The sequence below is a fragment of the Eubacterium sp. SB2 genome (assembly GCF_001244405.1).
GTDB classification, from domain to species: Bacteria; Bacillota; Clostridia; order Lachnospirales; family Lachnospiraceae; genus Faecalicatena; species Faecalicatena contortus_B.
Window position 1 is genome coordinate 1,706,395 of record NZ_LN865153.1, and the last position, 57,671, is coordinate 1,764,065.

Sequence of the window (57,671 nt, forward strand, 5' to 3'; positions counted from 1 at the left end):
ATTTATAGAACAGGTGCCATTCCAGGAACAGTATTACCTGAAAAAAACGGTAGTGAAGCACCATGACCGGAGCGTTACCCATCAGGTGTACGTGGAAATCATGCAGAAGCTGGGCAGCTTCCCAGAGGATTTAAGGCTGATGTTCCTGCACCAATGGGCAGTCGGCCTGCGGGCCAGTGAAGTATGCACCCTGAAAGGAAACGCTTACTATGTGCAGGGCAGGGATGCATGGATCCAGGTCTACCAGATTAAGATGAAAAACTATAAACGGATACCCATCCCGACAGTATTGTACCGGCTCATGAAAATTTATATCGGCAAATATCAGATTACTCCTGAAGAGTATGTATTTAAAAGCACTACCGGCGGCGCTTACCGCTATGGTACCTACAAGTACCGGATGCATAAATACTGCGAGAAAAATGATATCGACAACGGTGAATACCTGTTTCAATCCCATGATTACCGGCACACACTGGCAACCTTTTTTTATAATCAGGGAGTTTCCATACAGGGAGTCCGGGATTACCTTGGGCATACTTATGAAGAAATGACAGAACAGTACATTGATTTTATGCCGCGTAAAATAAGGAAAGCCAATGAAGAATATTTCAAGGACGGGAAGAACAGCCTGGCAGCCGGCATAAAGAAAAGGAGCAGGCATGGAAAATAAAATTTACATGAAAGACTTCCCCTGCTACGGCAGCGCAACCGAAAAAGCAAGAGAGATGGTCGGAAAAAATCCATATTTTGATCTGGAACAGCTGCCAGAACCGCGCATGAGGGAAGAGGCAAGGGCATTTATCCTATACAGGGGAAATTCATTATCATTGATCACCATGTATGGGGATAGAAGGTATTATAACAATATCTGCAAATTTATTAAGAAAAAGGGTGGGGGAGTCCACAGCTTTGCAAAGATGGAACCGGCAGCGTGGGAGAGGAAGCTGAGAGGCTGGATGCTGGAAAACAATCTAAAACTGACAGAAGAAATCCATAATCTGAGCGGCAATACCTCTTATGGAAAGTCAAAACTTATCCTGTACTTCGAAAGGCTGTTGAGATTCAGCCAAGATACAGGCGAACTGGAAGAAACAGAAAAGGATATATGGGAACTGGAAAAACTGGATATTGATATCCGATGGAATCCAATCACAAATTTTAAAAACCTGAATTTTACCAAGATATATCAATTGGATATCCGGGAAGAAGTGAAAAAAGCAATTTACATGCATCTGCGTTCAGAAGCAGTCGCAACCGTGGCAATGGAGCTGACAGCAGTGCGGCGCCTGTCCAAGTTCCTGAAAGAAAGGTACCCCAAGATACAATCCTGCGCGGAACTGGACCGGATCGTATTAGAAGAGTACCTCACATATCTGAAAACAGAGGCACCGCCCAATTCCCATTTGCATACAGACCTTGGGCGGCTCCGGGCAGTATTGGAAACGGTAGGGAAGATTTACCAATATCCCCAACTGGACGGGATGGTGCTGAACAGAGACATCCCGCCTACGCCGCCAGCAGAATTTAAGACCTACTCAGACGCGGAGATGAAGCGGATCAATGCCTGCCTCGCAAAGCAGCAGATACAGATTGCGAGGCTCATGGTCATCCACCAGATGCTGGGAACCCGGATATCCGACACGTTGACACTGCACCCGGACTGCCTGTATGAGAAGCAGGGAGAAACAGTCATCCGGATCAAACAGATGAAAACACATCCTTATGAAAAAATCGTCAGTGAAGAATTGGCGATGCTGATCCGGGCGGCGATAGAGGATACAAGGGAGCGGCATGGGGACACCAAATACATTTTTGTGAATGAGAAGGATCCAAAACGCCCCATGCAGTACACCACCATACAGTATCTCATATCCAAAATGATACAGGATGAAGATTTAAGGGATGATAATGGAAACTTATTCGGATTCAACAGCCATATGTACCGCCATTACTATGGTGTGAAACTTACGGAAATGCATCTGAATGATTGGACCATAGCCAGACTTCTCGGCCACAGCAGCATTAAAAATGTACGTTATTACCGGAAAATGAGCAACCAGCTGCTGGCAGATGAGACAAGGGCTGCGCGCCATATGCTGTCAGAAATGATACTGGAAAATTTAGACGGATGGGGTGAAGAATATGAGCAAATACGACAAGATGATAGCCTTGAATAAAAAGGTGAGCAATGAGAAAATCAATCAGGCGAAAAATGCCATACATAAAATGCTGGATGAAGGTGAGAAGGTAACCGTTCCCAAACTGATGAAGAAGACAGGGCTGTCCAGAGGCTTCTTTTACAAAAATGAGATTGTGCGCAGGGAAGTAGACAGGGCGCTGAACCAGCAGGCAGGCATGGTGGATCCGAAGCGGTATATCGGGGATATGGCGCTGCGAAGCAGGATAGAACTGCTGGAACAGCAGAACCGGGAACTGCAGCGGACGGTGGAGAGGCTGGAAAAAGAGAAGAGGCAGATGGAGAAGGCGTTGAACAAAAAGGCGTTAAGTGAACTAAAGAATTTCTGAGGTGAAAACAATACGGGAATGACAGGGCATACCAAAAAGTATGCCTGTTAGTTTCGATTTAATTATAGAAGGTAATGTTTTTAACATTTAATTTCTGCATCAAAATTCGAATAAAGCTATTTACATATTTTTTGAATTTGCTAGTTGACGAATTCATCCAGTAGTGATAACCTTAAATTGTTAGCAGACTATTCGATTGAGTGCTAACATAACGAATGAATGGTGATATTTTATAAGTCAGGAGGAGAAAATGTTAAATTTAAACAAGTTATTTATAGACTTTAATGATAAAATTTCATTGACTAAAACATATAAAAACAAGATTAAGACAGGCAGAGATGCATTACGTGGAAAGATTGATAACAAATTTGAGGAAAAGAATAGGAAAAAACCTCAATACTGCACTCAGGGCTCATATGCAATGAAGACAGCTATTATGCCTGTTGGAGAAGATGAGTTTGACCTTGATAATGGAGTGTATCTGCAAGGGTATTCTTATAATCAGGATGAATGGCCTGCTACGCAAACAGTACATACGTGGGTAAAGGACGCTGTAACAGGTCATACATCCAATGCACCTATTGATAAAAACACATGTGTAAGAGTAGTTTATGAAGATAAATATCATATTGATTTACCAATTTATATAATGGGAGAGAATGATGATGGAGATAATATTGCATATTTGGCACATAAATCTAAAGGTTGGATAGAAAGTGATCCTAAAGCGTTTACAAATTGGTTTCAAGGATACGTTAATGACAATGGACAGCAAATTCGTCGCTTAGTAAAATATTTAAAGGCTTGGAAAGATAATAAAAAGATTGATGTCAAAGGGATGGCAATTACAATACTGGTGTGTAATAATTTTACTTTAACAGAGAATCGAGATGATATATCTTTGTTAGATACCGTGACTAATATAATTGATGTCCTAGAAGATGATTTTCATTGCTATAAGCCAGTTAATCCAAAAGATGAGGATTTGTTTGGTGATATAAGTGAATCATCTCAGGAAGCCATATTAAAAGGCTTTAAAAACCTAAAAGACAAGTTAGATACAGCAATATATGAAAAGAGCAATGAAAAAGATGCAACAGATATTTTAATAAAATTGTTTGGGGACAGGTTTCCTGAAGGTGACGATGAAGACAAAGACATTTCAGAAAAAACAAATGCTCCAATTAAATTAGGTGAAGAGGATAGCCATTTTGCATAAAGAGATATATGAGTTTTTAGTAAGTAATGGAATTGATTGCGATTATGATAATACCAATGATGTGATTGATATTCGTCTAAAGATTGATGAAATTACTTATGAATTATACATGAAATTCCCGTTATATTATCCATATGAGTTTCCAAGTGTTTATATTAAAGATTGCCAGCAACTTACTATACCACACATCTATACTGATGATAAATTATGTTTATATGATTATAATGAAGTTGTTCCGAATCCAGAGAACTATCTACATGATGCTTTGGCGTGTATTTTACGTGCTGAAAAATTATTAATAGAGAGTAAAAATAGATGTAACGTATTAGACTATCAAATTGAAACGGTTACTTTTTGGGAGACGAAATCTGAGGGGAGAGTAGACTTTTTAGGGTATTCGGATGAGTCTACTCGGTTAATGTGGCAATATGAATGGTTGGATAATTACTATGTGGTTGCTGATGAACAAAACGTTATATCTAATTTTGTGAGTAATTCATATGGTTTGAAGACAAAAGATATTGTCTTTCAAAGAGCATTATTAATAAATATAGGTAAATCGGTTTTGGTGGCCCTTACTAGTATAAAAGATATATATGAATTAATTCCAAAGAATGATTTGGTACATTTATATAATTTTCTGGTTAAAAATCAAGGCAAAGGGCTTATTATTTTATATGCAGATAATGGGATGGGGAAATGCCTTTTTTCTTTGAAGTTGAATTTGCTATCTAATGGCATTAAAATAAGACAACGAAATATAAGAGGGGTTGTTGCGGCTAATAAAAATAGAAATGTTTTACGTTTAAGGACAAGAAATTTTCAAATGAAAAGGCTTTTTACCCGTGGTGGTGATGGTACGGCTTCTTTTGATAAAAAATGTTTATTGGTTGGATGTGGTTCTGTAGGAAGTTACATCAGTAAAGCTATTATAGATGTTGGTATTACGGATGAAATTTGTTTACTAGATAATGATGTACTTAAAGATGAGAACATAGCAAGACATTTCTGTGGAAGTAATCATTTGCTTTTTAGCACATCAAAAGTGGAAGCATTGAGGAGTGAGTTACTGAAGCATTATCCAACGCTTAAATGCAATGCAGTGAATGAAAATGTTTGGAAATATATTTTAAAAGAAGTGTCCTTTTTCAATCAATATGATATTTTAATAATATGTGTAGGAAATACAATGCTAGAAAAGAAAATAATACAGATGCTTAAAGATAATAAGATTCAAAAAGAATGTATTATACTGTGGGTTGAGCCATATCTGGTTGCTGGACATGCTTTAGTATTTCAAAAGAGTATAGATACCAATACAGAAAAAAGTTTTTTTGATGATTATGGGATGTTTAACAATAATGTGTTGTTGAATAGTAGAAAGTATTTAAAAAGTGAGGCAGGTTGCCAAAGCGCATATGCTCCATATGCAGGATTTGAGGCGCAGAAATTTGTCCAGGATTTTGTGGATATATATTATAGAAAAATTTATAATAGTAAAGCAAAATATAATTATGAATTTACTTGGATAGGGAAAATGAAATGGGCCAGACAACAAAATTTTGAAATTAAGCCCATGTGGAGATCAAAAGACGATAGGTTTATGGAGCTGAAAAGGATAGATAACTGATGAATTACAATATAAATGGTTTGAAAATAATCTTGAATTCGGAGATTATAGATGAAATAAAAAAGTACTATAACTCTAGTTTAAGATATGAAACAGGTGGTGTTTTACTCGGCAAGTTTAATAAAGACAATAAGGTAATTGAAGTCATTGAAGTTTATGAATTGAAGACGAATTTCTTTTCAAAGATATTGTATAAAAGAAATGTTAAAAAAGCTCAGAAAATTATTAATAAAAGATGGCATGAATCTGGTGGTGTGCTGAATTATGTAGGAGAATGGCATACACATCCGAATATGAGAGCTCTCCCATCGCATACGGATATTAATTCATTAAAAGAAATAGCATCAAAGGTTCATGAAATATTGCCGGGGATAGTAATGATAATTGCGGGAAAAGATAACGAAATGAATCTAGTGGTACAATTCAAAAGAGCAATTAAAATATCTCCAGTGTTTAGAGAGTGATGATATAGGGGGAGCATGAATTGCATACATATACGATTGATAAAAGTTTAAGAAGTAAAATGATTTTGAATATATTTATTGCTAGCATTATTTTATCAGCACTATTTACGTTCTTATTGGGAGATGTCATATCAGAAGTAAGAGCTTGGATGCAGAATTATAAGTGGCTGGCTGAAATTCTAAATTTATGTGATAGGTTGGGAGTTACTACAAACTTTATTGGGGTAACTTTCTTATATGGTGCTTTATATTGGGGGTTCGATAATTTTGTCTGGAGATGGAAAATTGTAAAGAAATTTCTTAATGTACCAGATTTGAGGGGGCATTGGGAAGGAGAATTAACATCTACTACATATAAAACAAAATTGGACATGAAATTGGATGTCAAACAAACATGGAGCAAAATTAGTTTTGTGTCAACATTCCCAAAATCTAAGTCTGAAAGCAACGTTGCCGCCATATTTATTGAACGAGATGGAATAGTAAAGATTGGATTTGGGTTTATTAACCATAGCAGGGAGTTTCCCCACCAATATGATGGGTATAATATATTGGATATGGACGATGATAATCATCTTTTTGGTCGTTACTTCAATAATCGCGACAATAGTAATGTAGGTAATAGCGGTGGAAATATGGGAACGTTTGAATTAAGAAAATATAATTAAATATAAAAATTGTAGTAAGAGCAGGTAGAAGTTCCTGCTCTTTTTAATCTCCGTATAAGAGCAAGATATAACACAATACACTCATTTGTATACCGTTAGTGCCAGTGTTTACAAGGCTTTCCAGAGGGCTACCCCATTTTATTGATGAACCTGCGAACGGCTTAGACCCTTTTGGTATTGAAGAATTGAGGAAAATGATCCGGTCCTTTGCAGAATCCGGGATATCGGTAATTATATCCAGTCATATTTTAAGCGAAGTTGAACAAGTAGCCGACGACATAGGGATTCTGCACAATGGGGCGCTGCTGTATCAGGATAGAATTGATGCAAATGAAAATTTGGAGCAGTTATTTATGGATATCGTCAGAAGGGAGCGTGCAATTTAATGCTGGAAATATATTTGAAAGCGGAAAGCCTGAAATTCAAACGTTCCCTGTTTAGAAAACTCGTGTTAGTTATCCCCGCAGCTTTAGTTTTGATATCCATGATCTTTCTGTTTATTGGGATTGGTTTAGGCGGTTTTTCAAGCTCCATGGTCTGCAATTGGTGTATGCCGGTTGCTTCTCTCTCCATAGTGGTTTTATGCCACCTGGTTAATCATAAGGATCAAAAGCACAATTACCGTACTCTTTACAGCCTGCCCATTAACTTGAAGAAGACATTTATCTCAAAAACAATTATGACGGCGCTTAATCTTTTGGCTATCTCCTTGATTTTAGCTCTTATTACGATAATCACGGAGTGCATATTGTCAGGTGTTTCTGCTGCTATTGGACGTGCCGGATATTATATTTTGGGATACAGTTTATTGTGGATCACTTTATTATGGCAGATCCCTTTCTGTCTGTTTTTGGATCAAAAAGCGGGATTTGCCGGTTCTGTGATTCTGAACTTATTTGCCAGTGCGCTGGGGGGACTGTTCTTTTCCCTGACCCCTTTATTTTGGTGCTTCCCATACAGCTGGCCTGCCAGGTTTATGGTCACATTATTCGGAGTTCTGCCAAACGGATTATTAGCCGAATCCGATTCCAGACTGATGCTGAATCTGGGAGAAAGCTCGCTGCTGGTATTGATATCCCTGCTTGCCGTGTTCGTTCTTACAATCCTGTTTTCCCGCTGGTATAGAAAGCAGGTGCATCGCAGATGATGATAATTAGGGAGTTTCTTTCAAACTTTATAAAGATCAGGCGGACTCCGGTTCTTTTGCTGTATACCGTACTGCCCGTAGTGGTTACCGCATTATTTTTAGCCTATTATGCATTTGCCGGGTACCATATCATTCCTGATGAGAGGTTATTTTTCGTTATTTTACAAATATGCTATCCGATATTTGTAAGTATTGCCGTGCCAATGCTCATTCAACTGGACAAGAATGTGAAAGGGATTCAGAATGCGCTTGGTTTAGTGGAATCCCGAAGAAGTGTATTTCTCGGAAAATTGTTCTTTCTTCTGTTTCTTTCAGCCATAAGTATGATACTATATGAACTGTGTTTCTTTGTTGGAGCTAACTGTTTCATGGAAAGCAGACGAACACACTTTAATTCATATCTTGTCATATTTTTTGTTTTTTTAATCAGTAACCTATTTCTATATATACTGCATATACTCCTTACTTTCCGGTTTGGATCCAGTATTTCTGTCCTGGCAGGGATATGTGGCACAATTTCAGCCGGTTTCTTTGAAAATGCGATTGGTGATAAAATCTGGTCCTTCATTCCATGCGGAACGGTGTATTTGCAGGGCGGCATGGGAGACGCAGGCTGGCAGATCATTGTGCGTGATAAAGGCCCCGGGTTCAGCAAGGCGGCATTACAACATGCGGCAGAGCGTCTGTGGCGCGGCGATGCTGCGCGCAGCACAGATGGACACAACGGACTTGGACTTTGGTTTGCAGCGGAAGTCGTAAAAACTCATGCAGGGCAGATGGAATTGTGTAATTGCAAAACCGGCGGCGTTGTTATCATCAAGTTTTGTTAAGCCTCCGGGCAGCATTCGAAATACAAAATTCTTTCCATTTAAGGAATTTTTAATAAACAGTACGCTATACTCTCCTTATCAACAATGAAAGGGAAGGGAAATTACATGATACAGAGGATATTGAAAAAGGATCTGAAGAGGAGAAAGAGCGTTAATATCATTCTTTTTCTGTTCATCATGATTGCGTCCATCTTTCTGTCAAGCAGCATCAACAATATTATGGTAGTGTCTTCTGCAGTGAACTACTATATGGATTATGCCAATGTACCCGATGTGAATTATATTATCTCGGGCACCCAGGAAAAGGAACAGATTGACAGCTGGATTGAGAAGGATGCCCCGGGCGTGAAAGAGTGGGGCTATAATACGGTTATCATGCTGAACGAAAAGGATATCCGGATTCAGACAGAGGGGAAGGATAAATCTTTTAACACGCATGGGGCCAGCATGTATCTGGGCACAAAGGATGCCGATTACTGCAAGGTATATGATACGTCCGGGAAGGATTTCAGCCTGGAAAAGGGAGAGATTGCGCTGGGGAATGCAATGGCCGGTAAAAATAAGCTGGAGGAAGGCAGCAAGGTGAAACTCAGCGTGGGAGGTTGTGAGAAGCTGTTTACCGTTAAGCTGTTGATCAAGGATGCTGCTTTCGGGAGCGATATGGCCGGTATGAGCCGAATGATCGTCTGCCCTGCGGATTATGAATTCTTTTCGGGGAAAGAGGATGCTAATATCATTGGGCTGTATTACTTTAATGTGGAGGATGTGAACGGGTTCGTCAGCGGATTTGACGCGGAAGGTTTTGTGACTTCTATGAACTCGATTACAAAAAGCACTTATACGATGGCGTATTCTTTCGATATGATTATGGCGGGCCTGCTGATCCTGATCGGAATCTGCCTGATCCTGATAGCACTTTTGGTGCTCCGGTTCACACTGGTATTTACCATAGAAGAAGAGTACCGGGAGATCGGAATCATGAAAGCCATGGGACTCAGGAATTTTGCGATTAAAAAGCTTTACCTTATAAAATATATCCTGATCGTTGTTATTGGTGCTGCGGCAGGACTGGGAGCAAGTATTCCTGTCAGCAGAATGATGGTTGCATCCGTCAGCGGCAATATGATTATGGAAGATACCCGGGTCAATCTGTGGGTGAATGGTGTCTGTACGCTGCTGATTGTAATCCTGGTTATGTTTTTCTGCTACAGCTGTACGAGAAAGCTGAATAAAATCTCCGCAATCAGCGCCATACGCGGAGGCCAGAGCGGGGAACGCTATGGCAGGCGGGCGGGGCTTCGCCTGTACCGCAGAAAACGGATGCCGGTGGCGCTGTTTCTCGGAATCAATGACATGGCGAGCCATGTAAAGCGGTACCTTGTGCTAATTGTGACGTTTTGTCTGAGTTTTATACTGATCACCATACCTTTGAATACGCTGAACACGATGAAAAGCGATGAGATGGCCGGAAAATTCTGTATGGACCCGAAGAGCTCTGTTTATGTAGAAAAAATAGAAAACTACGGCGAAAATGTTTACAGAACCAGGGAAGATCTGGATGCCGGCATGAAGAGAGTCGAAACGGAACTGGCAGAAAAGGGATATGAGGCTGAGCTTACCGGAGTACCGATCTATTTCCTGCGCTATTCCTCAAGGGGAGAGACCGGTAAAAATAATATTATGACGGTGCAGATAGCCGGTCCGAACCAGGACTTTCTCTCCTACCAGGAAGGAGATGCGCCGCGTCTGTCCAATGAGGTTGCATTTTCAAGAAATATTATGGAGCAAAACGGATGGCAGATCGGCGACACGGTAGAAGTAGAGGCCGGCGGGGAGCAGAAGCAGCTTATCATAACAGGAACATATTCTGATTACATGCAGGTTGGCAAGAGTGCCAGAATGAATCCGAAACTGGTATTGAAAAATGAAACCATGTTTCACTATTGGAACATTATGGTGGATATGGAGACGGATCGGACGCAGGAAGAGCTTGTTACAGAGCTTAGCAGCTTGTTTCCGCACTATCAATGGACGACGGCCCAGGAGGTGGTGGACCGGAATGTGGGCGGTATCCAGGAATCTCTGAAGGATATGCTGGTTCCGATGACCGGAATGCTCTGCGCAGTGATTATGCTGATCACCCTGCTGATGGAACGGCTGTTTATAGTCCGCGAAAAGGGAGAGATCGCCATGATGAAGAGTATTGGATACCGCAGCGGGACGATCCGCCTGTGGCAGGTCATGCGTATGGTATGGGTGGCCCTTATTTCGATGATTGCAGCAGTCCCTCTGTCACTGGTATCCAACCGTTTCATGCTGAAGCCTATTTTTGCGATTATGGGTGCTGACGTGGAGATCCAGGTGGTGCCGTGGCAGGTATACGGGGTTTATCCCGGAGTATTGCTTGTTGGGATTATCCTGGCAACCGTCATTGCCACTATGAACGTAAAAAAGATCAATATCCGCGAACTGAATAACCTGGAGTAGGAGGAAAAGAATATGAAGACATTAGAGGTATCGAACCTGTGTAAAACCTATATAATAAATAAGCGCCAGAACAATGTTCTGCGCAATGTAAATCTGACGATCCATGAAGGGGAAATGCTGGGAATTATGGGTCCGTCCGGATCCGGAAAAACCACGCTCCTCTATACGGTGAGCGGCATGGATACCGCAACAGCCGGGAAAGTGGACTTTTTTGGCCGGGAGCTGACTTCTCTGAAAGCAGGTGATATGAGCGATGTGCGCCTGAATGAGATGGGGTTTGTGTTTCAGCAGATGTATATGCTGAAAAATCTGTCGGTATATGATAATATTATTTTACCCGGGTACCAGACGGCGGAGGGAAAGACAAAGAGCGGCAGAAAGCAGCTCAATGAGAGGGCAAAACTGCTCATGCACAAACTGGGAATCAGTGAGATTGCGGAAAATGATGTCAACGAGGTATCGGGCGGACAGCTGCAGCGGGCGTGCATCTGCCGCAGTATGATAAACAATCCCAGAATCATATTTGCAGATGAACCCACCGGGGCGCTGAATAAGCAGAATTCCATTGAGGTAATGGAGGAGCTGAACCATATTAACAGAGAGGGGACTACGATCATGCTGGTGACCCATGATATGAAAGTGGCTTCAAAATGCGGGAGGGTGCTGTATATAGAAGACGGTGACATCCGTGAAGAAATCACTCTTGGAAGGCGGGAAAATGCGCAGGAGGACAGGGCCAGGGAGAGAACCTTAAATGACTGGCTGATCAAATTGGGATGGTAGGACATGAAAGATATATTACTGGTGGAAGACAATAAGGAACTGGCGGTTCTGATACGGGATTTCCTGAACAGAGAGGGATATTCCGTCTGTTGGGCCGGGAGCGGGAAGGAAGCGCTGGATTATATGGAGGTGCAGCCTGTGAAAATGCTGCTTCTTGATATAATGCTGCCTGAAATGGACGGATTTGCAGTCTGCCGCGCTGTGAGGGCGAAGTGGAATCTTCCGGTGCTCATCATGAGCGCACGGGCCGGCAGGGATGATAAACTGACCGGATATGAGCTGGGGGCGGACGATTACATGGAGAAGCCTGTGGACGCAGAGATTTTGATCGCTAAGGTCAAAGCGCTGATGCAGCGTGCTTATGGGGGACGCCAGGAGTCCGATCTGATCGTATCCGGGCAAATCAGCCTGGATACAAGTGCAAGGCAGGTCTATCTGAACGGCCGGGAACTGGAGCTGAATGTGAAGGAGTATGAGCTTCTGCTCCTGTTTCTCGAAAACCCGGGGAAGACGCTCAGAAAAGAATATATTTTTGCACAGATATGGGGAATGGACAGCCTGAGCGAGAACCAGACCCTTACCGTACACATCAAGATGCTGCGAAGCAAGATCGAGGATAATCCCAGGCAGCCCGGGCGGATTCAGACGGTCTGGGGGGTAGGGTACCGCTATGAAGAAGTTTAACAGGCTTATTGGTCTTTCCGTGCTGCTGTATATGCTGGCGGCACTGTGGACTGCAGGCATCTCCTATAAAGATGCCGCAGACAGGGAAAAAGAATATAAGGTTGAAATAAACCGCATTTACAACAGCTTATCCGAAGGTGAACCTCTGGATAAGCTTGATTTGCATTCTTACAAATATGTACGGGGCGTAACCTTTCTTTCTTTGGAAAGTCTGGACAGCGAGGACATTACATCGGAATTCTACAGAGGGGATGACGCCGGTGAAACGGAAATTCGGCCCTTGTACACGGCGGACAGTTTGACGGGATTCTTACGCTTTGACTATGACAGGCCTGGCTTTGACCAGAGAAGGATTCTTTTGTGGACGCAGCTTTTTCTTGGAATCATGGAGCTGGGCATACTGGTGATTTTATTCTATCTGAAATACCAGCTCATACGGCCCTTCCAGAGAATGAGCAGCCTTACTTATGAACTGGCCCAGGGACACTTTAAAGGTGCGGTCAATGAAGAAAAAAGCAGATTCTTCGGGCACTTTATGTGGGGGATCAGCCAGCTCAAGGATAAACTGGATGTAACAAAAAAGAGAGAGCTGGAATTGCAGCGGGAGAAAAAGCTGCTTCTCTTATCCCTTTCACACGACATCAAAACGCCGTTGAACACCATCCGGCTTTGCGGAAAGGCCCTGGAGGAGGATCTGTATCAAACAGAGGGGCAGAAGAAGCATGCAGTTTGGCAGATTGGGGAGAAGGCAGAGGAAATTGAGCGCTATGTAGAGGAAATTATGAAAAATACCCGTGAAGATATTCTGGATATTTCCGTAAATAACGGAGAATTCTATCTGGAGGAGCTTCTCACAAGGGTCCTCGCGACTTACCGTGAAAAGTGCAGCATCCGCATGCTGGAACTGCACGTCGGCAACTATGAAAACCGTCTGTTGAAGGGCGATTTGGAACGGTCTTTGGAGGTGTTTGAAAATATATTTGAAAATGCATTCAAATACGGGGACGGGAAGAAAATTGAGATTACCTTTTATGAGGAGGATTACTGCCAGCTGATCCGCATATTCAATACGGGAATTCCCGTGACAGATAATGAATTTAACCATATCTTTGAGAGCTTTTACCGTGCTCAAAACAGTGAAGGCAGACAGGGCAGCGGGCTGGGACTCTATATCTGCCGCGAGATTATGCGGAAGATGGGCGGCGAAATATTTGCAGAAAAGCAGCAGGACGGCATGGCTTTTGTGCTTGTATTTTCCTGAAGCTGTCCCGGCAGGCTGTCTGGTGGGTTACTCTTTTTATATAAAATGTGTTTCCCGGTAGGAGAGAGGTGTCATTCCAGTATATCTTTTGAAAGATTGGGAAAAGTAATTGGCAGAGGAGAACCCTACAAGACGGGATATCTGACTGATGCTAAAATCAGTTGTCTTGAGCAGCTCTTCGCTGTTCAGAATTCTTCTTTCTAAAAGATAATTGATCGGAGCAATCCCATAAGTTTTGGAGAATATGCGGGAAAGGTAATACTTATTAAAACCGGAAAACTCCGCCAGGGTATCCAGCGTGATATCTTCGGCAAAATGGAGCTTAATATAATCTTTAACGGCGGCGCACTCCGGCGGAAAGCTGTCCGCCGTATACAGGGCAAGTCGGTCGCCTATGAGACGCTGTATCTTCAGAAAAAAAACGGACATATAATGCTGGCATATCTGAAGGGATGACTGCTGCCTGCTCTTTGTCTCTTCCAACATCAGATTCATAACAGGCATGATCGTATGTTCAAATTCCTCAAGCGCATAGATATGAAACTGAAATTTTCTGTTATCCAGAAACTGAAAGAAGAGATTATCGATTCCCATAATCATATAAGTCAGCGGCTCCGGTCCGCTGGAGCGTTCCGTGTGGGGCGTGCCTGGATTGATCAGCACCAGCGAATTCTTTCGGATTGGAATCTCCGCATCGTTGGAATAGAATACGCCTTCCCCGGAGGTAACAAAGAATACTTCTGCAAAACTGTGAGAATGAAGCGTGTATGCCCAGTTTTTTCCAAAAGCAGCGGATGTCATATAGACTAACTGCTCAGAAGGCTTCAGCGCCGAATGCAGAAAACTGGCAGTGGAATACTGTACTTCAGTCATGATTATGCCCCCTTTGAAGAATGAAGACAGTTCAGGCTTGCCTGACTGCTGCGAATTAAAATGTTTGGAAAAGTATATCATTTTTAATGGTAGTTGACAAGAATATGATGGAACTCCGTGCATATAAATAATTCCATGGCAGGAAAACAGGTGGATCCATGAAAGGACGCCTTTGGTGATCGGCGAAATTCTTTTCCGGAAGGCGGAAACCGTGGTATAATTAGTGACATAAAAGGAGTGCATCTGACATTGTACAAGATGCCGGCGTTTATAAATGAACGGACTCGTGAATACTAAAATCAGTAATGGACGGGAGGAGAAAATTATGTTAGAGAAAGTGGACCTTACCAAATCAATGAGGAAAGAAGAATACAAAGCGAAAATGCCGATGCTTGAGAGCCGGCTGGGAGAACTCCAGCGCCAGTGCAAGGCCCTGAATATCCCTGTGATGATCGTGTTTGAAGGATATGGAGCCGCTGGGAAAGGGCTGCAGATCGGAGAATTGATCCAGAGCCTGGACCCCAGGGGCTTCAAGGTTTTTGCCATTAAGGATGAGTCAGAAGAAGAGCGGATGCATCCTTTCCTCTGGAGATTTTGGACAAAAACTCCTGAAAAAGGCAGGATCGCCATATTCGACGGCAGCTGGTACAGAAAGGTGCTGATCGACCGTTTTGATAAAAGAACACGGAAAAAAGAGGTTCCCGATGCCTACCAGTCCATCTGTTCGTTCGAGAAGCAGTTAACGGACGACGGTACCGCTATCATCAAATTACTCCTTGCAATTGACCAGAAGGAACAGAAAAAACGCTTCCAAAAGCTCAGAAGCTCAAAAGAGACTGCATGGCGCGTGAGCCAGGGCGACCTTGAGCGGAATGTAAAATATCGTGAGTATACCCAGATGATCGAAGAGATGCTTCAGATCACAGATACGGATTATGCGCCGTGGACCATTATCGAAGCAATGGATAAAGAGTTTGCTTCTGTGAAGATCTATACGGTAGTCATCAAGGCCCTGGAAGAACAGCTGGAAAAAGTAAAAAAGGCAAGGGCAAAGGAGAAAGCGGCCGAGGCGATTGCCGAGATGGACGTGGAGGCTTCCAGCGGCACAGAAATACCTAAACAGGAGATCAACGGAAAAGAACTGCAGGAGTCTGTTCTTGCCAAGTCTGATTTGAGCCTGAGCCTGACCAAAGAAGAATATAAAGAGAAGCTGAAAAAATTGCAGAAACGCATGAGTCTTCTCCACAGTGAATTATACCGGAGGCGGATTCCGGTCGTGCTCGGTTTCGAGGGGTGGGATGCAGGTGGAAAAGGCGGTGCAATCAAACGGCTGACTGCAAAAATGGATCCAAGAGGATTTGTGGTAAATCCGACGGCGTCCCCCAATGATATTGAGAAAGCACATCACTATCTCTGGAGGTTCTGGACGGCAATGCCCAAGGCAGGGCACATCGCAATCTTTGACCGTACATGGTATGGACGCGTTATGGTTGAGCGGATCGAGGGGTTCTGTACAAAGCAGGAATGGCAGAGGGCGTACAAGGAAATGAACGATATGGAGCGTGACCTGGCGGATTCCGGGACCATTGTTCTTAAATTCTGGATGCAGATTGACAAGGACGAGCAGGAACGCCGTTTTAGGGCCCGTCAGGAAAATCCGCAGAAACAGTGGAAGATTACGGATGAGGACTGGCGGAACCGGGAGAAGTGGGATCAGTATGAGGAAGCGGTCAACGAGATGCTGATACGCACATCCACAGAATATGCCCCATGGGTTGTAGTTGAGGCAAACGACAAATATTATGCCCGCATAAAAGTACTGGAGACGGTTGTGCAGGCTATCGAAAAACGAATAAAAGAACAGGGAAAGTAACGGCTCATGGCAACAGTTCAGACAGGTCTGAACTGTTGCCCATGTTTCTGTACAGATGCCAATAAAAAGGAAATAAATCGTAAACACAGAATATATTATATATAGAAGTGTTTTGTTATGGAAAAGTATGTTTTGTCCCCTGCAGTCAGGATTCAGTGTGAGGAATAGGCCTATGACAATCAGAGAGCAGCTGGAAGAACGGGAACTGGAATATTTAAGCCCTTATGCAACGTTCAGCAGAAATTCAAAGGGAAGAAAGCGGCAGGAGCCGGAATGCGATATCCGGCCCGTATTTCAACGCGACAGGGACCGGATTCTGCACTGCAAGTCCTTCCGGCGTCTGAAGCAGAAGACCCAGGTTTTTTTGCTTCCCAAAGGGGATCACTATAGGACAAGGCTGACGCATACGCTGGAGGTTTCCCAGAATGCAAGGACGATTGCAAAAGCCCTCAGGCTGAATGAGGATTTGGTGGAGGCGATTGCACTGGGCCACGACCTGGGGCATACGCCCTTTGGCCATGCGGGGGAGCGCGCCCTGAACCGCGTATACCATTTTTCCCATAACGAACAGAGCGTGAGAGTCGTGGAGTGTGTGGAGAAGCAGGGAGCCGGCCTGAACCTGACATGGGAAGTACTGGACGGCATCCTGAACCATCCCACAGCGGGCACGCCCCGCACCCTGGAGGGCCAGGTGCTCCGTCTTTCGGATAAGATAGCCTATATCAATCACGACATCGATGATGCAATCCGGGGAGGTATTCTCGTGGAGGAAGATATCCCTTACGAGTACCGCAGGGTTCTCGGCAATACCAGCAAAGAACGTCTGAACACCATGGTACATGACGTGATCATCCACAGCATGGATAAACCGGCGATCATCATGTCCGAAGAAGTGGAAACGGCAATGATCGGCCTCAGAAAATACATGTTTGAAAATGTTTATCTGAATCCAAAGGCAAAGGGGGAGGAAGACAAGGCAGTGCGCCTGATCGAACAGCTGTATGATTATTATATCCATCATATCGAACAGCTCCCCGTGCAATACCTGCAGGCGATTGACAGGACGGACAGCTGCAGGGAGCAGATTGTATGTGATTACATAGCGGGGATGACCGATAATTATGCGGTAAAAAAGTATGAAGAATTTTTTGTTCCGGAAGCATGGAAAAATTAAAGGAAATCAGAATGTTTTGTCGAATATAATATATAGGGCTTTTTTTATGGAGGAATAAATGTATTATCCAGAAGAATTGATAGAAGAAGTAAGAATGAAAAATGACATCGTGGATGTAATATCCGGTTATGTGCGGCTGCAGAAAAAAGGGAGTTCTTATTTTGGACTTTGCCCATTTCACAATGAAAAATCGCCGTCTTTTTCTGTGAGCAGAGGAAAACAGATGTATTACTGTTTTGGCTGCGGCGCTGGCGGCAATGTATTTACATTTCTGATGGAATACGAGAATTTTTCGTTTATAGAGGCTGTAAAGTTTTTGGCAGACAGGGCTGGCGTGGAGCTTCCGGAGATGGAATATTCGAAAGAAGCCAAAGAGAAGGCCGATTTGCGCGCAATGCTTCTGGAGATCAACAAAGCTGCGGCGCAGTATTTTTATGTGCAGCTAAAATCCGAGCAGGGAAAAGCAGCATATACATATTTGAAGAACAGGGAGCTCTCGGATGACACGGTCAAGGCTTTTGGACTGGGTTACTCCAACAAGTACAGCAATGACCTGTTCCAGTATCTCAGAAAGAAAGGTTACAGCGAGGATCTGATCCGCCAGGCCGGGCTGATCAATACAGACGAGAAAAACGGTGTATACGATAAGTTCTGGAACCGGGTCATGTTTCCGATCATGGATGTGAACAACCGCGTGATCGGATTCGGCGGCCGTGTTATGGGAGATGGAAAACCCAAGTATCTGAATTCACCCGAGACGGCGATTTTTGGTAAGAGCCGCAATCTGTACGGCCTGAACCGGGCACGCACTTCAAGAAAGCCTTATTTTCTCATATGCGAAGGATATATGGATGTGATCTCCCTGCACCAGGCGGGATTCACAAATGCGGTGGCCTCCCTGGGTACGGCGCTGACAACCGGACATGCCTCTTTGATTAAGAGGTATGTACAGGAGGTCTATCTGACCTACGACAGCGATGAGGCGGGGACTAAGGCAGCGCTCCGTGCGGTACCGATTTTGAAGGAGGCGGGAATTTCCGCAAAAGTAATCCGTATGGATCCCTATAAAGACCCCGATGAATTTATTAAGAACCTGGGGGCAGAAGAGTTTGAAAAGCGGATAGGCAGTGCAAGGAACGGTTTCTTGTTCAGCCTCGAGATTCTGGCAAAGGACTATGACATGGAATCGCCTGAGGGAAAGACCGCATTTTTTAAGGAAACGGCAAAGCGGCTGACCGGATTTGAGGATGAACTGGAAAGAAACAATTATATTGAAGCCGTGGCAAAAGCCTACAAGGTCAGCGAGGACAGCCTGCACAAGCTTGTGACCAAGACCGCCATTAACGAAGGTATGGCAAAGCCCGCAGCAAGGCCCAGACAGGCATCCGGAGGGGGAAAGCCCAAGGAGAACGGTATTCTCGTATCCCAGAAGATCCTTTTGACCTGGATGATCGAGGACGAGAAGCTATTTGGCACCATCAAGCGCTACATAAGTCCGGAGGACTTTACGGAGGAGCTGTACAGGACGGTGGCGGAGTTGCTTTATGAGCAGTACGGCTCAGGGGAACTGAATCCGGCAAAGATATTGAATCACTTTACAGCGGAAGAAGAGCACAGGGAAGCCGCTTCTTTATTCCATACAAAGATCAGAGAACTGTCAACAAAAGAGGAGCAGGAGCAGGCCTTGAAGGAAACGATACTGCGTGTAAAGAGACACAGCATCGACGACCGGACAATGCACCTGGATCCGACGGATATGGCAGGGCTGCAGAGGCTCATGGAAGAGAAGCGCAGACTTGATGATATAAAGAAACTGCATATTTCTATTGAATAAGGATAAAATAAAACAAGATAGCCCTATACCGGGGTATACCGGCCGTAGGCAAAGGAAGGATGGACACATGGAAGAAAACACACAGAAATTTGACGAGAGGCTGAAAGAACTTGTTGCGTTGGGCAAGAAAAAGAAAAGCATCCTGGAACTTCAGGAAATAAATGACTTTTTCAATGATATGGAGTTGGACGCAGAGCAGATGGAAAAGGTATTTGACCATCTTGAGTCAAATAATATTGATGTGCTTCGAATCAGCGGAGATGATGATGACGTAGACGTTGAAGTCATCATTACTGATGAGGAAGAGGTGGATATGGAGAATATCGACCTTTCTGTACCGGACGGCGTCAGTATAGAAGATCCTGTGCGTATGTATCTGAAAGAGATCGGGAAGGTTCCGCTTTTGAGTGCGGAGAGAGAGATTGAGCTGGCACAGCGTATGGAGGAGGGAGACGAGGATGCAAAGAAAGAGCTTGCCGAGGCTAACCTCCGCCTTGTGGTAAGTATAGCAAAAAGATACGTTGGCCGTGGAATGCTCTTCCTCGACCTGATTCAGGAAGGAAACTTAGGTCTGATCAAGGCGGTGGAAAAGTTTGATTACCACAAAGGGTATAAGTTCAGTACCTATGCAACATGGTGGATCCGCCAGGCCATTACCAGGGCAATCGCAGACCAGGCCAGAACGATCCGTATTCCGGTGCATATGGTTGAGACAATCAACAAACTGATCCGTGTATCCAGACAGCTTTTGCAGGAATTAGGGCGCGAACCCACGCCGGAGGAGATCGCGAAGGAACTGGACATGCCCGTAGAGCGTGTGCGTGAGATTCTGAAGATTTCCCAGGAACCTGTGTCACTGGAGACTCCGATCGGTGAAGAAGAAGACAGCCATCTCGGAGATTTTATCCAGGATGACAATGTGCCGGTTCCGGCAGAGGCGGCGGCACAGACCCTGCTGAAAGAACAGCTGGACGAAGTGCTGGACACACTGACAGAAAGGGAGCAGAAAGTACTGCGTCTGCGTTTCGGCATGAATGACGGCAGGGCAAGAACTCTCGAAGAAGTGGGAAAAGAATTCGACGTTACCCGTGAGCGTATCCGCCAGATCGAAGCGAAAGCCCTCCGTAAGCTCCGCCATCCAAGCAGGAGCCGCAAGCTCAGGGATTATCTGGACTAGGTACGGGCGCATGGAATTATCAAAGAGACTGCAGGCAGTCGCCGCTCTGGTGACTGCCGGATATATTACAGCGGATATAGGCACGGATCACGCCTATATTCCGATCTATTTGGTGGAACACGGATTGATCCCCTCGGCCTTTGCGATGGATATCAACGAAGGGCCGCTTAGCCGTGCAAGAGAACACGTGGAAGAGAATGGTCTGTCAGACCGGATCGAGCTGCGGCTGTCAGACGGCCTGTGTGCCCTTCAACCGGGAGAAGCCGAGACAGCAGTACTTGCGGGGATGGGCGGCGGCCTGATGATCCGGATTCTGAAGAACAGTCCGGATGTTACCGCAGGCATGAAGGAGTTTATCCTGCAGCCACAGTCGGAAATAGCAAGAGTCAGAGCCTTTCTTTTAGAGGAAGGTTTTTTGTTTATCCGGGAAGATATGGTATTTGAGGATGGAAAGTTCTATCCTATGATGAAGGTGAGAACCTCCGGGGAGCGTAACTCTCACTCTGAACGCTGGAGTGATGTGGAGATCCGATACGGAAAATACCTGCTGGAGAGACGCCATCCCGTGTTGAAGGCATTTCTCGAACGCGAGATGTCTCTGAAGTCAGAGATACTCAAAGGCCTGGAGGGGCAGAGCGGTGAAAAGGCTCTGCGGCGATTCGGTGAATTAAAAGAAGAAATGGTATATGTGAGAAAGGGGCTGGATTACTATGCTGTGTAAAGAAATCATGACGATAATAGAGGCGGCTTACCCAAAGTCGGCAGCACTGGATTTTGACAATGTGGGCTTGCTGGCCGGACGCTTTGAAAAGGATGTAAACTGCGTTTATCTTGCCCTGGATGCCACCGATCAGGTCGTTGAGCAGGCGAAGGAAGCGGGCGCTGATATGCTGATTACCCATCACCCGCTGATTTTTTCGCCTTTAAAACGTGTCACGGACGGGGATTTCATCGGTAAGAGGATCGTAAGTCTCATACAGTCTGACATTTCTTACTATGCAATGCATACAAATTATGATGTTCTGGGAATGGCGGACCTGTCAGGAAGGATTCTGGAACTGGAAGACGCACAGGTACTGGATATCACTTCAGAAGCGGACGGTGTGCCGGAAGGCATCGGCAGGGTCGGCACTTTGAAAAATACCATGAGACTTGAGGAATGCTGTGCTTTTGTAAAGAATAAACTGGAATTAGGCTCGGTGAAGGTATTTGGAGATCTGGATAAAAAAGTCGGCAGGCTGGCGGTCTCTCCGGGATCAGGAAAAACCGCGGTCATGCCCGCCATACAGGCGGGGGCAGATGTGCTGGTTACCGGCGACATCGGCCATCACGAGGGCCTGGATGCAGTGGAACAGGGGCTTGCAGTTATCGATGCGGGCCATTACGGGACGGAATACATTTTTATAGAAGATATGAAACAATTTCTTCAGACCAGGCTGCCCTCCCTGAAGGTGGTAACAGCACCCATTATCCATCCGTTCCAGGTGCTGTAAAAGAACATTTCATCATCGTTAACGACCGGATACGCCGGTATATCATAACCGGAGGCAATGGAATAAGAGGCAGGAAACTGCGGAAAGGAATGCTATGGAATCAACAACTTGTACAGTACGCATCGGAGAAGAGACGAAGGAATACGCGGCGGGAACGACTTATCAGGAGATTGCACAGGAATATCAGGCCAGATACAGACATCAGATTGTGCTTGTCTTTATCAATCAGTTCCATCTCCAGGAACTGGATAAAAAACTGGAGCCGGACTGCCGGGAGATTGAATTTATCACAACGGGAGATCCTATCGGATACGAGACTTACAAGAGAAGTCTGTGCTTTATGCTTGTCAAAGCGGTACACGACGTCGGAGGCCATGACAAAGTGGAACGGGTCAGGATTCATTTTTCCATGAGCAAGGGATATTACTGTACGGTAGAAGGGGATGTGGAGCTCAACCAGGAATTCCTGGATCAAGTGGATGCGCGCATGAAGGAACTCACTGCAGAGAAAATCCGGATCGAGAAGCGTTCCGTCCATACCACAAAAGCTGTCGAGCTTTTTCGGAAACACGGGATGTTTGATAAAGAGAGGCTGTTCGAATACAGGAGAGTATCCAAGGTCAACATTTACAGCATGAACGAGTTCGAAGATTACTATTACGGATATATGGTGCCGGATGCAGGGTATCTGAAGTATTATGCACTCTACCTGTACGATGAAGGCTTTATTATACAAATGCCTACGCTGGAATCGCCTGAGACTGTAGAACCATTCTCACCCAGGCCAAAGCTGTTTCAGGTATTAAAAAGATCGGTTCTGTGGGGCGATATGCAGGGCATTGATACGGTCGGAGCCCTGAATGATATGGTCACGCAGCATGATATGAGCGAGGTTGTGCTGGTGCAGGAGGCGTACCAGGAGCGTCAGATCGGGGAGATCGCAAAGCAGATAGCCGACAGGCCGGAGGCCAAGTTTGTCCTGATAGCAGGGCCTTCCTCCTCCGGAAAGACAACATTTTCGCACCGGCTTTCCATCCAGCTCCGCGTCAACGGGCTGCACCCGCACCCAATTGCCGTTGATAACTATTTTGTTGACCGTGAGCGCACACCAAGAGATGAAAACGGCGAATACAACTTCGAATGTCTGGAAGCCATCGATGTAGACCAGTTCAACGAAGACATGCAGGCCCTTCTGTCAGGCAGGGAGGTATATCTGCCCACCTTTAATTTTAAGACAGGAAAGAAAGAATACGGCAGCATTCCCAAGAAACTGAACACGCAGGATATCCTGGTTATCGAAGGGATACACTGCCTGAACCCTAAGCTGACAGAATCACTAAACAATGACAACAAATTCAAGATATACATCAGCGCCCTGACCCAGCTGAACATTGACGAGCACAACCGGATCCCGTCCACCGACGGGCGTCTCATACGGCGCATCGTAAGAGATGCCAGAACAAGGGGCAACTCCGCCAAAAACACCATCGCCAGATGGCCGTCGGTAAGGAAAGGAGAGGAGGAGAACATCTTCCCGTATCAGGAAGAAGCAGACGTGATGTTCAATTCGTCCCTTTTATATGAACTGGCCGTCCTAAAACAGTATGTGGAACCCCTGCTGTTCGGAATGGGAAAAGACTGCCCCGAATACGTAGAGGCAAAAAGGCTCCTGAAATTCTTTGATTACTTTGTGGGGATTGGGAGTGAGTCCGTGCCCACAAACTCCTTGCTTAGAGAATTCATCGGAGGGGGCTGTTTCAATGTGTAGATTTTTTGTAAGCGGGAATTTTTGGCTAGGGGGGACGCCTGTCTGAGGAGGGAGTTCAGCCGGGAGGCGGGGGACTTTGCATGTGCTTTCTGAAAGCTGTCCGTTTGCCTGCAACCCCTAAATAAAAACCATGCCGGATGGAAAGGCACCGGCGGCATTCACCCCGCAATTCTGATGAATTGCGCGGCTCAGGCCGCCTTAAAATCTGCTTTTGTGAAGCAGATTTTAGCCTTTCCATCCGGCATGGTTTTTATTAAGGGGTTACACGGCGCTCTCTATGCTTCTCAGAAAGCACATGCAAAGTCCCCCGCCTCCCGGCTGAACTCCCTCCTCAGACAGGCTGACGCATCCTGGCGGAAATAATGCCGCTTATATGGAGGAATCTGACGGGAGAGGCGGATGGAGCTGGGGAACCGGCGCCTGCTTGTGACAAATCAACACAGCGCAGGCACAATGTGACACCCGGGCTTTACCATACGCTGCTCTCGTCCATTTACTCCCGTGCAAGCCGTCCTACCGACCGGGTGCGACTAGCTGAGCGAAAGGGGCTGGGGGCGGGGCTTCCTATGCTGTTTTTGGAACCCTCATAGCGCGCTTAGAATCCGTTACAGGGAAAATGAGGGAAATGAAGGGCAGGATTTGATTTACCAAATCAAATCCTGTAGCCGCCTGCGGTGTGAAATCATCAGATTTCACGCCAAATGCGGCTAGTACCTTCATTTCCCTCATTTTCCCTGTTACGGATTCTTAGCAAGCGGCCGGGCTCCAAAAACAGCATAGGAAGCCCCGCCCCCAGTTCCTTTCGCTCAGCGTCCCCCTACTCCGACTTCACCTCCCGCCAAAGTTGGTTATAAATGGCATCATTTTCATCCCCCAGGAATTGGAAGGTTTCGCAGTTTTTGAGATCCTCCGGATCAGGAAATGCTATTTTGCTGTTCCGCATCCAGTCTTCCTCGATGAGTTTGCGTCCCTCGGTGTTCGGGATGGAGTAGGTGATGTAGTCGAAATTCATTTTGGCTATCTCGGGCAGGCAGAGATAGTTTATGAATTTCTCGGCGTTTTCTTTGTGTTTTGCGTTTTTCGGGATGACCCAGGAGTCGATCCAGAGGTTAGAGCCTTCTTTTGGGATGACATATTCCAGATCCGGATTTTCTACCTGGGTGTAAAGCGCCTCGCCGGAATAGATGACGCCTATGGCGGCTTCGTTTCCGATCATTTTGTCGCGGACCTGGTCTACTACGTATGCCTGTACCAGCGGTTTCTGCTCGATGAGAAGCTTTTTGGCGGCCTCCAGTTCGTCCAGGTCCGTGGAGTTCAGGGAGTAGCCAAGGTATTTGAGTGTGACACCGAAAGCGTCACGGACGCTGTCCTGCATGAGAATGCTGTCTTTGTATTTTTCATCCCAGAGGACGCTCCAGCTGTCTATGGGTTCGTCCACCATGGTTTTGTTGTATAAGATTCCGACCGTGCCGAAGAGATAGGGGACGGAATATTTGTTCTCAGGATCAAACTGGCGGGACTGGGTCATGTAGGTGCTGTCAATGTATTTTATGTTGGGCACATTATCAAAGTTGATTTCTGAGAGCAGGTCGTTTTCAATCATGCGCTGCACCATATAATCCGAGGGACAGACCACGTCATAGGCGATAGCGCCTGACTGGATCTTAGGGAACATAATCTCGTTTGTCTCGTATTCTTCATAGACCACATCAATCCCGGTTTCTTCTTCAAACATGGTAATTACCTCGGGATCCAGGTATTCGCCCCAGTTATAGACGATCACCTGATTGCCTCCGGAAGCGCTGTTTTGGGAGCCGTAGAAAAATCCGCCTGCTATGATGACGATCACCATGGCCGTAGGCAGTACTTTACGGAATATAAGGCGGGATACTTTGTGTTTTTTCTGGATTCTGAGCCGCTTTTCGCCTGCAGCCTCCTTTCTATCGGGGGTTACATTTACAAGGAACAAAAGAACCAGGACTGTCACGAACATGATGGTGGACAGCGCGTACATCTCGGGCTTAATGCCTTTTCTGACTTCACTGTAAATCTTCGTGGAAAGGGTATCCACCCCGGGGCCCTTGGTAAAATGTGTGATTACAAAGTCATCCAGCGACATGGTAAAGGCCAGCAGGAAACCGGAAAATACGCCCGGCATAATATCCGGAAAAACGACTTTGAAAAAAGCATATATCGGGGAAGCCCCCAGGTCCAGCGCAGCCTCATAGGTGTGTTTGCTGGTCTGCTTGAGCTTGGGCATGACGCTAAGGATCACATAGGGAATATTGAAGGTTATGTGGGCCAGTAAAATGGTTTTGAACCCCAGTGAGAAGCGGAATGCGATAAATAAAAGCATCAGAGAGATGCCGGTTACGATATCGGCATTCAGCATGGGTATATTCGTGACTCCCATGAAAAAGGTGCGGAATTTCGGCTTCATGGCTTGAATCCCAATCGCCGCGGCGGTTCCGATGATAGTTGCGATCAGAGCTGATACAAGGGCGATGATAAGCGTTGTGTACAGCGCATTCATAATATCCCGGTTCTGGAAAAGGGCCGTATACCATTTTCCTGTAAATCCTCCCCATTTGGAACGGGTTTTGGAACTGTTAAAGGACAGCACCATCAGGGTTACGATAGGAGAGTAGAGCAGGATAAAAATTAAAATTAAGTAAAAGCGTTTTGCAGCGTTTTTTATCAAAATGCGGTCCCCTCCCCATTCTTATCGTATTTGGCGATCAGCGCCATGCTGGCAATAATAAAAATCATCAAAACAAGAGAAAGCCCGGAACCTACGTGCCAGTTGCTTCCCTGTTTGAATTCCTGTTCGATTACATTTCCTATTAACAGGATCTTGCTTCCGCCCAGCAGATCCGAGATGACAAAGGTCGTCAGCGAAGGAACAAACACCATAGTGATCCCGCTGATGATGCCCGGAACGCTTAAGGGAAGTATGATTTTTGAAAATGTCTGGATACCGTTTGCTCCCAGATCCCGTGCGGCAAAAATAACATCTTTGTCTATCTTGGCAAGGACATTGTAAATGGGCAGTACCATGAACGGCAGAAAGTTGTATACCATGCCCAGCACGATGGCATAGGGCGTGTTAATCAGTGTCTGCGCCGGAAGATGAAAGAATCCCAGAATGCTGTTGATGATTCCGTTCTTTTCCAGCAGATTCTGCCACGCCAGTGTGCGCAGAAGAAAATTCATCCACATGGGCAGGATGAATATCAGAACAATGAAGCTGGTCTGATTTACATTTTTTTCCGAAAGAATCATAGCCAGAGGGTATGCGAGAACCAGGCAGAGCAGTGTGCTTATGAAGGAAAGCAGCAGCGCCAGGCCAAGAGCCTTTAGGTTCTCAGGCGTTGTAATCTGTGCCAGATTCAGTAAGGTAAATCCTCCCTCTTTATCCGTTAGTCCGTAATACACGATCATGAGAAGAGGGATGATGATAAAAGATGCCGCCCAGAATAAATAGGGGCCGCTCAATAATTTTCTACTCTTCAATTCCTACCGCCTCCGCATCTTCAGACTCCGGTTTTTTCATGATCTGTATGTCAAATGGGTCTACTCTGATTCCCACTTCGGTTCCAACCGGGAACATATCCGTGCTGTGTACCAGAAGTTCATAGTTATTTGCAAGGACTTCCATCTCATAATGGACACCTTTGAAGATCAGGTGGGTGACTACGCCCTCGATAATTCCGTCCTCCGGTTTTACCAGGTCGATATCTTCCGGCCGGATCACCGCGTCCACGGGCTTGTTCCTTCCGAAGCCTACATCCACGCACTGCCAGATGGATCCGAGCATCTTTACCACCTTATCCTCCACCATGGTGGCCGGAAGGATGTTGCTGTCCCCAATAAAATCTGCGACAAACGCGTTCTGAGGCTCATTATAGATGTCCTCGGGCGTACCGATCTGCTGGATGTAACCCTGGTTCATGACAACAATCGTGTCAGACATGGTCAGGGCTTCCTCCTGGTCATGTGTTACGTAGACAAACGTGATCCCAAGCTCATTTTTTAAACGGATCAGCTCATACTGCATATCCTGGCGCAGCTTCAGATCCAGGGCGCCCAGCGGCTCATCCAGAAGCAGTACCTTTGGTTCGTTAACGATTGCCCGGGCGATGGCGATGCGCTGCTGCTGGCCTCCGCTCAGAGAGTCGGGGCTTCTGTCCTCGTATCCCTCGAGATTAACCAGCTTCAGTGCATAACGGATCTTATCCTGGATATAACCTTTTGATTTGCCTTTGATTTTCAGGCCAAAGGCGATATTTTCTGCGATAGACATATGGGAGAAAAGGGCATATTTCTGGAAAACAGTGTTCAGCTGCCGACGGTTGGGCGGCAGCTTATTAATGTTCTTTCCATCGAAGATGATATCCCCGGAATCCGGCGTCTCAAAACCGCCGAGAATCCGCAGGAGAGTAGTCTTTCCACAGCCGCTTGGGCCCAGAAGCGTTAGAAATTCGTTTTCACGAATATAGAGATCCAGCTGATCCAGAACTACATTCTCATCAAATGATTTTGTGATGTTTACAATATCAATCAGTTTATTGGACATTCTTTTCCTCCGTATAATAAGCTTTCACTTTATCCAGGCGGCTTCCCATGTTCTCGAGAAGCAAATCCGCCAATGTAAGGGCGGTCATGGACTCAATGACAACAACGGCTCTGGGGACGATGATGGGATCATGGCGTCCATGGATGGATATGGATGTCTCTTCCCCATCCTCCGTCACGGTCTGCTGTGCCTGGGAAATAGAAGGCGTTGGCTTAACCGCTGTGCGGACGATCAGTGTGGATCCGTCGCTCATCCCTCCAAGCACGCCGCCTGAATGATTCGTCTTTTTATATATTCTCCCGTTTTCGGAAGCAAATGCATCATTATTGATACTTCCTGTCAAAGATGCAGCCTGAATTCCGTCCCCGATCTCCACAGCCTTCACCGCGCCTACGGACATAACCGCCTTTGCAAGGCACGCATCCAGTTTGTCGAATACCGTTTCCCCGAGTCCAACGGGCAGCCCGGTTACCCGGCATTCGATCGTGCCGCCGCAGGAATCCTGACCCGCGATCAGAGTATCCAGATGTTGGGCGGCTTTGGCAGCGGCCTCGTTGTTTGGCATATAGAGGCTGTTTTCTGTGATTTCCGAAAAATGATAATCTTCTTCCGGGATGTGAACCGGGCCGATCGATTTTGCGTAGGAAATGAGCCCGATTCCAAGCTCTTTTAATAATAAGGAAGCAACTGCACCGGCAGCGACACGCCCGATGGTCTCTCTGCCCGATGACCTGCCGCCTCCGCGGTAGTCGCGTATGCCATATTTTTGCGTAAAAGTATAGTCCGCATGCCCAGGACGGAAGGTGTACGCCAGATTCCCATAATCCCGGGAGCGCTGGTCCTGATTGCGGACGATGAGAGAAATTGGTGTGCCAGTTGTTCTGCCTTCGAAGATACCGGACAGAATCTCTACCTGATCCGCCTCGTTTCTCTTTGTTGTATATTTACTCTGCCCGGGCTTACGCCGGTCCAGAAATGTCTGTATATCTGCTTCGCTTAAAGGGAGCCCTGCGGGGCAGCCGTCGATTACAGCGCCTACAGCGGCGCCATGGGATTCCCCCCAGGTTGTTACCCGAAATAATCTGCCAAATGTTGAACCACTCATGGAAATACTCCTTTCTTTTTGCACATAGACTTATTATATAAGAAGATATATAATCGTGCAATCCTTAATTTATCTTTAAATTCATACTTTTTTACTGTACATTTTCCCTGTTTCGTAATATAATGTGGACTAGATATTGATTAAAAAAGAGGGAGTAATACTAGATGAGCGATAGGAATAAGACAAATTCAGACAGCATTCACCCAGAAGATAAAGAAAAAGAAGAGAAATACTACCAGGATCAGATCGATGAAACAGCCGAGGATTATTTTCTGGACGATGAGATAGATGAAGATGATGAGGACTACTTCTTCGATGAAGAAGAGGAGGAAGAGGAACCGCAAGAAGAGTCTGCCCGCACTGATACCGGCAGGGGGCAGGCGGAGCAGCCCCGGGATATAGCCAGAACCCAGGTGATTCCTGATGTGATCGAGGTCCGTTCCTCCACACAGAAGGATGCGGCATACGATACAGACAGCGGCAGGTATTATGATGATGACTACGAGGAAGACGATGATTTTGAGGCGGAAGATGAGGAGATAGAGTTCGAAGACATCTTCGAGGAGGAAGAGCCAAAGAAAAAAAATAAGAAGTCTGGGAAAAAGAAAGGCAGAAAAAAGAAGAGTATGAAAAAGCTCTGGATAATTACAGGCAGCGTTGTGGCTGCTGTAGCGGCGGTCTATATCGGTGTCTCCGTATTCTTTATGAGCCATTTCTTTATGAACACCGAGATTAACGGGCATGATTTTTCAGGAAAGACCCCTGCGGATGTAGAGGCATACATGAAAGAACAGGTCGATGGCTATCAGCTGGAAGTCAAAGAAAAGGACAATAAGTCCGACACGATTGCCGGAAGCGAGATCTCATTAACCTACAAGGAAAATGATGATATTAAGCAGGCGTTGAAAAAGCAGAATGGTTTCCTCTGGCCGGCGGCGTTCTTTTCAAAGAATTCGGCCAAAGTGACGGTTGAGGTTTCCTATGATCAGTCTGCACTGGATTCTAAGATACAGAGCCTTCAGGCAGTGACTGCCGAACAGGTTCCTGCGCAGTCCGCGTATCCAAAGTTTGACGGAGAGAAGTTTGTCATAGAACCGGAAGTGATCGGCACCGCAGTAAATATGGACGTGCTGAAGGAAAAGGTGCACCAGTATATTTCCGAGTTTCAGACGGAACTGGATATGGAAAAAGAAAAATGTTATGCAGAGCCAAGATTCACCTCAGAGTCCGAGGAAGTAAAAAAGGCATGCGATACCATGAATAACTACTGTAAGGCAAGTATTACATATACAATGACCGAGCGGGAAGTTGTTGATAAGACACTGATATCCACATGGGTTACCGCCGATGAGAATATGAACGTAACTTTTAACGAAGAAGCGGTCAAATCCTGGCTGACAGAGTTTGGTGACAAATACGATACAGTGGGGACGACCAGGACAATCGTTACTCCAACCGGAAAGAGCGCGGAAGTATCCGGAGGCACTTATGGCTGGTCCATTGATGAGGATACCGAATTCGAAGCGCTGACCAACAGCATCAAGAATGGGGAAACGGTAGAAAAAGAACCGGCATACTATCAGACAGCAGCTGCACATGCGCCTGCGGACTGGGGGAACACCTATGCGGAAGTGGATTTGTCTGCCCAGCATATGTGGTATATTGTAGACGGCGCCGTTGCGCTTGAGACGGATGTAGTTACAGGTTATCCTTCGCCGGAGAAGGAAACCCCTGCGGGAGTCTATAATATTCTGGAGATCCAGCGGAACAAGACACTGGTCGGTGAGATTGACCCGAGTACAGGAGAACCGGAATACGAGACGCCGGTCAGCTTCTGGATGCGTGTGACCTGGAGCGGAATTGGGTTCCACGATGCTACATGGCAGCCGGGATTCGGGGGCTCGCTGTATACAAGCATTGGTTCCCATGGATGTATAAACATGCCATACGGCCAGGCTGAGGCTTTATTCAATATGATCGGTATGGGCACACCTGTGATCATACATTATTAAGTGCTTGAAAAATTATATAACAGATGAGGTTACTATGTACGAATTATTAAAACGGGACGGTCTTGCTAAGCGGGGCCGTTTTCATACGGTTCACGGAGCGATAGAGACTCCGGTATTTATGAATGTGGGCACCGCGGCAGCCATTAAGGGCGCCGTTTCCACAGATGATCTTCAGACAATTAAGACACAGGTGGAGCTTTCCAATACGTATCATCTTCATGTACGCCCAGGTGATGAAGTTGTTAAGAAGCTGGGCGGGCTTCACAGATTTATGAATTGGGACAAGCCGATTCTGACGGACTCCGGCGGGTTCCAGGTATTTTCCCTTGCAGATCTGCGTAAGATCAGGGAAGAAGGCGTTCATTTTCATTCCCATATAGATGGAAGAAAGATTTTTATGGGGCCGGAAGAAAGCATGCAGATCCAATCAAACCTGGCTTCTACAATTGCAATGGCATTTGACGAATGTCCCTCCAGTGTGGCAGACAGAGAGTATATGACGGATTCCGTTGCAAGAACGACCCGCTGGCTGCGGCGGTGCAAGACGGAGATGGCACGCCTGAATTCCCTGCCCGATACGATCAATCCGCAGCAGATGCTGTTCGGCATCAACCAGGGCGGCATCTATGAGGACATCCGGATTGAGCATGCTAAACAGATCACAGAACTCGACCTGGACGGATATGCAGTGGGAGGCCTTGCGGTAGGGGAAAGCCATGAAGACATGTACCGTATTCTGGATGCCGTTGTACCTTACCTTCCGCTGGAAAAGCCGACTTATCTGATGGGCGTGGGTACGCCGGCCAACATACTCGAGGGCGTAGACCGGGGGGTGGATTTCTTTGACTGTGTTTATCCGACAAGGAACGGAAGACACGGACATGTCTACACAAACCACGGAAAACTAAACCTGTTTAATGCAAAATTTGAACTGGACGACAGTCCCATTGAGGAAGGATGCCAGTGCCCCGCCTGCAGAAGCTACAGCAGAGCCTATATCCGCCATCTCCTCAAGGCAAAAGAAATGCTGGGCATGCGCCTGTGCGTCCTGCACAACCTCTATTTCTATAACACGATGATGGAAGAAATCAGGGCAGCCATTGAAGCCGGCGAGTATAAAGCGTATAAGAAAAAGAAGCTGGATGGAATGGAAGGTATGAAAGAGGCATAAAAATTTAGAGAAATTCCAAAAGATACTTGAAGATTTGTCCAATTTTGTGTATAGTTAACTTATTGTTTGTAGAGATAGTAATTAGGAGGATTTAAAATGAATGGATTATTAGCGGCAGGCGGAGCAACAGGGATGGGTGGTATTATCCTGATCTATGTTGTTATTATTGGTGGTATGTGGTTTTTGCTTATGCGCCCTCAGAAGAAAGAGCAGAAGAGAGTACAGGCAATGCTTTCCACAATGGAAGTAGGCGATACCGCTTTGACAACAAGCGGTTTTTATGGGGTAATTATTGATATCACAGATGACGATGTAATCGTAGAATTTGGGAACAATAAAAACTGCAGGATACCAATGCAGAAAGCGGCAATTGCTCAGATCGAGAAGCCTAGTGCTGAATAGGCGGGGGCTCGCGATGGGGGACGCCCGTCAGGGAACACATGGTGATTCCCGGGGCAGGCCGTTTGCGAAGAAACACTAACAGCGAAAAAGCAGCAGCTGATGGAACCAGCCGCATTCACTTAGAAATCTGATGATTTCTAAGCTCAGGCGGTTTTGAAAACTGATTTGGTAATCAGTTTTCATCCATCAGCTGCTGCTTTTTCGCTGTAAGTGTTTCTAACGCGCACTTTGATGCCCCGGGAATCACCATGTGTTCCCTGACGGGCCAGTACATCGTATAATAATTAACTGCCACATAAGCCGACCTAAATTTCCGATAGCACTACTCCACAAGCCTCAGCGTAGCCCACTACGCTTGCGTTTGTGGAGCAGCACTCTCGAAAATTTATCTCAGCTTATGTGGCAGTTACTTATTTTACGATGTACTAGGCTCATCCGGGCGGGAGGACGACTATTCAGCAGGTGAAAGGCGGCGGGGAGGGCAGCGGATTGGGCTGGCTTCTAGGGGCTATTTTGGTAGGAGACGAAGGAAAATTTGCTGATCTGATAATATCCCGTCTGGCGAAAGATACACTTTGCCAGGGCACATCCGGTGCTCCCATTTCGAAATCCTACATGGGATGGAATTGTACGTGCCGGCCGGATGAACCAGCCGGCGGCAGGGGAAGGAGGGGCGGCTGAGGGCTCTTTTGGGGGATTAGCAGCTCTTCATTAAAAAGGGCGGGAAAATGCGGGCTGGAACCAGGCTCACAAAGCCTGGTTCCAAGCAGGCCTGCAAGGCGAATTCATCGGAATTCGGCTTAAATGCCTGCGGTGCCCGGCATTTTCCCGCCCTTTTTAATTTAGAGCTGCTTATCCTCCAATTCCGCCCTCAGCTGCCCCTCCTTCCCCTGACGACGGCGTCCACCATTGCGCAATCCCTCCAATCCCTCCATTTTTCGCATTAAAGGGTTGAAACGTGGCGAAAAATACGGTATGATAAAAATTAGCATTTTTATTCTATTACATATATATTTGGAAGGAAGTATTAGGTATGAGACTGAACATCGGAGTGATTAAAGGGGACGGTATTGGGCCGGAGATCGTGACGGAAGCGATGAAGGTTCTGGATAAAGTGGGAGCGGTATTCGGGCATGAGTTCTGTTATACGCAGCTTTTGATGGGAGGGGCATCTATTGATGTGAATGGCGTGCCTCTTACGGATGAGACGATTGCGCTTGCCAAGGCAAGTGATGCGGTGCTGATGGGGTCTATCGGCGGAGATGCCGCAACTTCTCCGTGGTATCAGCTGGAACCATCTAAAAGACCGGAGGCCGGGCTTCTGAGGATTCGGAAGGAATTGAATCTTTTTGCAAATCTGAGGCCGGCTGTGCTGTATGATGAGCTGAGGGAGGCGTGTCCTCTGAAAGCAGAGATCGCAGCAAAAGGGTTTGATATGATGATTATGCGGGAATTGACCGGCGGGCTTTATTTTGGACAGAGAAAGACCGTGGAAGTGGACGGGGTTATGACTGCATATGATGAACTTACATATAATGAAACGGAAATACGCCGTATTGCAAAACGGGGATTTGATATTGCTATGAAGCGCAGGAAGAAAGTGACGAGCGTGGATAAGGCGAATGTACTGGACTCTTCCAGATTGTGGAGAAAGGTAGTAGAGGAAGTGGCTGCCGATTATCCGGAGGTGGTTTTGGAAAACATGCTGGTGGATAACTGCGCAATGCAGTTGGTTAAGGATCCGAGCCAGTTTGACGTGATATTGACGGAGAATATGTTTGGGGATATCTTGTCGGATGAGGCAAGTATGGTTACCGGATCAATCGGTATGCTTGCATCAGCCAGCCTTAATGAGACAAAGTTCGGGCTTTATGAGCCAAGCGGCGGTTCCGCTCCTGATATTGCGGGCAAGGGGATTGCCAATCCGATTGCTACAATTCTGTCGGCGGCAATGATGCTCCGGTTCTCATTTGATCTGGATAAGGAAGCTGACGCCATCGAAAATGCAGTCTCAAAAGTATTAAAAGACGGGCTTCGCACGATTGATATTATGTCGGAAGGAAATACACAGATTGGCACCAGTGAGATGGGTGACAAGATCTGTTCCTATATAAACATTTAGGTAGATCAGAGTTATAACAGCAGGAGTAATGGCATAAGTAGAAAAGGAGGTTTTAAAACTATGAGAAGTGATACAGTAACAAAGGGAAGCCAGCAGGCGCCCCACCGTTCTTTGTTTCATGCGCTGGGAATGACGCAGGAGGAAATGGACAGACCGCTTGTGGGCGTAGTCAGTTCCTACAATGAGATTGTGCCAGGGCATATGAATCTGGATAAGATCACTGAGGCAGTTAAAATGGGCGTGGCGATGGCAGGAGGAACCCCTATTATGGTTCCGGCAATCGCTGTCTGTGACGGGATTGCCATGGGGCATGTGGGAATGAAGTATTCCCTTGTCACAAGAGACCTGATCGCTGATTCAACAGAAGCGCTTGCAATGGCGCATCAGTTTGACGCGCTTGTGATGATCCCAAATTGTGATAAAAATGTGCCGGGCCTTTTGATGGCCGCGGCCAGAATCAACATCCCGACGATTTTTGTCAGCGGAGGGCCCATGCTCGCAGGACATGTAAAGGGCGGAAAAACCAGTCTTTCCAGCATGTTTGAGGCTGTTGGATCCTATGCGGCAGGAACAATGTCTGAAGAGGATTTATGTGAGTTTGAAAATAAAGCATGCCCTACATGCGGTTCCTGTTCGGGTATGTACACAGCCAACAGCATGAACTGTCTGACGGAGGCTCTTGGTATGGGGCTGCGTGGGAACGGAACGATCCCGGCTGTCTACTCCGCAAGGCTGCAGCTGGCTAAACATGCGGGCATGCAGGTAATGGAGCTGGTGAAAAAGAATATCCGGCCAAGAGATATTATTACGGAGGAGGCCATTCTTAATGCATTAACCGTAGATATGGCTCTGGGCTGCTCTACAAACAGTATGCTTCACCTTCCCGCTATCGCTCATGAGATCGGAATGGACTTTGAAATTGAATTTGCAAATTCAATCAGTGAAAAAACGCCGAATCTGTGTCATCTTGCACCCGCAGGCCATACATACATTGAAGATCTGGATGAGGCGGGCGGAGTGTACGCCGTTATGAATGAGTTAAATAAAAAAGGCCTGCTGCATACGGATTGTATGACTGTGACAGGTAAAACTGTGGGTGAGAATATTGCAGGCTGTACGAATCTCAATCCGGAAGTCATCCGGCCGATTGAAAATCCTTACAGCGAAACCGGCGGAATTGCAGTGCTCAAGGGAAATCTTGCACCTGACGGAAGCGTGGTTAAGCGTTCCGCAGTTGTTCCGGAGATGCTGGTACATGAAGGGCCTGCCAGAATTTTTGAAAGCGATGAGGCTGCCACCGAGGCGATTAAGACAGGTAAGATCAACCCGGGGGATGTTATTGTCATCCGCTATGAAGGTCCAAAAGGAGGCCCGGGCATGAGGGAGATGCTCAACCCGACCTCTGCAATTGCAGGATACGGGCTTGGATCTACCGTGGCGCTCATTACGGACGGACGTTTCAGCGGCGCATCCCGCGGCGCATCCATCGGGCATGTGTCACCGGAAGCTGCTGTGGGCGGACCGATTGCGCTGGTAGAGGAGGGAGATATTATAAAGATCAATATCCCTGAGCTGAAGCTGGAACTGGAAGTTTCAGATGAAGAGATGTCTGCCAGAAGAGCTAAATGGCAGCCAAAGGAGCCGGAGATTAAGACCGGATACCTGGCAAGATACGCATCTATGGTTACATCCGGCAACAGAGGGGCAATACTGGAAGTGCCAAAGACAAATTAGGAGGTCCTTATCAATGCATTTAACTGGAGCAGAAATCGTCATTGAATGTCTGAAGGAGCAGGGTGTGGATATTGTTTTCGGGTATCCGGGCGGCGCGATCCTAAACGTTTATGACGCTTTATATAAACACAGTGATGAGATCACGCATATCCTGACCTCCCATGAACAGGGGGCTGCGCATGCCGCAGACGGATATGCGAGAGCGACGGGCAGAGTTGGTGTCTGCTTTGCCACAAGCGGACCGGGAGCCACGAACCTGGTTACCGGCATCGCTACGGCTTATATGGATTCCATCCCGGTTGTTGCAATTACCTGTAATGTCGGCGTATCCCTGCTTGGCAAGGATAGTTTTCAGGAGATTGATATTGCAGGCATTACAATGCCGATTACAAAGCACAACTATATTGTAAAAGATGTCAGTAAGCTGGCCGGGACGATCCGCAAGGCATTCAGAATCGCGCAGACAGGCCGTCCCGGTCCGGTGCTGATTGATATTCCGAAAGATGTGACCGGTGAGAAAACCGATTATAAGCGTGAAGCAATTACTCCCGTCATCCCCATGGGGGCTGAGGAAATCTCTGACAAAGAAGTGGAGACAGCAATCAGCATGATTAATAAGGCAAAGCGCCCTTATATCTTTGTCGGCGGCGGAGCCGTTTTATCGGGTGCAAGTGAAGAACTGACTGAGTTTGTTCATAAAGTTGACGCGCCGGTCACGGATTCACTTATGGGCAAGGGCGCATTTCCGGGAACCGATGGGAGATATACGGGCATGCTTGGCATGCACGGGACCAAGACGTCCAATTACGGGGTCAGCGAATGCGACCTGTTGATTGTTATCGGCGCAAGGTTCAGCGACAGAGTGACCGGCAATACCAGGAAGTTTGCAAAGAATGCAAAGATTCTTCAAATTGATATCGATGCGGCTGAGATGAATAAGAACGTCATCATTACCGCAGGTGTGGTGGGCGACATCAAAGAAGTCCTGAAGAAGATAAATGCAGGCTTAAAACAGCAGTGCCACCCAGAATGGATGAGTAAAATACAGGAATACAAAGGAAAATACCCGCTCAATTACCATACGGACGTACTGACAGGACCCTATGTCGTAGAAGAAATCTACAGACAGACAAAAGGGGATGCCATCGTAGTAACAGAGGTCGGCCAGCATCAGATGTGGGCCGCACAGTATTACAAGTATACAAAGCCGCGGACCTTCCTGACCTCCGGTGGTCTGGGAACGATGGGATACGGCCTGGGAGCTTCTCTTGGGGCGAAGACCGGATGTCCGGACAGCGTTGTGGTTAATATCGCAGGAGACGGCTGTTTCCGTATGAATATGAATGAAATAGCCACAGCGGTGCGGCACCGGATTCCCGTCATACAGGTTGTGATTAACAATCATGTGCTCGGCATGGTCCGCCAGTGGCAGAACCTGTTTTATGAGCAGCGCTATTCCGCCACCGTTCTGAACGATGCGGTGGATTTTGTGAAGCTGGCGGAGGCCATGGGGGCGGAAGGGATCCGCGCAACCACAAAGGATGAATTCCAGGCAGCATTTGCGAAAGCCTTAACGCTGAACAAGCCGGTTGTCATCGACTGCCAGATCGACAGTGATGATAAAGTATGGCCCATGGTAGCTCCGGGAGCTGCAATCAGCGAAGCTTTTGACGAGAGCGATATCAGCCATTAGTATTCCAAGAGGACAGAGATGGCTTGAGTTGTAATGAAACTTATCAATGATGAAGCATAAAAAGTGCAGGAGGAAATTTGAAATGAGTAGAGTGTACAATTTTTCAGCAGGGCCGGCAGTTTTACCGGAAGAAGTATTAAAATCAGCAGCAGAAGAAATGTTGGATTACAAGGGAACCGGCATGTCGGTCATGGAAATGAGTCATCGCTCAAAGGCTTTCGAGGAGATCATTACATCAGCAGAGGCTGACCTGAGAGAGCTTATGAATATTCCTGACAACTATAAAGTCCTGTTTCTGCAGGGAGGAGCCTCCCAGCAGTTTGCCATGATACCGATGAACCTTATGAAAAATAAGGTGGCTGACTATATTGTGACAGGACAGTGGGCGAAAAAAGCTGCCAGTGAAGCCGCAAAATACGGTAAAGTTAACAAAATAGCATCTTCTGAAGACAAGACGTTCTCATATATACCAGATTGCTCTGACCTTCCGGTTTCAGAGGATGCAGATTATGTCTATATTTGTGAAAACAATACAATTTACGGTACCAAATTTAAAGAACTTCCGAATACAAAAGGCAAAACTCTGGTTGCCGACGTATCATCCTGCTTCCTGTCTGAACCAGTGGACGTAAGTAAATATGGAGTGATTTACGGGGGAGTCCAGAAGAATATCGGGCCTGCAGGCGTTGTGATCGTTATTATCCGTGAAGATTTAATTACGGAGGACGTACTGCCCGGCACACCGACCATGCTTACATATAAGACGCACGCAGACGCGAAGTCCCTTTACAATACCCCTCCGGCATATGGTATCTACATTTGCGGAAAGGTATTTCAATGGCTCAAGAGCATGGGAGGCCTGGAGACAATGAAGGCCCGCAACGAAAAGAAAGCAGCGCTTCTGTATGATTTCCTGGATCAGAGCAAGATGTTCAAAGGCACCGTTGAGCCAAAGGACCGTTCTCTGATGAATGTGCCTTTTGTTACAGGAAATGCCGAATTGGATGCCAAGTTTGTTAAAGAGGCGAAAGCTGCAGGCCTGGAGAATCTGAAAGGCCACAGAAGCGTGGGCGGCATGCGTGCCAGCATATACAATGCAATGCCATATGAGGGTGTAGAAGCACTCGTTGCATTTATGAAGAAGTTTGAGGAGGAGAATCTGTAAAATGTATAAGTATAATTGCCTGAATCCAATAGCCCAGGTGGGACTGGAAAAATTTAATGAAAACTATGTAAGAACAGATGACGCAGGGGAGGCGGACGCTATCCTTGTAAGAAGCGCAGGAATGCATGATATGGATTTCAGCAGCAGCCTGAAAGTCATCGCACGCGCAGGTGCGGGCGTTAACAATATCCCGCTGGACAAATGTGCAGAAAAGGGAATCGTTGTATTTAACACTCCTGGCGCCAATGCCAATGGTGTTAAAGAAATTGTGATCGCGGGAATGCTTCTTGCAGCACGTGACATAATAGGCGGTATTAGCTGGGTTCAGGAGAATGAAGAGGACGGGGACATCGCCAAGATGACCGAAAAAAAGAAAAAGGCCTTTGCCGGGACAGAGCTGGAAGGCAAAAAATTGGGCGTCATAGGTCTCGGAGCAGTCGGAGTTCTGGTAGCAAATGCTGCAACGCATCTCGGAATGGAAGTATACGGTTATGACCCATATGTATCCGTCGACGCTGCATGGAAGCTTTCACGTAATATCCACCATGCAAAAACGGTAGATGAGCTCTATAAAGAATGTGATTATATCACGATCCATGTACCGGCCCTGGAAGATACGAAGGGCATGATTAACAAAGACACGATCAGCCTGATGAAAAAAGATGTGGTCATCCTGAATTTTGCAAGAGATGTGCTCGTAAACAGTGAGGACATGGTTGATGCCCTTGTAGCAGGAAACGTGAAATGTTATGTAACAGACTTTCCAACACCGGAGGTCACAGGAGTTAAAGGGGCAATTGTAATTCCACACCTCGGAGCTTCCACAGAGGAATCCGAAGACAACTGTGCAAAAATGGCAGTCAAGGAAACCATTGATTACCTGGAAAATGGTAATATTACACATTCCGTAAACTACCCCGATTGTGATATGGGACAGAAAGGTGAGGGATCCAGAATCACCATCCTGCATCATAATATACCAAACATGCTCGGACAGTTCACGGCACTGCTCGCAAAAGAAAAATTAAACATCTCATTGATGGCAAATAAGAGCAGAAAAGAATATGCTTATACCATGATCGACGTAGACGGAGATGTATCTGAGGCTGTAAAAGAAGAACTTGGCAGTATCGAAGGGGTTCTTAAAGTGAGAGTTATTCTTTAATAGTTGAATGGATCGCGTAGAAAACGGGCACAGAAGTGTCGGGATACGCCTTCCGGCTGCAAAGTGGAGTAAATGAAAAAGAAGGAAAACCGGGGCAGACCTGGTTTTCCCTCTTTTTTTCTTTATGCTGCCTGGCATCCGGAAGACGCTAAATAAATTACTATTGACACAGAATGTATAATTGTATACAATTATACGTGGATGTAATCTGCAGAATTGAAGTGCTGCGGGGTGTTAACTGGATATATAGGAGGTAATGGTAGAATGGAAGACAGAAAAGTATTTTTGAACAAACACACAAATCTTTTGGAACTGGAAGAGCATATGTATCAGCTGGTGGATGTGGACTCGCCTAATGTGTTCCGCAACTTGTTCCACTATGATGAGATTCCGAAGATTGCTTTTAATGACAGGATTGTGCCTCACAATATGCCGGACGAAATCTGGATTACGGATACGACGTTCCGTGACGGACAGCAGTCACGTGCCCCCTATACAACAGAACAAATTGTTACGATTTTTGATTATTTACATAAGCTTGGCGGGCCTAAGGGTAAGATCAGGCAGAGTGAATTTTTTTTGTATAGTAATAAAGACCGGGATGCGGTTTATAAATGTCTGGAGAAGGGATATGAATTTCCGGAAGTTACAAGCTGGATCCGGGCGAATAAGAAAGATTTTGAACTGGTGAGGGAGATCGGGCTGAAGGAAACGGGGATTCTGGTGAGCTGCTCTGATTATCACATATTTTATAAACTGAAGATGAACCGCAGGGAAGCTCTGGATCATTACCTTTCTGTTGTAAGGGAGTGTATGGAGACGGGAGTGAAACCGAGATGCCATCTGGAAGATATTACGAGATCTGATATTTATGGATTCGTAATCCCTTTCTGTCTGGAGCTGATGAAGCTTATGGAAGAGTATCAGATACCGGTTAAGATCCGTGTCTGTGATACCATGGGATATGGGGTGAATTTTCCGGGGGCAGTGATTCCGAGATCCGTACCGGGGATTATCTATGGACTGATGACACATGCTGGTGTTCCAAGTGAATTGATTGAATTCCATGGGCACAATGATTTCTATAAGGCGGTCAATAATTCGACTACGGCTTGGCTGTACGGCGCATGCGGGGTGAATTGTTCCCTGTTCGGAATTGGAGAGCGTACGGGAAATACTCCGCTTGAAGCGATGGTATTTGAATACGCACAGCTCAGAGGGACGCTGGATGGAATGGATACAACTGTAATCACAGAGCTGGCGGAGTACTATGAAAAAGAGATCGGATACCGGGTTCCCTCCAGAACGCCGTTTGTCGGGAAGAATTTTAATGTAACCCGCGCCGGGATTCATGCGGATGGAATGCTCAAAAACGAAGAAATTTATAATATTTTTGATACCGACAAATATCTAAACCGCCCGGCGCTTGTATCTGTCTCCAATACGTCCGGTATTGCAGGAATAGCATACTGGATTAACGCATACTACAAGCTTCCGGCAGAACGGCAGGTGGATAAAAATTCAGAGCTTGTGCTGGCATTAAAGACCTGGGTGGACAAAGAATATGAAGAAGGTCGCGTTACAGTCTTGACAGATGACGAATTAGTTGCCAAAATAGACAGTGTATGCAGTGAACTGCATATAAAACTCTGACTTGGGAGGACATAAAAGCAAAATGGAAGAATATCAGGACCATTCCTTAGGCAGCCGTGTTTTTCAGAGAATCCGTGACGATATCTTGAAGGGAAAGTATAAGGAACACGATGAGTTAAGGGAAAATACGATCGGGAAAGAACTGGGGGTCAGCCGTACGCCCGTGCGAGAGGCGCTGAGGCAGCTTGAATTGGAAGGCCTTGTCTCTATCATCCCTAACAAGGGGGCATATGTGACGGGAATATCTTCGAAGGATGTAAGCGACATCTATATGATCCGCTCTATGCTGGAGGGGCTGTGCGCGAGATGGGCTACAGAAAACATTACGGACGAGCAGCTGGATGAGCTGGACGAGATTATACTCCTTTCCGAGTTTCATATGAAAAAAGAGGGCGGAGGCAGTGCGGATCAGGTGGCTGAACTGGACGGCAAGTTCCATGCGATTTTATATGAGGCTTCAAACAGCAAGATACTCAGCCATGTACTGACGGATTTCCACAAATATGTCCAACTGGCGCGGAGATCTTCCGTAGTCTCAGAAGAACGGGCCAGAAAGTCGATCCGGGAGCATAAGCAGATTCTGCGCGCAATCCGGGATAAAGATGCAGACCTTGCGGAGCAGCTCGCCAACGAGCATATTCTGCATGTCATACAGAACCTTAAAAAACAAGGTTATACCCATGGGCATCCCGTAATTCATGCCCCTGCGGGGCTGGTTTGCAGCAAGCCGCAAAATAATGTATGAAGAAATATTAGGAGGAGACAGTTAAGATGGAAAAGATTAAGATGAGTACACCGATTGTTGAGATGGACGGGGATGAGATGACAAGAATCCTCTGGAAGATGATTAAAGATAATCTTCTGGAGCCTTACATCGAGCTGAATACGGAATATTACGATCTGGGCCTGGAATATAGAAATGAAACAAATGACCAGGTAACCGTGGATTCCGCGAATGCTACAAAGAAGTACAAAGTAGCTGTTAAGTGCGCAACCATCACCCCGAATGCTGCACGTATGGATGAATATGACCTGAAGGAAATGTGGAAGAGCCCGAACGGGACCATCCGTGCCATTCTGGACGGTACAGTTTTCCGCGCGCCGATCGTCGTAAAAGGAATTGAGCCATGTGTTAAGAACTGGAAAAAGCCGATTACCATTGCCCGTCATGCATACGGTGATGTATACAAGGGTTCAGAGATGAAGATTCCGGGCGCAGGCAGGGTAGAACTTGTCTATACGGCGGAAGACGGGACAGAGACAAAAGAGCTCGTACATAATTTTGACGGCCCGGGTATCGTGCAGGGCATGCACAATATCAACCAGTCCATCGAAAGCTTTGCAAGAAGCTGCTTCAACTATGCGCTGGATACAAAACAGGATCTCTGGTTTGCGACAAAAGATACAATTTCCAAAAAATATGACCACACATTCAAGGACATTTTCCAGGAAATCTATGATGCAGAATACGATGAAAAATTCAAGGCAGCCGGGATCGAGTATTTCTACACACTGATTGATGATGCAGTAGCACGTGTTATGAAATCAGAGGGCGGATATATCTGGGCGTGCAAGAACTACGACGGCGACGTCATGAGCGACATGGTATCCTCTGCATTCGGATCACTCGCTATGATGACATCCGTGCTTGTGTCTCCCGACGGTTATTATGAATATGAGGCGGCCCATGGAACCGTACAGCGCCACTATTACAAGCACCTCAAGGGAGAGGAGACATCCACCAATTCAGTTGCAACTATTTTTGCATGGACCGGAGCCTTAAGAAAGCGCGGAGAACTGGATGGAAACCATGATCTGATGGCATTTGCGGACAGACTGGAAAAAGCGACCATTGACACCATAGAATCCGGAAACATGACAAAGGATCTGGCACTGATTACAACGATTGAGAATCCGACTGTTCTCAACAGTGAAGACTTTATCAAAGCGATTGCAGCAAGGCTGTAAATTTTATCTGCCTCATTCAATGCTTAAAAAGTCATCAAATAAATGATACTTCAATTTAAATGATGCAAAAACGGACCGGCACGCAGATCTGCATGCCGGTCCGTTTTTTATAAAGGCGTTGGAGCGTTGAAGTGAGCTTCCCCATTTTATTCTTATTCTGCAAGTTCTCCCCATTTTTCATAGAGAATGTCCAGTTCCTCTTCATTGGAAGCCTTTTCTGCAGCAAGTTCCTGGCATTTGACCGAGTTGGAATACACATCTTCATGGGTCATCAGTTCATCGATCTCTTCATTTCTTTCTTCCAGTACAGTGATGCGTTCTTCCGTCTTTTTCAGTTCATTCTGTTTTTTGCGCTCCCTGGCCTGCTGTTCCTTCTGTTCCTGCCAGCTGAGCTTTGCGTCTGAAACAGATTCCTTCGGAATACCGGAATCATCCGTGCCCCTGGCTGCGGGGGAAGCATAGACGGCCGTCAGCTCTTCCTTTTTTTCCAGATAATAGTCATAATTGCCGATATAGTTTACAAAGGTCTGATTCACCAGCTCTAATATGCGGGTAGCTGTCTGGTTGATAAAATAGCGGTCGTGTGAGACGTATAAGACGGTACCGGTATAGTCGTTGACTGCTTTTTCCAATATCTCTTTTGATGTGATATCCAGATGGTTTGTGGGCTCATCGAGGATTAGGAAATTGGCCTCGGAGAGCATCAGTTTTGCCAGCGATACGCGTCCCTTCTCGCCGCCGCTCAGGTCCCCGATCAGTTTGTACACGTCATCACCGGTAAACTGGAATGCGGCTAGCGTATTTCTGATCTGCGTATTATTCAGAGTTGGATAGTCATCCGAAATCTCGTCAAATATATTTTTCTGGTCGTGCAGCACATGGTGTTCCTGATCGTAATAACCGATTCTCACCTTAGACCCCAGAGTAAAGGAGCCCGTATCCGGGGGAACCACCTGGTTGATAATCTTAAGCAGCGTGGTTTTCCCGGTGCCGTTGTCACCGATTACAGCCACATGTTCGCCGCGTCTGATATCAAAGCTGATATCCGTAAATAAGGTCTGACTGTCAAAGCTTTTAGACAACCCCTCCACTGAAAGCACGTCGTTGCCGCTCAGGCAAGAGGGCTCCAGGGAAAAATGGATCTCCTTCGCCGCCTCCTGGGGCTTATCGACCAGCGTCATCTTATCCAGCAGTTTTTCACGGCTTTCCGCGCGCTTGATGGACTTCTCACGGTTAAAAGACCGGAGTTTTTCTATGACGGCCTCCTGATGCTTGATTTCCCTCTGCTGGTTCAGATATTCTTTCATCATGGCGTCGCGGATCTGTTGTTTTTTGTCCGCATAGGCCTTATAGTTGCCGGCGTACATCCGGACAGCCCCATTTTCGATCTCCACCACTTTTGTGACCACTCTGTTTAAGAAGAAACGATCATGGGAGACGATAAATACGGCGCCGGGGTAGTTCAGCAGATAGGTCTCAAGCCAGGTGATGGAATTTAAATCCAGATGGTTTGTGGGCTCATCCAGAAGCAGGATATCGGGTTTTGTGAGGAGCAGTTTTCCCAGGGAAACCCTTGTTTTCTGCCCTCCGGAAAGGGTGTCCGTTTTTTTGTCAAAATCCTCCTCCTGAAAACCAAGTCCTTTTAGGACGCCTGTCAGCTCGCTTTCGTAAGCATACCCATTCTGTGCCTCAAACGCGGACATCATGCGATGATAGGTATCGAGCCTGCTCTGAAGGGCATCACCGCTCAGAGACTTCAATTCCTTTTCAATAGCACGGATTTGATTTTCCAACTCGATAATATCAGCCTTTGCTGTCTTTACTTCCTCATATATGGAGCGGCCGCCCTCGAGTTTCTGCTGCTGTGCGAGATATCCGAGAGTTTTCCCTTTTGTAACTACAATTTCACCGCTGTCGGCTGGCTCTTCCTTTACGATCATCTTAAGAATGGTGGATTTTCCGGCCCCGTTTACTCCGACCAGAGCCGCTTTTTCTCTGTCTTCTATATGAAAAGAGCCGTCTCTGACAATGACCTGTCCACCGAAAGCTTTATTGAGATTATGGCATGCAAGTATCATAAGAAACCTCCTGTTGTCTTCTGTATCGGGCCTCCCTGTTCTGCTTCAGCCGCCGAACCCCGCTTGTTATCTTGAAAAATAAAGATTAATTTTCAGCTATGCTGAAAACCTGCCCGCGGGGCATGAGCTGCGGGATGCCCTTGCGTATACTTATTTCATTATAACGAAAATAGTTTAAAATACAACTAAAATTTGACTTTGCCCGTACAATTCTATATAATATGAAATAGATTAAGTTTGGAGGGGATAGCTGTGGAAGATAGAGAGATATCACGTGCGGTAATTGGACGGCTGCCCAGATATTACAGATATTTGGGAGAATTACTGGATGCAGGAGTAGAACGGATTTCATCAAATGACCTGAGCAAGAAGATGAGCGTCACTGCATCTCAGATTCGCCAGGATTTAAACAACTTTGGTGGTTTCGGCCAGCAGGGCTATGGATACAATGTTAAGTATCTCTATACAGAGATCGGAAAGATTCTGGGACTGAACAGAAAACATAACGTAATCATAATAGGAGCGGGTAACCTGGGACAGGCGCTTGCCAATTACGCGGCTTTTGAAAAGAGCGGCTTTATACTGCAGGGAATTTTTGACGTGAATCCAAGACTGGAAGGGGTAACTATACGAGGAATCCCAATCCGTATGATGGACGACCTGAGAGAATTTGTTGAAAATACGGACATAGAGATTGCTGCATTGACGATTCCAAAGTCAAAAGCGGTGGAAGTAGCCGATATGCTTGTTGAGAATGGTATCAAGGGCATATGGAATTTTGCGCACACTGATCTGCACCTGCCGGATGATGTGATCGTAGAAAGCGTACATTTGTCTGATAGTTTGATGAAACTGTCTTATAATATCAGCCGTTACAATGAAGAACATGATAATTGATTAACAATATAAAACGTGTAACAAAGGCACTGCGCCTTCGTTGCACGTTATTTCACTTATTAGGACACCTGCGCCTATCAGATACAATCCCTTCGGTGGATACGCACAGTGGTATTAGAGGCAGATGCCGGTGAGGACGCTGCGGACGCGGGTTTCACAAGCGAAACACAATAAAGGAGAGTGAGTATATGAGATATCTGCCGACCGGTGAATGGATGCAGAAAGCGGACAATTACACGATCCATGAGATCGGGATTCCCTCTATGGTGCTGATGGAGCGGGCTGCTCTGGCGGCGGTGGCCGTTATGGAGCAGGAAAAGATCAATACACACAGAACGCTGGTGGTCTGCGGCTCCGGCAACAACGGCGGCGACGGCTTTGCAGTTGCGCGCCTGTTAAAAGAAAAAGGCTGTGATGTTGAGGCCGCTTTCATCGGAAACGAAGAATCCAGGACTCCTGACTGCATGCAGCAAATGAAAATCGCTGAAAATTGCGGTGTTCCTGTAGTAACAACAATCAGCAGGAAGGAATATACTGTTATAGTGGATGCCGTTTTCGGCGTGGGCCTGAACCGGGAGATTTCGGGAGCATACGCGGCAAATATTAAAAAGATGAATGCGCTGCCGGGACAGAAGATTGCCATAGATATCCCTTCCGGCATCTGTTCTGCCACAGGAAAGGTATTAGGGACGGCATTTTCAGCCGATCTGACGGTGACTTTTGAGTGCGAAAAGCTGGGCTGTGTTTTACATCCGGGCTGCCAATATGCCGGAAAAACTGTTGCCGTATCCATCGGAATCAGCCGGAAGCTTTTTGAAAAAGAACCGGGTGTCTGCTACACATTTGAAAAATCGGACCTGCCGGAGATGATCCCGCCCCGAAGGCCCAATTCACATAAAGGAACCTATGGGAAGATCCTGATGATTACCGGAAGCCGCGGTATGTCGGGCGCCGCATATCTGAGTGCGAAGGCCGCGTATAGATGCGGCGCGGGTCTGGTCCGGATTTATACACATGAAGATAACCGGGTGATATTGCAGCAGCTTTTACCGGAAGCGATTGTAAGCACTTATACTGAATATGAGGAAGAAGCCATTCGGGATCTCCTCGCATGGGCGGATGTGGCCTGCATTGGCTGCGGGCTCGGACAGAGCCGTGTTGCGGAGAGTATCTTGACTCAGGTCGTGAAAGAGGTTCAGATTCCCTGTGTGATAGATGCAGATGGGCTGAATATACTGGGGTGCCATCCGGAACTGCTGGAAGAACGGGAGCGGCCAATTGTCCTGACGCCGCATATGAAAGAAATGTCCGGCCTGCTGGGCTGTTCTGTTACAGAGCTGCAGGAAAAGCGTTTTGAGATGACCAGGGCATTTACAGACAGGGCGGGTGTTGTCTGCGTCTTAAAGGATGCACGAACAATTGCGGCCAAGTGGGACCGGCAGATATTCGTCAATACTGCGGGAAACAGTTCCATGGCAAAGGCCGGGTCCGGTGATGTGCTCGCGGGGGTTATTACAGGGCTGATGGCCCAGGGACTGAAGCCTTATGAGGCGGCTGTCTGCGGGGTATACCTGCACGCCTGTGCGGGAGACGAGGCCAAAGCAGCCAGGGGTTCCTACAGTGTGCTGGCAGAAGATATAACAGCGGGAATCGGGGACTGCCTAAAAAGAACAGAGGAGAGTATGGAGCAATGAAACAGTTTAACAGGGTATTTGCCAGGGTAGACCTGGATGCCGTATCATATAATATGGAACAGATGAGGCGGCGGATCGGGGAAGGGGCGCAGATCATCGCCGTGATAAAGATGGATGGGTACGGCCATGGCGCCGTGCCGATTGCGGAGATGTTTGAAGAAAAGGATTACATATGGGGCTACGCCACCGCAAGCCTGGAGGAGGCTGCAGCTCTCCGGAAGGAAGGGCTTAAAAAGCCAATTCTCGTACTCGGCTGTATTTTCCCGGAGCAGTATGAGGAGATGATTCTTAAGGATATCCGTGCCACTGTTTATATGAAGGAGATGGCAAAAGGCATGTCAAAAGCCGCGGAAAAGCTCGGCAGAACAGCACGTATACATATCAAAGTTGATACAGGGATGGGAAGGCTTGGATTCTTACCCTGCCCGGAGAGTGTAAAGGCCATCCGGGAGATCGGCATGCTGCCTAATACAGAGATCGAGGGAATGTATACGCATTTTGCCAAAGCCGATGAAACCGACAAGAGCTACACACTTAAGCAGCACGAAAAGTTTGAATGGATGAAGAATGCCCTGCAGGCGGAAGGAACCTCCATTACATATTATCACTGTGACAACAGCGCCGGGATTATCGACTTCCCGGACATGAAACATAATCTGGTCCGCGCGGGTATTTCCACATACGGAATGTACCCGTCAGGGGAGGTCTCGCAGGAAGCCGTGGATCTCAAGCCAGCGCTTGAGCTGATCAGCCACGTTACTTTTGTGAAGGAAGTAGAAGCGGGTACTTCCATCAGCTATGGCGGTACTTTCATTGCACCTAAGAAGATGAAAGTAGCCACAATTCCTGTCGGGTACGGTGACGGATACGCCAGAGGGCTTTCGAATAAAGCTGACGTGCTGATCCGCGGCAGGCGGGCCAGGATACTTGGAAGGGTCTGTATGGACCAGTTTATGGTTGATGTGACAGATATCCCGGGCGTGACGTTCATGGACCAGGCTGTTCTGGTCGGCTTTGATGGGGAGGAACACATCTCTGTGGAAGAACTAAGCGGTCTCTGCGGACGTTTTAACTATGAGTTCGTCTGCTGTCTGGGCAGAAGGATCCCAAGGGTTTATACCAGGAACGGGGAAGTGGTAAAACAGGTAGAATATTTCTAGTACATCGTAAAGATTGTCCAAAGTTTTCGTGCACTTGCATACATCCGAAAAAAGCGGGAATACTCAAGTATCAAAGTATTAGAATCGGAGTGTGAAGTGATTTGGTAATTAAAAGAGGCGATATATATTATGCAGATTTGAGTCCTGTCGTGGGCTCGGAACAGGGCGGTATCCGTCCGGTACTGATTATACAAAATGACGTAGGCAACAAGCACAGCCCTACGGTAATCTGTGCGGCAATCACATCCAGGATGAATAAAGCAAAACTTCCTACCCATATTGAAATCAGCGCAGAGAAATACCATATTGTAAAGAATTCCGTGATCCTGCTGGAGCAGATCCGGACGATCGACAAGCAGCGTCTGAAAGAATTTGTCTGCCATGTAGACAGTGGAATGATGAAGCGGGTGAACGATGCGATCCGGATCAGTCTGGAACTTCCTACATAACCCAGAGATGAATCTGTGAAGAAAGAATTGAAATATACAAAAAAGAGTGGTAAAATTGTATGGCAAGTTCTGCGGATAGAATACGTAAAGAAAATATAAAAGAGGAGATTAGAGATGTCAGGACATTCTAAATTTGCGAATATTAAACATAAGAAAGAAAAAAATGATGCTGCAAAGGGCAAGGTTTTCACGAAACTTGGACGTGAGCTTGCCGTTGCAGTAAAAGAGGGCGGCGGTCCGGACCCGAACAACAACAGCCGCCTGCGTGATGTAATTGCTAAGGCAAAGGCCAACAATATGCCGAATGACACCATAGAACGGAATATTAAAAAAGCGGCCGGCGAGGGTGCGGGCGACAATTATGAGCATATTACATATGAAGGTTATGGGCCCAACGGGACAGCGATTATCGTAAAGGCCCTGACGGACAACAAGAACCGGACTGCTTCCAATGTAAAGAACGCATTTACAAAGGGAAGCGGTAATGTGGGAACCCCAGGCTGTGTCTCTTTTATGTTCGATGAAAAGGGACAGATACTGGTTGATAAGGAAGAGTGCAGCATGGATGCCGATGAGCTGATGATGCTGGCACTGGACGCAGGTGCGGAAGACTTTACCGAGAGCGATGACAGTTTTGAGATCCTTACCGCGCCGGAAGATTTCAGCGCAGTACGCCTGAAGCTGGAAGAAGAGGGCATCAGTATGGCAGATGCCGAGGTTACGATGATTCCGCAGACCTATGTGGAACTGACTTCTGAGGATGACATTAAGAATATTCAGAAGACACTGGATCTGCTGGATGAAGATGATGATGTGCAGGACGTATATCATAACTGGGACGAATAATCAGCGGTATGCCAATACCTTACAAAAAGAGGAGATAATATGAATCAGGAAAATCTGCAGGCAGATATGATTTCTTTATTTCAGGAAACTGCCGAATATGCAAAAAAGTTTCATAAAAAAACTTATGCATCTGATATGGACATATTACTGAACAGGCACGGCGCGCTCCTGGGGCGTATCAGAGAAGCTTTCGAGGAGTCAGATGAAGCGCTGGCAGAGACGGCTTCTGTCATCCCGGATTATGCGGCAAAGCAGCTGGCGGCGGTGCCTTCAAAAAGGAAGCGGGATCTGGCCTGTCTTGACTTTAATATGAATATGGTATCTTTTTTTGTCCCGCTTCTGGGGGAGATCAGCAGTGTGAAGACAAAAGAGTTTACTGAAAAGATGATTGAGTTATATAATGAAAGGATGCCGGATAATAAAATCGGGCATTCCACCCGTGAACAGATCCAGGGAGGCTTCAAAAAAGGGCTCTGCTATATCACAACAGCAGTCTGCAGAAGCCTGGATAAACCGGACGACTGTTATGAACTGACGCTGCTTCGGAATTACCGTGACCAGTATCTGCTGGAGTCCAAAGAAGGTATGGATACGGTGAATGAATATTATAATATCGCACCAACCATCGTAAAACGCATCGACCGGCAGGAAGATTCAGCCAGTATATACGCGGGAATCTGGCAGGATTATCTGAGTCCCTGCGTCCATCTGATTGAGGAAGGCAAAGAGAAGGAATGCCAGATGCTCTACAGCGATATGGTACGGAAGCTGGAAAAGAAATATCTATATTCTTAGGAGGAAGGAAACATGAGCAGCTATAAGATAGAGACAAAATGCATACAATCCGGTTATGAACCGGGAAACGGAGAGCCGAGAGTCCTGCCAATCTGCCAGAGCACTACTTTCAAGTACACAAGCAGCGAGCAGATGGGGCGCTTGTTCGACCTGGAAGAAGCCGGATACTTTTATACAAGGCTGCAGAACCCGACCAATGATGCGGTTGCCGCTAAGATCTGTGATTTAGAGGGTGGTGTTGCCGGCATGCTTACCTCCTCCGGCCAGGCGGCTAATTTTTATGCGGTCATGAACATTGCAGAGGCAGGAGACCATATTGTATGTGCTTCTGCACTTTACGGCGGTACATATAACCTGTTTGCGCATACCATCAGAAAGATGGGAGTGGAAGCCGATTTTGTAGATCCGGACTGCACGCCGGAAGAGCTTGAGGCTGCTTTTAAGGACAACACAAAGGCTGTATTCGGGGAGACCATTGCAAACCCGGCGCTAGTCGTTCTTGATTTTGACAAATTTGCAAAAGCGGCGCATGCACATGGAGTACCATTTATTGTGGACAATACATTTGCAACGCCGATCAACTGCCGTCCCTTTGAGTGGGGGGCAGACATTGTGACCCACTCTACCACCAAGTATATGGACGGCCACGCATCCTGTGTGGGCGGAGCCATTGTGGACAGCGGTAATTTTGACTGGGAAGCGCAGCCCGGGAAGTTTCCGGGACTGACGACACCCGATGAGACCTACCATGGGATTGTCTATACACAGAAATTTGGCAAGCTCGCCTATATTCAGAAAGCCACCGCACAGCTGATGAGAGATCTGGGATCTATTCAGGCGCCGCAAAACGCATTTTTATTAAATATCGGGCTGGAGACGCTTCATCTGCGTATGCCCCGCCATTGTGAAAATGCACTTACCGTTGCAAAGTACCTGCAGAGCCATGAGAAGGTAGCCTGGGTGTCCTGCCCTTCTCTTCCCGGGGATAAGTATTATGACCTGGCTCAGAAGTATATGCCGGACGGCACCTGCGGCGTACTGACATTTGGTCTGAAAGGCGGACGCAGCGCGGCAGTTGAGATGATGGATAAACTGAAAATGGTGGCGATCGTGACTCATGTTGCGGATGCGCGCAGTTGTGTGCTCCATCCTGCAAGCCACACGCACCGCCAGATGAATGAGCAGGAGCTGCTGGAGGCAGGTGTTCAGCCTGACCTGATCAGATTCAGCGTTGGGATTGAAAATGTAGAGGATATTATTGCGGATATTGAGCAGGCACTGCAATAATTTGAATGGTATGGATGTATACAATCATCCATACCATTTTTGATTTGTCCGATTACAAATCAAAACATGCCCCTGTGGAGCGGTTTTGCTGCAAGCTGCAAATCAATGTATAATTCCTGTTTTTCTTTCAGATACTATATAAAAATGAAGCATTGTTACGAGAAGGAAAGGCAGGAATAAAATGGATAATAATAAAGAAGAGCAGATTCGGAAAACTCAGGCTGATGAGAACGAAGAGATTAAAGAGACCGGTACCCTCAGGCTTGGCAAGGAAAGCGGCAGGCATAATATCCAGCTGATGACGATTATCGGCGAGATTGAAGGGCATGAGGCAGTCTCCGGCAATACAAAAGCCACAAAATATGAGCATCTGATTCCGCGTCTGGCAGAAGCAGAGGACAATGATGAGATCGAAGGCATTCTGATTCTTTTGAATACACTGGGAGGCGATGTGGAGGCGGGACTTGCCATCGCAGAGATGATAGCTTCGCTCAGTAAACCCACTGTGTCACTTGTTTTGGGCGGAAGCCACTCTATCGGAGGACCGCTCGCCGTTTCCGCAGACTATTCCTTTATTGTACCCAGCGGTACGATGATTGTACACCCGGTAAGATCTACCGGCATGTTTATTGGAGTGATTCAGAGTTACCGCAACATGGAAAAGACACAGGACCGGATCACAAAGTTCATTGCATCCCATTCCAATATAACCCAGGAACGCCTGGAAAAATTAATGCTGGATTCCACACAGCTTGTAAAAGATGTGGGAACCTTGCTGGAAGGTGAAGACGCAGTGAAAGAAGGACTGATCGACGAGGTCGGGGGCATCAGCCAGGCGCTTTCCAAACTTCATTCCATGATTGAAGACAGGAACAGAGAAGAAACAGGTTTGGATCTTCCCGGTTTATAATCTAATCCCTGATATTTTTGAGTGAGAAAAATTTAATAATGACATGCTTTTCAAATAATGGTATACTAAATACAGTATGTGTAAATACCAAGGGGGAAGTATAATGGCTGCAAAGTCGACAAAGAAAAGAAAAACAACAGGCCGGAGGACGAAAAAGCAGGAAAATACAGCCCTGAAAGAAGAGATTCTGATACTTGCCGTATTGGCGGTTTGTATCCTGCTTGTGATTAGTAATTTTGGCCTGGGGGGAATTGCGGGGGAGGCAGTTTCGTCAGTCATGTTCGGATTATTCGGATTTATGGCATATCTATTGCCATTTATCCTGTTCGGTGTGGTTGCCTTTTCCATATCAAATAAAGGCAACGCACACGCGTACATAAAAGTGGGAGCCATTGTTCTGCTGCTGCTTTTGCTGACCGCATTTTTAGAATTGGTCATGAATCCTTACGATTCTGAAGCGGGATTATTGACCTATTATAAGCTTGCCAGTCAGCATAAGAATGCCGGCGGTCTGATAGGCGGCTGTATTGTAAAGCTGTTGTGTCCGCTGATCGGCGTCGTGGGCACCTATGTGGTGATCATCATATTTGCGGTAATCTGTGTGATCCTGATCACGGAGAAATCGCTTCTTGCGCCGCTGGGGCACCACAGTAAAAAGGCGTATGAAGACGCCAGATCGAAAAAAGCGGCTGCTGCCCGGAGACGGGTGGAGCAGAAACAGCAAAGAGAGACTGAAAAGCAAAAAAGACAGGATCGTAAGGTATCCGGAGTTTCTTTTGCCACCACCCTGTCAGATAAAACAATACACAGAAAGACTCCTGATCTGCAGGAGTTAACACCGGAGGACACGGGGGCCGGAGAAGCACCTGTGCCATCTCCGTTTGAGGAGCTGGTAATTAACCGTCCGGAGCCGGAATCCGTGGAGGAGATCGTACCGGACACACCGGTTAAGACACCCGAACCGGCCAAAAAGCGTAAGACACAGGAGAGTGCCCATATGGTGGCTGCCGAGGCAGTACATGTAGAAGAGACTATCAAGGCACAGGAAGAACACCCTGTGGCAATCTACCGGATTCCGCCGCTTTCCCTGCTGAACCGGGGGAAGAAAACGAGCGGGGATTCAGACGCCCACCTGCGGGCCACCGCACTCAAGCTGGAGCAGACGCTTCAGAATTTTGGCGTACAGGTACATGTGACCAATGCAAGCTGCGGCCCCTCTGTCACCCGTTATGAGATTCAACCGGAGCAGGGTGTAAAAGTCAGCAAAATCGTGGGCCTGGCCGACGATATTAAACTGAACCTGGCTGTGACCGATCTCAGAATTGAGGCTCCTATTCCCGGTAAGGCAGCCGTCGGCATCGAAGTGCCCAACAGTGAAAATACGGCGGTTATGCTGAGAGACCTGTTGGAATCCAGTGAATTTAAGAACAAGAAGTCCGGTATCTCCTTTGCAGTGGGTAAGGACATTTCCGGGAAAGTGGTGGTTGCGGATATTGCAAAGATGCCGCATCTCCTTGTTGCCGGAGCCACTGGATCCGGTAAATCTGTATGCATCAACACATTGATTATGAGTATCATTTATAAGGCTGACCCGGAAGACGTGAAGCTGATTATGGTAGACCCGAAAGTGGTGGAACTCAGTGTATATAACGGAATTCCGCATCTGTTGATCCCAGTGGTTACGGATCCTAAGAAAGCAGCCGGGGCACTGAACTGGGCCGTCGCTGAGATGGAAAAGCGCTATAAGCTTTTTGCGGAATACAATGTAAGGGATCTGAAAGGATTTAACGATAAGATCGGCCATTTGGAAACGAACGGAGACGCGCCAAAGAAGATGCCGCAGATCGTGATTATTGTGGACGAGCTGGCAGATCTGATGATGGTAGCGCCCGGAGAAGTAGAGGGAGCCATCTGCCGTCTGGCACAGCTGGCCAGAGCAGCCGGACTGCATTTGATTCTGGCGACCCAGCGGCCTTCTGTCAATGTAATTACCGGGCTGATTAAGGCGAATATGCCATCCAGAATCGCTTTTTCTGTATCATCAGGGGTTGACTCCCGAACGATTATTGATATGAACGGGGCGGAAAAGCTTCTAGGAAAAGGTGATATGTTATTTTACCCGACAGGTTTTCCGAAGCCTGTCAGAGTGCAGGGGTCGTTTGTTTCTGACAAGGAAGTGCAGAAAGTCGTTGATTATCTGATTGAACACAATGGCAACGCTTCTTATAGCGAAGAAGTGGAAGAGCACGTGAACGCGAATGCGGGAGCGCCTGCAGCCGGCGGTATGATGCCCGGGGCTGGGGAAGGCGGAAGCGACAGGGATACATATTTCGTGGAGGCAGGAAAACTGATCATAGATAAGGAAAAGGCGTCTATCGGCATGCTGCAGCGTATGTTCAAAATTGGTTTTAACAGAGCGGCGCGCATCATGGATCAGCTGGCTGAAGCAGGTGTTGTCGGGGAAGAAGAAGGGACTAAGCCCAGAAAGATCCTGATGTCAGAAGAAGAATTTGAACAGTATATAAAAGATAATATATAATCCAGGAGGGAATCAAATGAAAACAGATATTCAGATTGCGCAGGAGGCAGAGATGCTGCACATAAGGGATGTGGCGGCAAGCATTGGAATTAAAGAAGATGATCTTGAATTCTACGGCAAATATAAAGCAAAACTTTCCGAGGATCTGTGGGATAAGGTCAAGGACCGCAAGGATGGGAAATTGGTTCTTGTAACGGCAATCAATCCGACCCCGGCGGGGGAAGGGAAAACCACCACCACAGTAGGTCTTGGCCAGGCAATGGCCAAGCTGAATAAAAAAGCGCTGATTGCCCTGCGGGAGCCGTCTCTCGGCCCCTGCTTCGGAATCAAAGGCGGCGCAGCCGGAGGCGGATATG

Annotated in this window: 47 protein-coding genes and 1 pseudogene (2 of these 48 only partly in view); 42 read left to right on the forward strand and 6 right to left on the reverse strand. The window is 46.7% G+C overall.

The window, feature by feature from the left end; translation table 11 throughout:
- The 14 genes and pseudogenes from BN1938_RS20005 to BN1938_RS20070 form a co-directional block, all read left to right on the forward strand.
- On the forward strand, positions 1-673 hold the 3' portion of the coding sequence (locus tag BN1938_RS20005; RefSeq protein WP_050642205.1) for a tyrosine-type recombinase/integrase. Its footprint begins 1,088 nt before the window's first position; only the last 673 of its 1,761 coding nucleotides appear in the window; the start codon falls outside the window, past its left edge; the stop codon is at positions 671-673.
- Positions 663-2,180 carry a tyrosine-type recombinase/integrase gene (locus tag BN1938_RS20010; protein ID WP_050642206.1) on the forward strand — a complete coding sequence of 506 codons (1,518 nt, stop codon included), beginning with the start codon at positions 663-665 and terminating at the stop codon, positions 2,178-2,180. Before BN1938_RS20005 ends, BN1938_RS20010 begins: the two co-directional genes overlap by 11 nt.
- On the forward strand, positions 2,146-2,529 hold the full coding sequence (locus BN1938_RS20015) for a DUF6262 family protein (RefSeq protein ID WP_050642207.1): 384 nt from the start codon (positions 2,146-2,148) through the stop codon (positions 2,527-2,529). The genes BN1938_RS20010 and BN1938_RS20015 overlap by 35 nt, the downstream gene beginning before the upstream one ends.
- Positions 2,530-2,779: 250 nt before the next feature.
- Positions 2,780-3,748 carry a CBASS cGAMP synthase gene (locus BN1938_RS20020; protein ID WP_187376330.1) on the forward strand — a complete coding sequence of 323 codons (969 nt, stop codon included), beginning with the start codon at positions 2,780-2,782 and terminating at the stop codon, positions 3,746-3,748.
- Entirely contained in the window at positions 3,741-5,378 is a 1,638-nt protein-coding gene (locus BN1938_RS20025) for a ThiF family adenylyltransferase (protein ID WP_050642208.1), read from the forward strand. The genes BN1938_RS20020 and BN1938_RS20025 overlap by 8 nt, the downstream gene beginning before the upstream one ends.
- Entirely contained in the window at positions 5,378-5,842 is a 465-nt protein-coding gene (locus BN1938_RS20030) for a M67 family metallopeptidase (protein ID WP_050642209.1), read from the forward strand. Before BN1938_RS20025 ends, BN1938_RS20030 begins: the two co-directional genes overlap by 1 nt.
- A gap of 20 nt (positions 5,843-5,862) precedes the next feature.
- The gene (locus BN1938_RS20035; protein ID WP_050642210.1) at positions 5,863-6,510 is read left to right on the forward strand and encodes a Cap15 family cyclic dinucleotide receptor domain-containing protein; all 648 of its coding nucleotides are present in this window, start codon (positions 5,863-5,865) and stop codon (positions 6,508-6,510) included.
- A 140-nt stretch (positions 6,511-6,650) separates the two neighbouring features.
- A pseudogene (locus BN1938_RS20040) lies at positions 6,651-6,896 on the forward strand (lantibiotic ABC transporter ATP-binding protein); the annotation flags it as partial.
- Positions 6,896-7,657 carry a lantibiotic immunity ABC transporter MutE/EpiE family permease subunit gene (locus BN1938_RS20045; RefSeq protein ID WP_050642212.1) on the forward strand — a complete coding sequence of 254 codons (762 nt, stop codon included), beginning with the start codon at positions 6,896-6,898 and terminating at the stop codon, positions 7,655-7,657. The pseudogene BN1938_RS20040 and the gene BN1938_RS20045, both read left to right, overlap by 1 nt.
- Positions 7,654-8,487: a lantibiotic immunity ABC transporter MutG family permease subunit gene (locus BN1938_RS23540; protein WP_050642213.1), complete on the forward strand. Its 834-nt coding sequence runs from the start codon at positions 7,654-7,656 to the stop codon at positions 8,485-8,487. The genes BN1938_RS20045 and BN1938_RS23540 overlap by 4 nt, the downstream gene beginning before the upstream one ends.
- 105 nt (positions 8,488-8,592) lie before the next feature.
- Positions 8,593-10,974, forward strand: a complete 2,382-nt coding sequence (locus tag BN1938_RS20055) for an ABC transporter permease (RefSeq protein ID WP_050642214.1) — start codon at positions 8,593-8,595, stop codon at positions 10,972-10,974.
- Between the two features lie 12 nt (positions 10,975-10,986).
- Entirely contained in the window at positions 10,987-11,757 is a 771-nt protein-coding gene (locus BN1938_RS20060) for an ABC transporter ATP-binding protein (RefSeq protein ID WP_050642215.1), read from the forward strand.
- Between the two features lie 3 nt (positions 11,758-11,760).
- Entirely contained in the window at positions 11,761-12,441 is a 681-nt protein-coding gene (locus BN1938_RS20065; protein ID WP_050642216.1) for a response regulator transcription factor, read from the forward strand.
- Positions 12,428-13,702, forward strand: a complete 1,275-nt coding sequence (locus BN1938_RS20070) for a HAMP domain-containing sensor histidine kinase (protein ID WP_050642217.1) — start codon at positions 12,428-12,430, stop codon at positions 13,700-13,702. Before BN1938_RS20065 ends, BN1938_RS20070 begins: the two co-directional genes overlap by 14 nt.
- Before the next feature lie 36 nt (positions 13,703-13,738).
- Here BN1938_RS20070 and BN1938_RS20075 read toward each other — a convergent pair whose 3' ends face one another.
- Positions 13,739-14,575 carry a helix-turn-helix transcriptional regulator gene (locus tag BN1938_RS20075; protein ID WP_050642218.1) on the reverse strand — a complete coding sequence of 279 codons (837 nt, stop codon included), beginning with the start codon at positions 14,573-14,575 and terminating at the stop codon, positions 13,739-13,741.
- Positions 14,576-14,900: 325 nt separating this feature from the next.
- On the opposite strand from BN1938_RS20075, the gene pap reads away from it, so the two are divergent.
- The 7 genes from pap to BN1938_RS20110 all read left to right on the forward strand — a co-directional run bounded on the left by pap (position 14,901) and on the right by BN1938_RS20110 (position 23,894).
- Complete coding sequence (gene pap, locus BN1938_RS20080) at positions 14,901-16,448, forward strand: polyphosphate:AMP phosphotransferase (protein ID WP_050642219.1); 1,548 nt, start codon at positions 14,901-14,903, stop codon at positions 16,446-16,448.
- Between the two features lie 172 nt (positions 16,449-16,620).
- Positions 16,621-17,622 (forward strand): deoxyguanosinetriphosphate triphosphohydrolase, encoded by a 1,002-nt coding sequence (locus tag BN1938_RS20085; RefSeq protein ID WP_050642220.1) that lies wholly within the window; start codon positions 16,621-16,623, stop codon positions 17,620-17,622.
- A 58-nt stretch (positions 17,623-17,680) separates the two neighbouring features.
- Positions 17,681-19,456 carry a DNA primase gene (gene dnaG, locus BN1938_RS20090; protein WP_050642221.1) on the forward strand — a complete coding sequence of 592 codons (1,776 nt, stop codon included), beginning with the start codon at positions 17,681-17,683 and terminating at the stop codon, positions 19,454-19,456.
- Between the two features lie 67 nt (positions 19,457-19,523).
- On the forward strand, positions 19,524-20,633 hold the full coding sequence (gene rpoD, locus BN1938_RS20095; protein ID WP_025657366.1) for an RNA polymerase sigma factor RpoD: 1,110 nt from the start codon (positions 19,524-19,526) through the stop codon (positions 20,631-20,633).
- Between the two features lie 10 nt (positions 20,634-20,643).
- Entirely contained in the window at positions 20,644-21,354 is a 711-nt protein-coding gene (locus BN1938_RS20100; protein WP_050642222.1) for a tRNA (adenine(22)-N(1))-methyltransferase, read from the forward strand.
- Complete coding sequence (locus BN1938_RS20105) at positions 21,344-22,126, forward strand: Nif3-like dinuclear metal center hexameric protein (RefSeq protein WP_050642223.1); 783 nt, start codon at positions 21,344-21,346, stop codon at positions 22,124-22,126. Before BN1938_RS20100 ends, BN1938_RS20105 begins: the two co-directional genes overlap by 11 nt.
- A gap of 94 nt (positions 22,127-22,220) precedes the next feature.
- Positions 22,221-23,894 carry a nucleoside kinase gene (locus tag BN1938_RS20110; protein ID WP_050642224.1) on the forward strand — a complete coding sequence of 558 codons (1,674 nt, stop codon included), beginning with the start codon at positions 22,221-22,223 and terminating at the stop codon, positions 23,892-23,894.
- 817 nt (positions 23,895-24,711) lie between these two features.
- Here BN1938_RS20110 and BN1938_RS20115 read toward each other — a convergent pair.
- The 4 genes from BN1938_RS20115 to aroC are packed head-to-tail and all read right to left on the reverse strand — an operon-like array spanning position 24,712 to position 29,575.
- Complete coding sequence (locus tag BN1938_RS20115) at positions 24,712-26,595, reverse strand: extracellular solute-binding protein (protein WP_050642225.1); 1,884 nt, start codon at positions 26,593-26,595, stop codon at positions 24,712-24,714.
- Positions 26,592-27,407, reverse strand: a complete 816-nt coding sequence (locus BN1938_RS20120; RefSeq protein WP_050642226.1) for an ABC transporter permease — start codon at positions 27,405-27,407, stop codon at positions 26,592-26,594. Before BN1938_RS20120 ends, BN1938_RS20115 begins: the two co-directional genes overlap by 4 nt.
- Entirely contained in the window at positions 27,397-28,470 is a 1,074-nt protein-coding gene (locus BN1938_RS20125; RefSeq protein ID WP_050642227.1) for an ABC transporter ATP-binding protein, read from the reverse strand. Before BN1938_RS20125 ends, BN1938_RS20120 begins: the two co-directional genes overlap by 11 nt.
- Complete coding sequence (aroC, locus tag BN1938_RS20130; RefSeq protein WP_050642228.1) at positions 28,460-29,575, reverse strand: chorismate synthase; 1,116 nt, start codon at positions 29,573-29,575, stop codon at positions 28,460-28,462. The genes BN1938_RS20125 and aroC overlap by 11 nt, the downstream gene beginning before the upstream one ends.
- A 164-nt stretch (positions 29,576-29,739) precedes the next feature.
- Between aroC and BN1938_RS20135 the strand changes: the two genes are divergently transcribed.
- The 11 genes from BN1938_RS20135 (at position 29,740) to BN1938_RS20190 (ending at position 44,660) form a co-directional block, all read left to right on the forward strand.
- A complete protein-coding gene (locus BN1938_RS20135; RefSeq protein ID WP_330581595.1) occupies positions 29,740-31,587 on the forward strand; it encodes a L,D-transpeptidase family protein in 1,848 nt (615 codons plus the stop codon).
- 34 nt (positions 31,588-31,621) lie between these two features.
- Positions 31,622-32,758 carry a tRNA guanosine(34) transglycosylase Tgt gene (gene tgt / locus BN1938_RS20140; protein WP_050642229.1) on the forward strand — a complete coding sequence of 379 codons (1,137 nt, stop codon included), beginning with the start codon at positions 31,622-31,624 and terminating at the stop codon, positions 32,756-32,758.
- A 132-nt stretch (positions 32,759-32,890) separates the two neighbouring features.
- Complete coding sequence (gene yajC, locus BN1938_RS20145; protein ID WP_009004147.1) at positions 32,891-33,160, forward strand: preprotein translocase subunit YajC; 270 nt, start codon at positions 32,891-32,893, stop codon at positions 33,158-33,160.
- A gap of 1,033 nt (positions 33,161-34,193) precedes the next feature.
- A complete protein-coding gene (gene leuB / locus BN1938_RS20155; protein ID WP_050642231.1) occupies positions 34,194-35,282 on the forward strand; it encodes a 3-isopropylmalate dehydrogenase in 1,089 nt (362 codons plus the stop codon).
- Between the two features lie 60 nt (positions 35,283-35,342).
- The gene (gene ilvD, locus BN1938_RS20160) at positions 35,343-37,016 is read left to right on the forward strand and encodes a dihydroxy-acid dehydratase (protein WP_050642232.1); all 1,674 of its coding nucleotides are present in this window, start codon (positions 35,343-35,345) and stop codon (positions 37,014-37,016) included.
- A 13-nt stretch (positions 37,017-37,029) separates the two neighbouring features.
- Positions 37,030-38,709, forward strand: a complete 1,680-nt coding sequence (gene ilvB / locus BN1938_RS20165; RefSeq protein WP_050642233.1) for a biosynthetic-type acetolactate synthase large subunit — start codon at positions 37,030-37,032, stop codon at positions 38,707-38,709.
- A gap of 82 nt (positions 38,710-38,791) precedes the next feature.
- Positions 38,792-39,874 (forward strand): 3-phosphoserine/phosphohydroxythreonine transaminase, encoded by a 1,083-nt coding sequence (gene serC, locus BN1938_RS20170; protein ID WP_050642234.1) that lies wholly within the window; start codon positions 38,792-38,794, stop codon positions 39,872-39,874.
- Position 39,875: 1 nt separating this feature from the next.
- Positions 39,876-41,039 carry a phosphoglycerate dehydrogenase gene (locus tag BN1938_RS20175; RefSeq protein ID WP_050642235.1) on the forward strand — a complete coding sequence of 388 codons (1,164 nt, stop codon included), beginning with the start codon at positions 39,876-39,878 and terminating at the stop codon, positions 41,037-41,039.
- Positions 41,040-41,303: 264 nt separating this feature from the next.
- Positions 41,304-42,692, forward strand: coding sequence for a beta/alpha barrel domain-containing protein (locus BN1938_RS20180; RefSeq protein WP_050642236.1), 1,389 nt, complete (start codon positions 41,304-41,306; stop codon positions 42,690-42,692).
- 22 nt (positions 42,693-42,714) lie between these two features.
- Positions 42,715-43,437: a GntR family transcriptional regulator gene (locus tag BN1938_RS20185; RefSeq protein WP_242843895.1), complete on the forward strand. Its 723-nt coding sequence runs from the start codon at positions 42,715-42,717 to the stop codon at positions 43,435-43,437.
- A gap of 26 nt (positions 43,438-43,463) precedes the next feature.
- Positions 43,464-44,660 carry an NADP-dependent isocitrate dehydrogenase gene (locus BN1938_RS20190; RefSeq protein WP_050642237.1) on the forward strand — a complete coding sequence of 399 codons (1,197 nt, stop codon included), beginning with the start codon at positions 43,464-43,466 and terminating at the stop codon, positions 44,658-44,660.
- 152 nt (positions 44,661-44,812) lie between these two features.
- On the opposite strand, the gene BN1938_RS20195 is transcribed toward BN1938_RS20190, so the two are convergent.
- Positions 44,813-46,738 (reverse strand): ABC-F family ATP-binding cassette domain-containing protein, encoded by a 1,926-nt coding sequence (locus BN1938_RS20195; RefSeq protein ID WP_050642238.1) that lies wholly within the window; start codon positions 46,736-46,738, stop codon positions 44,813-44,815.
- A gap of 252 nt (positions 46,739-46,990) precedes the next feature.
- On the opposite strand from BN1938_RS20195, the gene BN1938_RS20200 reads away from it, so the two are divergent.
- From BN1938_RS20200 to BN1938_RS20245, 10 genes are all read left to right on the forward strand, one after another.
- Positions 46,991-47,635: a redox-sensing transcriptional repressor Rex gene (locus tag BN1938_RS20200; protein WP_025657385.1), complete on the forward strand. Its 645-nt coding sequence runs from the start codon at positions 46,991-46,993 to the stop codon at positions 47,633-47,635.
- A gap of 188 nt (positions 47,636-47,823) precedes the next feature.
- On the forward strand, positions 47,824-49,329 hold the full coding sequence (locus tag BN1938_RS20205; RefSeq protein WP_050642239.1) for a bifunctional ADP-dependent NAD(P)H-hydrate dehydratase/NAD(P)H-hydrate epimerase: 1,506 nt from the start codon (positions 47,824-47,826) through the stop codon (positions 49,327-49,329).
- Entirely contained in the window at positions 49,326-50,489 is a 1,164-nt protein-coding gene (alr, locus tag BN1938_RS20210) for an alanine racemase (RefSeq protein ID WP_050642240.1), read from the forward strand. Before BN1938_RS20205 ends, alr begins: the two co-directional genes overlap by 4 nt.
- A 101-nt stretch (positions 50,490-50,590) precedes the next feature.
- Positions 50,591-50,938: a type II toxin-antitoxin system PemK/MazF family toxin gene (locus tag BN1938_RS20215; RefSeq protein WP_009004161.1), complete on the forward strand. Its 348-nt coding sequence runs from the start codon at positions 50,591-50,593 to the stop codon at positions 50,936-50,938.
- A 114-nt stretch (positions 50,939-51,052) separates the two neighbouring features.
- Positions 51,053-51,784 (forward strand): YebC/PmpR family DNA-binding transcriptional regulator, encoded by a 732-nt coding sequence (locus tag BN1938_RS20220; protein ID WP_050642241.1) that lies wholly within the window; start codon positions 51,053-51,055, stop codon positions 51,782-51,784.
- Positions 51,785-51,823: 39 nt separating this feature from the next.
- Positions 51,824-52,579 (forward strand): CFI-box-CTERM domain-containing protein, encoded by a 756-nt coding sequence (locus tag BN1938_RS20225; RefSeq protein ID WP_082203089.1) that lies wholly within the window; start codon positions 51,824-51,826, stop codon positions 52,577-52,579.
- Positions 52,580-52,591: 12 nt separating this feature from the next.
- Positions 52,592-53,866 (forward strand): O-acetylhomoserine aminocarboxypropyltransferase/cysteine synthase family protein, encoded by a 1,275-nt coding sequence (locus BN1938_RS20230; protein WP_050642242.1) that lies wholly within the window; start codon positions 52,592-52,594, stop codon positions 53,864-53,866.
- Between the two features lie 181 nt (positions 53,867-54,047).
- Positions 54,048-54,776 carry a ClpP family protease gene (locus tag BN1938_RS20235; RefSeq protein WP_025657388.1) on the forward strand — a complete coding sequence of 243 codons (729 nt, stop codon included), beginning with the start codon at positions 54,048-54,050 and terminating at the stop codon, positions 54,774-54,776.
- Positions 54,777-54,879: 103 nt separating this feature from the next.
- Positions 54,880-57,315, forward strand: a complete 2,436-nt coding sequence (locus BN1938_RS20240; protein ID WP_050642243.1) for an FtsK/SpoIIIE family DNA translocase — start codon at positions 54,880-54,882, stop codon at positions 57,313-57,315.
- Between the two features lie 16 nt (positions 57,316-57,331).
- Positions 57,332-57,671 carry the 5' portion of a formate--tetrahydrofolate ligase gene (locus BN1938_RS20245; RefSeq protein WP_050642244.1) on the forward strand. It continues 1,331 nt past the right edge of the window, so 340 of the gene's 1,671 nt are visible here — the first part of the coding sequence; its start codon is at positions 57,332-57,334; its stop codon lies beyond the right edge, outside the window.

What these genes read in the sequence shown, in the direction of transcription:
- pap (WP_050642219.1), top strand. Translation starts at nt 14,901, where the DNA reads ATGTTAGAGAAAGTGGACCTTACCAAATCAATGAGGAAAGAAGAATAC.
- BN1938_RS20235 (WP_025657388.1), top strand. Translation starts at nt 54,048, where the DNA reads ATGGATAATAATAAAGAAGAGCAGATTCGGAAAACTCAGGCTGATGAG.
- BN1938_RS20190 (WP_050642237.1), top strand. Translation starts at nt 43,464, where the DNA reads ATGGAAAAGATTAAGATGAGTACACCGATTGTTGAGATGGACGGGGAT.
- serC (WP_050642234.1), top strand. Translation starts at nt 38,792, where the DNA reads ATGAGTAGAGTGTACAATTTTTCAGCAGGGCCGGCAGTTTTACCGGAA.
- BN1938_RS20225 (WP_082203089.1), top strand. Translation starts at nt 51,824, where the DNA reads ATGAATCAGGAAAATCTGCAGGCAGATATGATTTCTTTATTTCAGGAA.
- BN1938_RS20075 (WP_050642218.1), bottom strand. Translation starts at nt 14,575, where the DNA reads ATGACTGAAGTACAGTATTCCACTGCCAGTTTTCTGCATTCGGCGCTG.
- BN1938_RS20060 (WP_050642215.1), top strand. Translation starts at nt 10,987, where the DNA reads ATGAAGACATTAGAGGTATCGAACCTGTGTAAAACCTATATAATAAAT.
- BN1938_RS20020 (WP_187376330.1), top strand. Translation starts at nt 2,780, where the DNA reads ATGTTAAATTTAAACAAGTTATTTATAGACTTTAATGATAAAATTTCA.
- dnaG (WP_050642221.1), top strand. Translation starts at nt 17,681, where the DNA reads ATGTATTATCCAGAAGAATTGATAGAAGAAGTAAGAATGAAAAATGAC.
- BN1938_RS20125 (WP_050642227.1), bottom strand. Translation starts at nt 28,470, where the DNA reads ATGTCCAATAAACTGATTGATATTGTAAACATCACAAAATCATTTGAT.
- BN1938_RS20010 (WP_050642206.1), top strand. Translation starts at nt 663, where the DNA reads ATGGAAAATAAAATTTACATGAAAGACTTCCCCTGCTACGGCAGCGCA.
- BN1938_RS20100 (WP_050642222.1), top strand. Translation starts at nt 20,644, where the DNA reads ATGGAATTATCAAAGAGACTGCAGGCAGTCGCCGCTCTGGTGACTGCC.
- leuB (WP_050642231.1), top strand. Translation starts at nt 34,194, where the DNA reads ATGAGACTGAACATCGGAGTGATTAAAGGGGACGGTATTGGGCCGGAG.
- BN1938_RS20240 (WP_050642243.1), top strand. Translation starts at nt 54,880, where the DNA reads ATGGCTGCAAAGTCGACAAAGAAAAGAAAAACAACAGGCCGGAGGACG.
- BN1938_RS20180 (WP_050642236.1), top strand. Translation starts at nt 41,304, where the DNA reads ATGGAAGACAGAAAAGTATTTTTGAACAAACACACAAATCTTTTGGAA.
- BN1938_RS20205 (WP_050642239.1), top strand. Translation starts at nt 47,824, where the DNA reads ATGAGATATCTGCCGACCGGTGAATGGATGCAGAAAGCGGACAATTAC.
- aroC (WP_050642228.1), bottom strand. Translation starts at nt 29,575, where the DNA reads ATGAGTGGTTCAACATTTGGCAGATTATTTCGGGTAACAACCTGGGGG.
- BN1938_RS20220 (WP_050642241.1), top strand. Translation starts at nt 51,053, where the DNA reads ATGTCAGGACATTCTAAATTTGCGAATATTAAACATAAGAAAGAAAAA.
- BN1938_RS20135 (WP_330581595.1), top strand. Translation starts at nt 29,740, where the DNA reads ATGAGCGATAGGAATAAGACAAATTCAGACAGCATTCACCCAGAAGAT.
- BN1938_RS20070 (WP_050642217.1), top strand. Translation starts at nt 12,428, where the DNA reads ATGAAGAAGTTTAACAGGCTTATTGGTCTTTCCGTGCTGCTGTATATG.
- ilvD (WP_050642232.1), top strand. Translation starts at nt 35,343, where the DNA reads ATGAGAAGTGATACAGTAACAAAGGGAAGCCAGCAGGCGCCCCACCGT.
- yajC (WP_009004147.1), top strand. Translation starts at nt 32,891, where the DNA reads ATGGGTGGTATTATCCTGATCTATGTTGTTATTATTGGTGGTATGTGG.
- BN1938_RS20195 (WP_050642238.1), bottom strand. Translation starts at nt 46,738, where the DNA reads ATGATACTTGCATGCCATAATCTCAATAAAGCTTTCGGTGGACAGGTC.
- BN1938_RS20065 (WP_050642216.1), top strand. Translation starts at nt 11,761, where the DNA reads ATGAAAGATATATTACTGGTGGAAGACAATAAGGAACTGGCGGTTCTG.
- BN1938_RS20015 (WP_050642207.1), top strand. Translation starts at nt 2,146, where the DNA reads ATGAGCAAATACGACAAGATGATAGCCTTGAATAAAAAGGTGAGCAAT.
- BN1938_RS20085 (WP_050642220.1), top strand. Translation starts at nt 16,621, where the DNA reads ATGACAATCAGAGAGCAGCTGGAAGAACGGGAACTGGAATATTTAAGC.
- BN1938_RS20175 (WP_050642235.1), top strand. Translation starts at nt 39,876, where the DNA reads ATGTATAAGTATAATTGCCTGAATCCAATAGCCCAGGTGGGACTGGAA.
- tgt (WP_050642229.1), top strand. Translation starts at nt 31,622, where the DNA reads ATGTACGAATTATTAAAACGGGACGGTCTTGCTAAGCGGGGCCGTTTT.
- ilvB (WP_050642233.1), top strand. Translation starts at nt 37,030, where the DNA reads ATGCATTTAACTGGAGCAGAAATCGTCATTGAATGTCTGAAGGAGCAG.
- BN1938_RS20030 (WP_050642209.1), top strand. Translation starts at nt 5,378, where the DNA reads ATGAATTACAATATAAATGGTTTGAAAATAATCTTGAATTCGGAGATT.
- alr (WP_050642240.1), top strand. Translation starts at nt 49,326, where the DNA reads ATGAAACAGTTTAACAGGGTATTTGCCAGGGTAGACCTGGATGCCGTA.
- BN1938_RS23540 (WP_050642213.1), top strand. Translation starts at nt 7,654, where the DNA reads ATGATGATAATTAGGGAGTTTCTTTCAAACTTTATAAAGATCAGGCGG.
- BN1938_RS20185 (WP_242843895.1), top strand. Translation starts at nt 42,715, where the DNA reads ATGGAAGAATATCAGGACCATTCCTTAGGCAGCCGTGTTTTTCAGAGA.
- BN1938_RS20055 (WP_050642214.1), top strand. Translation starts at nt 8,593, where the DNA reads ATGATACAGAGGATATTGAAAAAGGATCTGAAGAGGAGAAAGAGCGTT.
- BN1938_RS20105 (WP_050642223.1), top strand. Translation starts at nt 21,344, where the DNA reads ATGCTGTGTAAAGAAATCATGACGATAATAGAGGCGGCTTACCCAAAG.
- BN1938_RS20110 (WP_050642224.1), top strand. Translation starts at nt 22,221, where the DNA reads ATGGAATCAACAACTTGTACAGTACGCATCGGAGAAGAGACGAAGGAA.
- rpoD (WP_025657366.1), top strand. Translation starts at nt 19,524, where the DNA reads ATGGAAGAAAACACACAGAAATTTGACGAGAGGCTGAAAGAACTTGTT.
- BN1938_RS20230 (WP_050642242.1), top strand. Translation starts at nt 52,592, where the DNA reads ATGAGCAGCTATAAGATAGAGACAAAATGCATACAATCCGGTTATGAA.
- BN1938_RS20045 (WP_050642212.1), top strand. Translation starts at nt 6,896, where the DNA reads ATGCTGGAAATATATTTGAAAGCGGAAAGCCTGAAATTCAAACGTTCC.